Origin of the sequence: Streptomyces sp. NPDC101234, assembly GCF_044767525.1 — a bacterium.
Classification (GTDB): Bacteria; Actinomycetota; Actinomycetes; order Streptomycetales; family Streptomycetaceae; genus Streptomyces; species Streptomyces sasae.
On record NZ_JBIWOA010000020.1, the window covers coordinates 86,827 to 143,491 of the forward strand.

Here is a 56,665-nt window from a genome sequence, read left to right on the forward strand (position 1 = left end):
TCCGGCGCGGCCTCTTCCGCAGCCTCCGCGGCAACGGGGGTGACCACAGCCTCCTCCACGGCCTCGGCCGGGGCACCGACGGGCGCGGAAGCCCGGCGAGTGGCACGGCGACGCGTACGCGGAGCAGGCGCAGCCTCCTCGACGGTCTCGGCGACCTCGGCAGCCTCCGGCGCGGCCTCTTCCGCAGCCTCCGCGGCAACGGGGGTGACCACAGCCTCCTCCACGGCCTCGGCCGGGGCACCGACGGGCGCGGAAGCCCGACGGGTGGCACGGCGACGCGTACGCGGAGCGGGCGCAGCCTCCTCGGCAGACTCGGCGGCAACCGTGGCCTCGGCCGGCTCGGTGGCTGCGGCAGCGACGGCGGGCTCAGCCGTCTCCACGGCCCCGGCGGGCGCGGAGGCCCGGCGGGTGGCGCGACGACGCGTACGCGGAGCGGGTGCGGTCTCTTCGACAGCCTCGACGGTCTCGACCGTCTCGGCTGCTGCCGTTACCGGCTCTGCGGTCTCGGCGGCCGGTATGGCCGGCGCGGTGCTCTCGGCCACGGCCTCGGTGGGCGGTCCCGCGGGGCGGGACGCGGCACGGCGACGCCTGCGCGGCGGCAGGGTGTCGCTGGGGGTGTTCAGTTCGGAGCCCTCGGTGGGCTCGGTCGGTTCGAGCATGCGGGCGTTTCTCCCGTCAGGCTCCCGGGCGCCGCGCCTGGTCCGGCGTCGATCGGTCGAGCGATCGCCGGTGACGTCCGCGGCTCGCGCGGTGCGCGGTGCCGCCGTGTGGGGCGCGGGCGCCGCACAGGAGCTTTCTGTGTCCTGTCTCGCCGGTTCCGTACGCCTTGTCGCGGACGGCCTGGCGAAAGTCTTCTGGTCGGTGCGCTGCCCGACCCAGGTGGCTCCCGAGTACGAGGGCGGCGCTTCGACGTCCGTCCTTCGCGGTACCTTCCTTACGCCGACGCCGTCGCGGCGGCAGCGGGTTCGGCCTTGGAAAGGGCCTGAGCTGCCTCGCGGTCGGGCGCGAGCGGGTCGGTCACCGTGCCGGTCTCTTCATCGAACAGCCCCTGCGCCAGCCTGGTCACCGCTGCGGGGACCGGCGGCGCCAGGTCGGCCACGGCGCGGAGACCGGACAGGACGTCGTCGGGTCGTACGGCAGGCGTCACGTGCCGAACAACCAGCCGCAGTATCGCACAGGGCTGGTCGGTCGGCCTATCAGCCGTTTCACTCTGTGTTTCAAGTTGCACGACCGCGGGGCGGGCGTCGAAGGTGCGGACGCCGTTCTTGGTGGTGCGCCGGACCTCGACGGACTCGGCGGTGTTGAACGCGGCGACGGCCTGTTCGGCCTCCGCAGGGTCCACGCCGGGCAGCCACAGCTCCCACACGGAGGCGGTGAGCCGGTCGGCCAGTCCGGACGTGCGTGCCTCGACCGCGTCGACGATGTCGAGCCCGGTGGGCAGGGACTCGTCGAGGAGTGCGCGCAGCCGCTCCGGGTCGCGGTGTGCGGCGAGCGCGATCTCCAGGTACTCGGCCTCGCTGCCCGTGCCGGTGGGTGCGGCATTGGCGTACGACACCTTCGGGTGCGGTGTGAACCCCGCCGAGTAGGCCATGGGCACCTCGGCGCGGCGCAGCGCACGCTCGAAGGCGCGCTGGAAGTCACGGTGGCTGGTGAACCGGAGGCGGCCGCGCTTGGTGTAGCGCAGTCGGATGCGCTGCACCGCGGGTGCGGGCGGCGGGCCTTCGGGCTGTCGCTTGCCCAGTGTCGTCAGTCCTTCGTGGTTCTCGTGCGAGGGCCGTACCGCTGTCGGCCGTACGGCTGTGTACTGCTATCCATCAAGAGTACGTGTGCCGCGGCCCCTGGGTTCCCGGCGGTCCACGGGCGCGGGCCGGCTCGGCTCGCCGAAGAGGGCGCGGCGCAGGTCGGCGCGGGCCTGGCGTACGGCGCGGCCGATCGCGCGTGCGGCCTCGGCCGCCGGGCGCAGTACGAGGTCGCGCACGACGTGTCCGACCGGGGTGAGGACGGTCCGGTACACCCAGCGCGCGGGCTCCCGGAAGATCCACCGGAAGAGGGTCCCGAGAACCCGTCCGGCGGCCCGTACGACGTACCCGGCGGCCCGCCAGGCGTGGCCGAGGGCCTCCCCGATCTCCTTGAGGACGATGCCGAGAACGCGACCGGCCGGGGCGAGGATCCAGCGCCACAGGGCGAGGGCGGGCAGGACGAGGAGTACGCGCGCGGTCCAGTACAGGGCGGCGCCGAGCATGTCGAGCGCCCGAGCAACGCCCTTCGCGAGGGGGGTGAGGAGCCATACGAGCGCATGGCCGATCGGAGTGAGCACGCGCGTGTACAGCCACCCGAGAGCGTGGCCTGTCGAGATGAGCACGCGCGTGCAGAGCCACGCGAGGGCGTGGCCGATCGGGGTGAGCACGCGCGCGTAGAGCCACGCGAGGGCGTGACCGAGGGGGGTGAGCAGGTGGCGGTACAGCCAGATCAGGGGGACCACGAGGAGCAGGTACAGGATCCGGCCGATCGCGCGTACCACCGGGGCGAGGACGTATCGCCCCAGAAACCGCGCGACGGCGGCGAGCACGTCCCAGAGCACGCGTACCGGCAGCACCACCAGGAACACGAAGACGCGCACGGGGATTCTGATCGCCACGACGAGGCACCCTTCGGGGTGCTGTGTCTGCGGCTGCCGCTGTGGCTGCTGTGGCTGTTTCTGCATGTCCATGGCCGAATAGACGCTATCGCGGGCCGCGCGGATGCGAACCGCCCCCCTTGATCACCGAATGGCAGCGACACGGTAACGGTTGACCCGCACACGCCAATATGAATGGAACCGGCCATGTCGGCTTGATTTGCTGGGGGCCGAATCAAGCCTTGATCCCCGGGGGGACGAGTAATGAACTGGTACGTGGATGTACTGAAGAAGTACGCGGTGTTCAGCGGCCGCGCGCGTCGGCAGGAATTTTGGATGTTCTACCTGTTCAACCTGATCGCCGTCATTGTGCTGGCGCTCGTCGGACGGGCCATCGGATTCCCCGCCCTCAGCGCGGTCTACATCCTCGCGGTACTGCTGCCCTACCTCGGTGTCACGGTCCGCCGGCTGCACGACACCGGCCGCTCCGGCTGGGCGATCCTGGTCGGCATCATCCCGCTGGTCGGCTGGATCTTCTTGCTCGTCTGGCTTGCCTCCGACGGCAAGCCGGAGGAGAACCAGTACGGCGTCAACCCGAAGTACGCGGCCGCCGTCTGATCCCGCATCACCCCGAAGGCCCGCCGGATGCGTCCGGCGGGCCTTCGGTCTGTTTCCCGTTTCCCGTTTCCTGTTTCCGCCTATGCGGCGGAGGACGAGCCCCTGTTGCGTTCGGCCTGGAGGTGCAGGACCAGGAAGAGGACGCGGAGTACGTCGTCGGGAAGGGCCGTCCAGCCTTCGGGGAGGACGACACGGCGGGGGCGGCCGCCCAGGAGGCCGTACGAGACCCCGATCGGGCCGATCGCACTCACCCGGCCGCTGAGCCTGGGGTGTTCCACGGGGTAGGGCCCGATGCGGCGTGGAATCCCGGCCCAGGCGGTGCAGTCGACGTCCCAGGTACCGAACGTTCTCGGGACACTGCCCAGGCGGCCATAGGTGATCTCGGTGTCGCCGATCCACCGCAGCCGGCTCCCGAGCAGGTCGTACTCCAGCGAAAGCGATCCGAGCGCCCGGGGCCTGCCGCCCCAGCCGCCGTAGGTGAGCTGGACGTCCCCGATGGAGCGGAGCCGGCCGCCCAGCAGGTCGTAGCCCAGTTCCAGTTCCAGTCCCATGTCCGCCGACTCCCCCGCCGCTCGCACGCCTTCGGTCTCCCCGATTGTGCGGCCGGTCCGGCCCGCCTTCCATGGCGGTCGTGTCACGGTTTCCCTGCCGCCGGGAAGATCCGGTCCAGGTGGTGCTCCAGAACGGCGACGGCGGATTCCGGGCTGCGCTGGCCGGCGAGGACGCTGCTGCCGAGGCCCGCGGACATGGCGAGGAGGCCGACCGCCTCCAGCTCCGGGTCGACGCCGGGGTGGGTGAGGCCCGACTCCCGGGCCTGCCGGAGGAGTCCGGCCAGCGTGCGTTCGGCGGCGTCGGGATCCTTGAGGAAGGGCTGGGCGGCCAGGGCCGGGTCGGTCACGGCCAGCAATGCGTACGAGGTGTACAGCAGGTGGAAGGTGCGGCTCTCCGCGTCGGTCGGCAGCGCCGCCAGGAGCAGGGCCTCGACCAGCGCGCGCGGCGGCGGGGCCGCCCCGGCGTCCCGGACCAGGGTGGCGACCCGCTCCCCGAACCGCTCGGTCAGCCGCTGCAGCCCGTACAGCAGCAGCTTCTCCTTGGTCTCGAAGTAGTACTGCACCAGTCGCAGCGACACCCCGGCCTCCGCGGCCACGTCCCGCATCCCGACGGCGTGCAGCCCGCGCCGCTCCGCGACCCGGACGAGCGCCTCGCCGATCTCCGCACGCCGCTCCGCGTGGTCCACACGCTTGGGCATCGGCCGTTCCTTTCGTCCGCGTTCCGCTCCAGGCGAACTTGATGATACGGCCGTACCCGATACGGCTGTACCACCATCATGGTACGGTCGTATCACGAAAAGCCGAAGCCCGATCCCCGGAGGTGGCCGTGACCCAGACCGCTGTCCGCACCCAGCCAGACGTCGGCCGTTATGTGAGCGACGCCCTGCGCGACCGCTACTTCGAGGCCTGTGACGCGCTGTACGCGATGGGCGCGCCCGCGACAGGCGAGACCGATGTGGAGACCTCCTTCGGCATCACGCACGTCTACCGCTACGACCCGGTGGACCCGGCCGCCGCCGCCCGCATCCCCGTGGTCCTCGTCCATGGCTCGGGCTCCTGCTCGGCCATGTGGTATCCGAACACCCGCGGCCTCGCCGACGAGCGCCCCGTCTACGCGATCGACACCCTGGGCGACCCCGGCCGCAGCATCCAGCACACCTCGATCCACCAGCCCGAACGGGCCGCGCAGTGGCTCGACGAGACCCTCGCCGGCCTCGGCCTCGACCGGGTGCACCTGGTGGGTTCCTCCTACGGTGGCTGGCTCGTGCTCAACGCGGCACACCGCAGGCCCGAGCGGCTGGCCTCGGTCACCCTGCTCGACCCGGGCGGTCTGGAGAAGGTCGGGCTGCGGTTCTACACCTGGATCTGGGTCAGCCTGTTCGCGACGTTCGCGCCCAAGGCGCTGCGGCCACGCCTCGCGGCCTGGCTGGAGCAGCCGGTGCTCGTCGTACCGGAGCTGCGCAGGATGATCCACCTGGCCGTGCGCTCGTACCGCATCCGCCGGCCGGCCCCGCTCCCCCTGTCCGAGGCCGAGCTGTCCACCGTCCGCACCCCGCTCTACCTGGTCCTCGGCAAGCGCGGCCTGCTCCTGCACCCGCGGCGCCAGGTCGAGCGTGTGCCCCGGCTGATACCGGGCGCGCGGGCCGAGATCGTCGCCGCCAGCGGGCACACCCCGCAGATCGATCACCCGAACGAGGTCAACCGCCGCATGCTCGCCTTCATGGACTCGGTCGGCTGACAGGCCTCACTTCCTGTGGCCGGGGGCGGGAGCGGGAGCGGCAGCCAAGCGGTCCTCCGGGAGGCGTGCCGCGCCCGGGGACGGGCACGGGCGTTCCTTGGCGTCCCGCGCTCGTCCCCGGGCGTCCCGCGCTCGCCACGGGCGTCCCGCCCGTCCCGCTCGTCCTCACCCGCGCCGGGTGAAGCGGCCCGGTGCGGACCGGGCGCAGCGTGGGCATGGCCGGAATCCGGCCTCGGCAGTCGCGTCGAAGGGGCGGCCATGAGCTCGCAGATCTACCTGGCATACGACTACCCGCTGCTCAGCGCGTTCTGGACCATCCTCTGGATCGGCCTGTGGTTCCTCTGGTTCTTCCTGTTGTTCAGGGTCGTCTTCGACATCTTCCGGGACGAGAACCTGAGCGGCTGGGGCAAGGCCGGCTGGACCCTCTTCGTCCTCGTGGTGCCCTTCCTGGGCGTCCTGGTCTATCTGATCGCCCGGGGCAAGGACATGGCCCGGCGTGAAGTGGCGCAGGCGCAGGCACGGCGCCGGGAACTGGACGCCTATGTCCGCGAGACCGCGGCCGGCGACCGGCCCGGCAAGGCCGACGAACTCGCCAGGCTCGCCGCGCTGCGTGCGCACGGCGACATCACGGAGGAGGAGTTCACCCGCGCGAAGCAACTGGTCCTGAGCGGCGACCGTGGCGGCTCCTGACCGTCTCACGGTCGTCTCGTGGGCGCGCCTCGCCCTGCTCGCCCTGCTCGGCAGCGTGCTGGTCCTGCTGGTCAGCGCCGGGCTGAGAAGCCTGCTGTGGATGCTGGTCGCCATGGCGGGAGTGGCCGTGGCGGCCGTCGGCACATGGTGGGCGCTCGCGCACTCCGGATGGCTGCGGGTCACCGGGGCCCTGCTGGCACCGGCGGCACTCGTCGCGGTCCTGGCGTTGTTCGCCACGCACGGCGTGCTGGCACCCGCTCTGCTGTCCCTGGCCCTGTGGCTGCTGGCGCTGGCGGCCGCGCGGATCTCGACGACCCCTGCCCGGCGCTCCGGTCGGGGCAACGAGCCCGTTCCGGTGCCTGCGGCGCAACGGCCCTGGGCGGTGATGAACCCGCGCTCCGGCGGCGGCAAGGTGGAGCGCTTCCGGCTGGCCGAGAGGGCGCGGGCGGCCGGCGTTCGAGTCGTCGTGCTGGATCCGGACCACCACCAGGACGTGGCGGAGCTGGCCCGGCGTGCGCTCGCGGACGGGGCCGACCTGCTCGCGGTGGCCGGCGGGGACGGTACCCAGGCGCTGGTCGCAGAGGTCGCGGCCGGGCACGACGTGCCGTTCGTGGTGATCCCGGCGGGGACCCGCAACCACTTCGCGCTGGACCTGGGGCTCGACCGCGACGACCCGGCCGCCGGGCTGGAGGCGTTCACCGACGCCGTCGAGTTCCGTGTCGACCTGGGGTTCGCGGCGGGCCGGGTGTTCGTCAACAACGCGTCGTTCGGGACGTACGCGGCCGTGGTCGGCGATCCCGCCTACCGGGACGCGAAACTGCGCACCACCCTGCAGGCGCTGCCCGGCCTGCTCACCGGTCCGAACGCACCCCGGCTGCGGATGCGCGCCGGTCGCCGGCACGCCGAGGGCCTCCAGGCGGTACTCGTCAGCAACAACCCCTACCGGGCCGTGATCGACCCGGCCGCTCCCGGACTGCGGGAGAGCCTGGACTCCGGGCGGCTCGGAGTGCTGGGCCTGCGCGTCGAGAACTCGGCGCAGGCGGCTCTGGCGCTGACCGGTGACCGGAGATCCACGGCAGTGACCCGGCTGACGGCCCGCGAGGTCGTGGTCGACGCGGACCCTGGAGCCGACGCCGACCCGCCGGCCGACCTGAGCACCGGCACCGGCACCGGCACCGGCACCGGCACCGGCACCGGCACCGAGACAGGTTCGGGCGGGGGCAAGGACATCGCGGCCGTGCCGACCGTCTCGACCGTCCCGGCCGGCATCGACGGCGAGTCCGTCCTGCTGCCCGCGCCGGTGGTCTGCCGGGTGGTCCCCGGCGCGCTACGGGTCCGTGTCCCCCGGCACCGGCCGGGCACCCCGCCGAACCGGCCCCGGGCCGACTGGCGGAGGGTGACCCGTCTGGCGCTGACGCCCCTGTGGCGGCGCACCGGGCGGACACCGGCCGACCGCTGAGGGCCGCGCCGCGGACGGCGGCGCCCGGCCCTTCGACGCCCTCACGACTCGGCGGTCGCGTCAAGGCAAGGTGCGGGCCGGCTGCTGTCCGGGTGCGGGGCCTGACCCGACCTGACCCGGCCTGACCCGGCCTGACCCGGCCTGACCCGGCCTGACCCGGCCTGACCCGGCCTGACCCGGCCGTCCGGCGTGCGCCGGTCCGGCCGCGGAACGCGGTGAGGTGGGTACGACGACACGGCGCGGACTCCGGGAACGGATGGGCGAGCCGCCGCCTCAGCGCTGCGAGGTGACCGCTCGTCATGGGCCGCCGTCCCGCCGCCCTGAGGGCCGCCCCAGGCGTGTCACGTCCGTGCGACAGGCCTGCCGTTCCAGCGGGCGAGGAACTTGCCGAGCTCCCACAGCGCCAGCAGCGCGAGTGCCGGGAGGAGCGTCCAGGCGAACTGGGCCAGGTTCAGTTCGGTCGTCCCGAGCAGCCGGCGGAAGGCATCCATCTGGGTGACCAGGACCGCGAGGACGAACTCGATCAGCATGGCCCGGTTCATCTGCTTGCTGTCGAAGCTGGCGGTGGTGAGGACGGTGTCCCGTTCGCTGCGGCACTCCAGGGCGGCCACGATCAGGCAGAGCGCGAACGACGTGAACGCCATCGACTGGCCGATCGCGACACTGCCGTAGCGGGAGGTGCCGAGTTCGATCAGGCAGAGCAGGCCGATGGTGATCACCAGGCCGGACAGTCCGACGGTGAGCATCACGCCCCGGGTGAGCACATGCGCGCCGCGCGGTCGCGGCCGGCGGGCCATCAGGCCGGGGCTCTGCCGGTCGAAGCCGAGGGCAAAGCCGAACGCCGCGTTGACGAAGAAGTGGATCCACAGCACCTGCGCCGGGGTGAACGGCTCTCCGGCGGCGATGTCGAACAGGGTCGCGCCGAGGAACGTCAGCACGAACACCACGAGCAGGACGAGCACGAACCGGATGTACTTGGTGAGGTTGTCGTAGATCTTGCGGCCCTGCTCGACGGCGAAGACGATCGTGGCGAAGTTGTCGTCGGCGAGCACCATACGGCCGGCGTTCTTGGCGACCTCGGTGCCGGAGCCCATGGCGATACCGACGTCGGCCGCCTTGATGGCGGGGGCGTCGTTGACGCCGTCGCCGGTCATGGCCACCACACGGCCCTTCTTCTTCAGGGTCTCGGCGAGCAGCACCTTGTGCTCGGGCGCGACCCGGCCGACGACACCGATGCCGTCGATCCTGGCCAGCCGTTCGCTCTCCGGGAGGGCGGCGAAGTCCGCGCCGAGCATGGCCTCGCCCTCGATGCCGAGCTGCCGGGCGATGGCGGCGCCGGTGACGACGTCGTCGCCGGTGACCATGCGGACCCTGATGTGCGCGGCCTGCGCGTCGGCGACGGCGGCCTTCGACTCGGCGCGGGGCGGGTCGACCATCCCGACCAGGCTGGTCATCTGCAGGTCGGTGACGTAGCCGAGCAGGTCGCCGTCCGGGTCGAAGCCGGCCGGGTCGAGGTCGCGGCGGGCGGCGGCCATCACCCTGAGGCCCTCGCCGCCCATCCGCTCGACGTGCTCCTGCGCCCGCTGCCGTAGAGCGTCGTCCCAGGGGACGGACTCGCCCTGCCGCAGTGCGGTGGCGGCGCGGGCCATCATGGCGGGCGCCGCACCCTTCACAAAGCAGCGCACGACCGGGCGGCCGTCGGCGTCGGTGGCCCGGTTGAAGGTGGCCATCAGCTTGTAGGACGGGTCGAAGGGCAGTACGGCCAGCCGGGGCAGCCGTTCCCGGGTGGTGTCGACGTCCAGGCCGGCCTTGTGGCCGAGGACCAGCAGGGCGCCCTCCGTGGGGTCACCGACGACCTTGCCGTCCACCAGCCGGGCGTCGTTGGCGACCAGGTAGGGCAGGATCGCGTCCGTCATGTCGGGGGCGCTGCCGACGGGATGCCGGATCCTGCCCTCCAGGCTGTAGCCGGTACCGGAGACGGTGTAGCGGTCACCGGGGTCGATGACCTCGACCGCGGTCATCTGGTTCATGGTGAGCGTGCCGGTCTTGTCGGAGTTGATCGCCGAGGTGAACCCCAGCGCCTCCACCGACGGCAGGTCCTTCACGATCGCCCGGCGCCGGGACAGGTCGACGGCGCCGATGGACAGGATCGTCTGGGACACGGTCGGCAGGGCCTCCGGGATGGCGGCGATCGCCAGCGAGACGGCGCTGACGAACAGCGCGTCCCACGCCGTACCGCGGCTGCGGCCGAGCACGAACATCAGGATCATCGTCACCCCGGCCGTCGCCGTGATCCACAGGGTGAGCCGGTCCATCTCCCGGGTCAGCGGCGAGGCCTCCCGCGGGGTGCTCGACAACATGCCCGAGATACGGCCGAGTTCGGTGTCCGCACCGGTGGCCGTGACGACGACGGTGCCGCTGCCGTGGGTGACGGGGGTGTTCATGAACGCCATGTTGTGGCGTTCGCCGGGCGGCAGGCCGGCGTCGGTGAGGGGGCCCGACTCCTTCGCCGCCGGCACGCTCTCGCCGGTCAGCGCCGACTCGTCTATCTGCAGGGCGTTCGCCAGGACGATACGGCCGTCCGCCGGCACCTCGTCGCCCGCCGCGAGCAGCACCACGTCGCCCGGGACGACCTGCTCGGCCGGGATCTGCGACTCCGTCCCGTCCCTGCGCACCCGGGCGGTCGCCTTCATCATCGACTTCAGCGCGTTCATGGCGCTGTCCGCCTTGCCCTCCTGGCGCATCCCGGCGACCGCGTTGACCACGGTCAGGACGAGCAGCAGGACCCCGGTGCTCCACTCCTTGATGACGAGCGAGACGACGGCGGCGCCCACCAGGACCAGCTGCATGTAGCTGCGGTACTGGGCGAGGTAGCGGCGCCAGCCGGGCAGCGGCTTCTCCTCGGGCAGCGCGTTCGGGCCGTGCGTACGCAGCAGTTCCGCGGCGCGTGCGGTGGACAGTCCGGCGGCCGGGTCCACCTCGAACGCCGCGGCCACCTCCTCCGGCGGCCGCGTGTACCACGTCCGGCCGTCGGCCGCCCGGTCCCGATCCCGGTCCCGGTCCCGGTCCTGCGAGGCGTCTGTCTGCGCGGTCATGAAGGTGCCTCCGATCCCGGCCCCCGCCCCTCACACCCCCTCGGTCAGCTGTGCTTGCGGTGCTTCTTCTGCCGTTTCCCCTGCCGCTCCTTCGCCCCTGGTGGGGCCGCCGCCCGTCCGGCCTCGGCCGCGTAGGGGTCCGGAGCCGCCCCTTCGGGGGCCTCCGCCTCCAACTCCCGCCTGACCTCGGCCAGCTCGCTGCGGGTCGCGTCGCTGACCTGCGGATACCGGGGGTCGATATCGATGAGGGTGTGCGCCAGCACGGCGGCCGCGCACACCCGCGCGAACCACTTGTGGTCGGCGGGGATGACGTACCAGGGCGCCCATTCCGTACTGGTGGCGGAGAGCATCTGCGAGAACGCCCGCTGGTAGTCGTCCCAGTAGGCCCGTTCACGCACGTCGGCCGACGAGAACTTCCAGTTCCGCTCCGGGACGTCGATGCGCTTGAGGAAACGGATGCGCTGTTCTTCCTTCGACAGGTTCAGAAACAGTTTTACGATCCTGAAGCCGTTGTCGCTCAGATAGTGCTCCCAGTCGTTGATCTCCCGGTAGCGCCGCTCCCACACGTCCGGGCCGCGTGCCGAGTCGGGCAGTTTCTGGCGGCGCAGGTTCTCCGGATGGACCCGGACCACGAGCACTTCCTCGTAGTGGGAGCGGTTGAAGATGCCGATCTCTCCACGCCGGGGCAGCTCGCGGGTGTAGCGCCACAGGTAGTCGTGGTCGAGTTCCTCGCTGGAGGGCACCTTGAAGCCGGAGACGCGCACACCCTGCGGATTCACGCCGCTCATGACATGGCGGATGGTGCCGTCCTTGCCGCCGGCGTCCAGGGCCTGCAGGCACAGCAGCACCCCGTAGGTGTCCTGAGCGGCCAGCCGCCGCTGGTAGTCGGCGAGGAGTTCGATGCCGTTGCGGAGCAGTTCGACGCCTTCCTTCTTCTTGCTGATGCCGGCCTTGTAACCGGGGTCGAAGTCCTTGGCCAGCCGGACCTTGCTCCCGGGCTCGACCCGCAGAGGCCCGATGAACTCCGCTATGCGCTCGGCTCTCTCGTCGCCCATCGCCCGCTCGCCCTTCCGCTCGCCCTTCCGTTCACCCGTCCATCGGCCCGCACCCACCGCACCACCACGCCATCGCGCCACCACGCCAGCACGCCACCGCTCCGGAGGCCGACAGTCTCTCTCCGGCAGCATCCGGCCGGGCGGCGAAGCGTGCCTCACCCTTGCCGGGTGGTTCCGGCGCCCAGGGGACGGCCGCCTCGTGCGTCCCGGTACGGCCCGGGACCGGACGGAAGGGGACTCATAGGTGAACTCCCGCGGGATCTCCGGCCGTGAGCTGAGCCGGGCGGGACGGGCCGGCCGCTCCGGCCACCGGCGGCGACATATCGCTCAGGGGCCGTCTGCCGGGCGGCCCGCGTCCGTCGCCCGGCGGGCCGACGCCGCCGCCCGGTCGGCACGGGCCGGCAGCCGGGCCCTGCTGTGGGGCCACCACAGCAGGTCGCCGAGGAAGAGCGCGACCACCAGCCATGAGGCGACGGTCTCGCCGATGGAGCCGATGGAGCCGGTCAGGGTGTCATGGACGGCGAGAGCGGCCGCGAAGACGGTGACGGAGACGACGACCCAGCGGCGCTGCCGGTCCTCTTCGGCGGCCCGGTGCGGAGCGCCGGCGTACTCGACGACCGCGGGCACCAGCCGGGGATCGGCTACGGTCCCGCCACCGCGGGCGGCATGTACGACAGCCGCGCGGTCGGCGCCCTTCATGTCCCTGGCCGCGGGCCGGAGCCGGTCCATCCGGCGGGCCACCCGGATCCCGTAGTACACGCCCAGCACCACGAAGACCACCACGGCGCCCGCCCACGCCGCCGACTCCACGAGAACGAAGGCCCCGAAGAGGACACCGGCGCCGAGGCCCGCACCGGCGGCCCGGCCCACCGGCCCCCAGCGCCACAGCCGGCCCGGAACGAGGACCATCCGACCACGGTGGCCATCGCCCGCCCCGGAATCAACCACCGAACCGGCACGTCACCCCCGGCACCCGCACACGGCGCACCACCCACTACAGCGTCGTACGCCCTCGTACGCCCCCGTACGCCCCCGGGCTCCCCCGCTCCCCCGCGCTCACCTGTGCCCCAGGTACTCCCCGGTGTCAGGCGGAGGCGTCGCCGCCGCCACGCCGCGGCAGCACACCGGCCGCGACGAGCGAGTCGTATATCCGCTGCTGTTCCTCGTCGAGCCCGGAGTAGAGCATGTCGTACGCCTCCTCCTCGCCCCGCACCATCTCGACGGGGTCCCAGTCGGCACCGAGCGCCTCCATGACATGGGCACGGCGGGTCATTTCGTGCCCGGTGAGATCGACGACGAAGTCGGCCGGCTCGGCGGGAAGGGCGGCATCAGAAGTGGACATATGACCGAATTTAGGCATGTGCCGCGGCCACGACAAGGGTCCGTGGGGCACATCACAGCAGGTCACCGACGCGCACGGCCGGCCGGAGCCGAGCACGCCGGATCATGCACGGCAACTGACGGGCGCGCGCGTGGCGTTGCCCCGGCGCCGGTCCCGAACCGACCGCGTGTCCTGCGCAGTTGACGCTCGGGGTGCGGCTCGGCACGGTCGAGCGGATAATCGAAGCAGACACGGTTTTCGCCTCCTCAGTCATGCCTCCGACCTGGCGGTACGGCACAGACGGCGGAACCGCTCGCCACACGGCTCGGCCTGCATGTCTGACGGCGCTTCGCCCGCGCGCAGGAGCCGCCCCCGGTGATCAACGCCTGTGACGCGCCGCCGCCGTGACGGCGCGGGGCCGGTCGAACGGGCCCGGTTGTTCCGGAACGCGAAGAAACCACCCGCGCGAAGAACAACCCACGCGAAGAACAACCCACGTAAGAACACCGGACGAGCAGGGCTGTTTTCCGGCACCGCTCCTCTTGCACCGCTCCTCTTGCACTCGAGGTAATTCCCATGACCAGGACCTGCCGCCCCAACTGCATCGTTCCACCGCACCTTCTCGAAAAGCTCCTGCGAAGTGACGACGCCGAAGTGCACAAGGCCGCCCTGGCCACCTTGCTGACCACCGCTTCCTTGCGCGGCGAGCGAACGATCCGGGCGTCCTTCGCCGGTATCGCCACCCCCGGCAATGGCCGGCGGACCGTCTTCGACTGCCAGAACGGCAGGCTGCTGCCCCTCGCCACGCTGATCCGGACGGAGGACGGAGCGCCGTCCACGGACGATTCCGTCAACCGGGCGTTCGACGGGCTGGGTACGACGCGCGATTTCTACCGCGATGTGTTCAACCGCAGTTCGATCGACGACCAGGGAATGCGACTGGACGGGTACGTGCATTTCAGCACGCATTACAACAACGCGTTCTGGGACGGGCAGCAGATGGTGTTCGGTGACGGGGACGGAAGGATCTTCACCGACTTCACCGGATCTCTCACCGTCATCGCCCACGAGTTGACGCACGGAGTCACCGAGAACACCGCGGCCCTCGCGTACCACAACCAGTCCGGGGCGCTGAACGAGTCGGTGTCCGATGTCTTCGGGTCTCTGGTCAAGCAGTGGTCGCTGAAGCAGTCGGCCGACGAGGCGGACTGGATGATCGGGTCCGAGGTCTTCACACCGGGCATCGAAGGCGACGCCCTGCGCTCGATGCGGGACCCGGGCCACGCGTACGACAACGCCCTGCTCGGCAAGGATCCCCAGCCCGACCACATGAGCAAGTACGTCAACCTGCCCGACACCGAGAACGGCGACTTCGGCGGGGTGCACATCAACTCCGGTATTCCGAACAAGGCGTTCTACCTGGTGGCGACCGGCATCGGCGGATTCGCGTTCGAGGCCGCCGGACTCATCTGGTACGAGTCGCTGAAGGCGTCCAGCCCGGACACCCAGTTCCAGGACTTCGCGGACACCACCTACCAGAAGGCCGGGGAACTGTACGGGGCGGGCAGCGCCGAACAGTTGGCCGTGCTGACGGCCTGGCAGGACGTGGGCATCCAGATCAGCGGGGTCCCGACCGCGGTCGCCCGGGCCCGCAGCCTCGGGGGCACCCGCGACGGCGTGGCCGGCCGGGAGGACGGCCTGGCGGCCCTGAGCAGGCAGATCGGCGCCCTGGCCGCCCAGGTGACGGGCCTGTCCAACGAGGTGAACGCGCTGAAGGCGAGCAGGTGACCGACCGCCGGCGGGTGACGCGGACGGTCCGACGACGATGAAGGTGACCCTGGCGACGCACGGCGGGCAGGCGGCGGGAATCAACCTCCGCCTCCCGCCCAGGGTGCTGGACACCGACGCCCTGCCCGAGGACGCCGCGGCGGAGTTCAGCCGCCTGGTGACGGCGGTCCTCCCGGAAGCCGGGAGGGAACGGCCGCCGGACCGGGCCCCGGACGCCATGAGCTACACGATCACGGTGGAGGACGGCGGCCGTACGACCGTACTCACAAGGTCGGACACCGACATGTCCCCGGCCTTCGCGGCCCTCCTCGGCCGGCTGGAGCACCACTTCGCGCAGCGCGACGAACGCATGTGAACCCGCCCGCGCACGGCGTCAACACCGTCGTTTTCCCGGCAACACCGTCGTCTTTGCAGGAAGTTCGGACCTCGGATTTCGCGCCTCGGCGGAATACGCCTTCGGTCCGGGGCTGTTGAACGCGCCGACACGATCGATGTGCGTGGCCTGGCGAGGAGGCGCGGTGAGCACGCGATGAGGGCGGTGCGGTTCCACGAGTACGGCGGGATCGACGTACTGCGGGTGGAGGAGGTGGCGCGGCCGGTGCCCGGCCCCGGGCAGCTGCTGGTCGAGGTGCGTGCCGCCGGTGTGCAGCCCGGCGAGGTGATGATCCGTGAGGGCGCGCGGCACGGCCGCTGGCCGGCGACGTTCCCCTCCGGGCAGGGCAGTGACGTGGCCGGTGTCGTGGCGGAGACGGGCCCCGAGGTGCGTGGCTTCGCGGTGGGCGACGAGGTCCTGGGCTTCACCCACGACAGGGCGAGCCATGCGGAGTTCGTCGTGGTCGACGACGTGAACGTGGTCACCCGTCCCCAGGGGCTGTCCTGGGACGTTGCCGGGTCGTTGTACGTGGCCGGTACGACCGCCTACGCCTGCGTGTTCGCGGTGGATCCCGGCCCGGCCGACACGGTCGTGGTGTCCGGTGCGGCGGGCGGCGTCGGCTCGCTCGCCGTGCAGCTCGCGCGGCGGCGCGGCGCCACGGTGATCGGGCTGGCGAGCGAGCGGAACCATGCCTGGCTGAAGGACCGCGGTGTTCTCCCGGTCGAGTACGGGCAGGGCGCGGCCGAGCGGATCCGGCAGGCCGCCGGCGGGAGCGTGGACGCGTTCGTCGACACGTTCGGCGACGGCTATGTGGAGCTGGCGGTGGAGTTGGGCGTACGGCCCGAGCGGATCAACACGATCCGCGACTGGCAGGCCGCGGCGAAGGTCGGCGCGCGGACGTACGGAGAGGGCTCGGCGGCGTGCGCGGTCGTCGTCGGTGAACTGGCCCGGCTCGCCGCGCGTGGCGAGCTGGAGGTGCCGATCGCCCGCACCTACCCGCTGGAGCGGGTACGGGACGCGTTCCGGGAACTGGAACGCGGGCACACCCACGGCAAGATCGTGCTCCGCCCGTAGCCGGTGAGCCGTTGCTCGTAGACTCCTGGCGTGGCATTCATGAGCACCCCGCACTGCTGCTTCCTGTGACCGGAGGCCGTTGAGGGCGAGGCCGGCCGGCGTCGCCCTCCTCGGTGTGCCCGCCGCGTGAACCGTCTTTCCGGCACCGCCCCTTCCCTCCTGAAGCAGTGGCCCACCGGACGCGCCCGCGGGCACGGCCCCGTCCGTTCACCTCTGCCAGGAGTGCCAAGTGCCCGCATTGCTTCCCCCTGCCCTCGAACTCTCCCTCGACCTGCTGCGCTGCCCGGCGTGCCGCACGCGCCGCCTGCACCCGGACCGCGGCTCACTGCGCTGCTCGGCAGGGCACGCCTTCGACATCGGCCGACAGGGCTACGTCGGCCTCCTGACGGGCGCCCGCGCCACCAGCGGCGACGACGCGGCCATGGTCCGGGCGAGGGAGCGGTTCCTGGCCGGCGGCGGGTATCTGCCCATCCGGCAGGCCGTGGCCCGGCTGGCGGCCGACGCCGTGTCCGGGCACGGGCACGGGCACGGGACGGTCGTGGACTCCGGGTGCGGCACGGGCCACTACCTCGCCGGGGTGCTCGACCGGTTGCCCGCCGCCCGGGGACTGGGGCTGGACAGTTCGGTGCGCGCGCTGCGCTCGGCGGCCCGAGCCCATCCGCGCGCCGCCGCGGCGGCCTGGGACGTCTTCCGTCCCTTCCCGCTGGCCGACGCGGTCGCCGACGTCGTGCTGGACGTGTTCGCCCCGCGCAACCCCGCCGAGTTCCGCCGGGTGCTCCGCCCGGACGGCCGGCTGATCGTGGTACGTCCGACCGGACGGCACCTGGCCGAACTGGGCGGCCGCGTGCCGGGGATGGTCACGGTCGACCCGGCCAAGGAACGGCGCCTCCACCGGGCGCTGCACCCGTTCTTCGAGGCCGCCGCCACCGGGCAGGTGGAGTACCGCACGTTCCTGACCGGGCCGGAGGCCCTGAACCTGCTGCGGATGACACCGAGTGCGCGCCACCTGAGCCCCGCAGCACCGGACGGAGACGGTGTCCTGCCCGGCCGGGTCACCGTCTCCGTGCTGGTCACCGCATACCGGCCTCGATGACCACGAGCGGCGCGTGCGCCCGTTCGCGGAGCGCCTTCGCAGGTGTCCCGGAGCGCGGCGCCGCCGCCGTCCGCCGGTCCGTCACGCCCGCTGTTAGCCCACCTGGACGGGTGTAACTGTGCCGGTCAGCGGTCCGGGCGGTCTCGCATGCTTGCATCCTGCAAGGAGGCCCATGGCATGACTGACGAGAGACAGCAGGACACCCGCTCCCGACTCACCGCGTCCCGGCGTCATGTGCGGGCGGCGGTCGCCCCTGCGGCCATAGCCGGCCGGCCCGGTGGCATGAAGCGATTCATGTCCTTCGTCCGGCACGGGGACCACGGCACGCTCCTGACGGGTGACGCCGTGGTCGCCGCCCGCAAGCACCGGCTCGGCGGCACAGGAGCCGCCCTCGACGGCGACCTGGTCGTGGTCGCCAACGAGGTCCGCCCCGTCCTCGTGGCCCTGCGCCGCGGTGGGGCCGAACTCGTCGAAGCACACCACCACGACCTCTCCGACGAACCACACCTGTTCTTCGTCCACTACCGGGCTGTCGGCGATCCCGTCAGACCCACCGAGGCCGCTCGCCGGGCCGTGGACGTCACCAACGTCGTACCCATGCCTGGAGGAGCCGGCTGATGGCCGCCGACAACGAGACAATCACCTGCCCGTTCGACTTCAGCGAAGCACTCGACTTCGACCCCTCGCTCGCCGACCTGATGGAGCGCCGTTCCCCCGCGCGCATCCGGCTCCCGTACGGCGATGCGGATGCCTGGCTGGTCACCGGCTTCGACGCCGTGAAGCAGGTGACCACCGACGCCCGGTTCAGCAGGGCGGGCATCATCGGTCACGACTACCCCCGGATGACGCCGGAGCCCATCGTCTCGCCGGAATCGATCAACGTGATGGACCCGCCGCACAGCAGCCGCGTCCGCCACCTGGCCTCACAGGCCTTCACCCAGCAGCAGGTCGACGGCATGCGGGACCGGATCAGCTGGCTCGCGGACCGTCTGCTGGACAACATGGAGAAGGAGGGTGGGCCGGTGGACCTGGTCCAGCACCTCTCCGACCCGCTCCCTCAGCACACCGTCCTGGATCTCCTCGGTGTCGAGCCGGAGGAATGGCCGAAGCTCCAGGAGTACGTGCACCGGCTGCTGGTCGTCGGCGCGGGCAGCAAGGAGGCCGCGGCGGCCGCCAAGGCCGATCTGACGGCGTACTTCGGCGAACTCGTCAAACAGCGCCGGGACTCACCCGGCTCGGACCTCATCAGTGCGATGGCCGCGGCACGGGAGGGCGAGGAACAGCTCGACGACAGGGAGCTGGCGGTCATGGCGCTGACGCTGGCGCTCAGCGGCCAGGACACGGCGACCTGCCAGATCAGCGACATCGTGTACCTGCTCCTGACCCGTCCCGAGCTGATGCGGCAGGTCACGCGGCGGCCCGAGACCCTGACCGACGTCGTGCACGAACTGCTCCGCTGCATCCCCTTCCGCAAGGGGGTCGGCATCCCGCGCGTGGCTCTCGAGGACGTGGAACTGGACGGTGCGCGGATCAAGGCGGGCGACTTCGTGCACGTGTCGTACCTGACGGCCAACCGTGACCCGGAACGCTATCCGGACCCGCACGTCATCGACGTGGACCGCCCCAGCGCTCCGCACATGACCTTCGGCTGGGGCGGACACCGGTGCATCGCGATGCCGTTGGCCATGGCGGAGCTCGAAGTGGCCATCGGCCGTCTTGTGGAGAGGTTCCCGGGCCTGCGGCTCGCGGTGCCACCGGAGGAGCTGCGGTGGGACACGGAGACCATCAGGCGTTTTCCGCTGGAGCTGCCGGTGACCTGGTAGGAGGGCGTCCGTCGCGCCGGGCCGGACGGTGTCGTACACCGTCCGGCCCGGACGCCGTCCGCCGCATCCGCCCGGCTGCGGTCCCCCCGCGGGCACGGCCCGAACCGTGGCCGCTCAGGTCTGTCGCCGGGAGAGCGACAGCCGGCGTCGCTCTCGGTCGACGTCCGTGACGACGACCGTCAGCCGATCGCCGACCTGTACGAGGTCCTCCGGCGCCGCCACGGGCACCGAGCTCAGCTCGGACAGCCGGACCAGGCCCGCGATCCCGTCGGCGACCTCCACGAAGACACCGAACGGGACCAGTTTCGTCACCCGTCCGCTCAGCCTCTGTCCCACCGCGATGCCTTCGACGAACACCAGGAAGGGGTCCGGGTCCATCGCCCGCAGGGACAGCCGGGCCTCCCCGTTCCATGTGTCGAACTGCAGGAACTCGCACGACACCCGCTGCCCGATCGCCACGACATCGGATGCCGCGTCGATATGACGCCAGGACAGCTCGGGAATCGTGATGAAGCCGACGCCGGGATACACCGGATGCTCCGGGCCCTCGTCCAACGCCACGAAGACACCGAACCGCTCGATCGCCGCCACCGTGCCGTCCAGGACCTCACCATGACGAAGCCCCTTGAGGAACGCCCAGAGTTCCGGGTTCTCAGTCGCCGCCATCGACAGCCACACCCGGCCCGCGTCCAGATCCACAGCGGTCGCCTCACCGCTGACCCGCTGCCCGACCACAGCAACGTCGGCGAGACGCCGACTCCAGGAACCGTCCAACGGCCCCACCCTGCCCAGCGGCTGGGCCATGAAGCCGTCCAGGACCACCGATATCTCAGAGCCGGAAATCGCAGCGATCGTCCCGTGACAGACGTCACCGACCTGAATCGTCGCCAGGAACCTCCGGACGGCCTGTCCGGCCGACGCATCCCCCATACCGCGAAGGCTCTCATGCAGAGATCGTCAGGCCCACCCCTCCCCGGGCTGAATCGGCCTGCTGCCGACTTGCGGGAAGCGCGGCGGCCGGCCGCTTCCAGTTCGCCGTCCGTCGACGGCTGCGCAGGCGCCCGTCTCGGCCTCGCCCGCTTCCTACCGATCGGGTTCAGCCGGCCGGGCGTCGTCCCATGCCGGATCCACCGTTCGACTCAGGTAATCGCGCATCTCGCCACGCCGGTACCGTCGTCGCTCAACCTGCCCGACGGGACGGGAACTGCCGAACGGCACGTTGTTCAGCCGGTCAGGTCGTTCACCAGGGCGCGGATGCGGTGTTCGATGTCGTCCCGGATGGGGCGGACGGCGTCGACGCCCTGGCCGGCCGGATCGTCGAGTTGCCAGTCGAGGTACCGCTTGCCCGGGAAGACGGGACAGGTGTCTCCGCATCCCATCGTGATGACGACGTCGGACGCCTGCACGGCTTCCGCCGTGAGGATCTTCGGGGTCTCGGCGGAGATGTCGATGCCGACTTCGTCCATCGCTGCCACCACGGCCGGATTGACCGTGTCGGCGGGGGCGGAGCCGGCCGAGCGGACCTCCACCTTCTCCCCGGCGAGGTGGGTGAGGAAGGCGGCGGCCATCTGGGAGCGTCCGGCGTTGTGGACACAGACGAACAGCACGGAGGGGCGCGGAGTGGAGTCGCTCATGACGGAGGTTCCTTGGACGGGGTTCAGCGGGCAGGGGAGACAGCGAGTTCGGTGTCGCCTTGCGGCGTGACGGCATCGGTTTCGGCGGGAGCGGCGGGTCCGAAGACCAACTCCACCAGGCCCAGGCCGGCAGCGGCGCCCACCAGTTGTGCCGCGATGAACGGCGTAACGGAGGCCGGGGCGATCCCGGCGAAGGTGTCGGTGAACGTCCGGCCGATGGTCACCGCCGGGTTCGCGAACGAGGTGGAAGAGGTGAACCAGTAGGCGGCCCCGACGAAGGACGCCACAGCCCCCGGAGCCAATCGCCCGCGACCCGTCCGGTTCAGACCGAAGACCAGCAGAACCAGCCCCGCCGTCGCCACTACTTCCCCCAGCCACAGGTGTCCTGCGAAGCGGTCATGCGTGGACCACTGCACCAGGGGTTCGGCGAACATGGCGTCGGCCAGGACCGCACCGGCGACGGCTCCCGTGATCTGCGCCGTCACGTATGCGGTCACGTCCCGCAGACTCAGCCCGCTGCCGCTCCTCCGGTCGGCGAACCAGGCCGCGAGGGTGACAGCCGGGTTGAAGTGCGCACCTGAGACGGGCCCGAGGAGCGCGATCAACACGCCCAGGCCGAAGACCGTGGAAATCGAGTTGGCGAGCAGTTGGACACCCACGTCATGTGAGAGTTCCGTGGCCTGGATCCCGGAGCCGACGACCACGGCCACCAAGGCAGCGGTGCCCACCGCTTCGGCAGCGATGCGACGGCCGAGGGACGCCTTCACACGGATGCCTTTGCCGCCCGCGGCACGGCCAGGAAGCCCGCCAAGCGGTCGAGGGCCGTCGGCAGGATCCAGTAGTAGACCCAGGTACCGCGTCGCTCACAGTCGATGAGCCCCGCCTGCCGGAGCAGCTTCAGATGGTGCGAGATCGTGGGCTGCGACAGCTCGAAGGCAGGGGTCAGCTCACAGACACAGACTTCTCCGCCCTCCCGCGAAGCGATCATCGACATCAGCCGCAGACGCACCGGGTCGCCCAGGGCTTTGAAGATCTTCGCCAGATCGGCCGCCTGCGCTTCGTCCAGGGGTGCCGTGGCCAGCCCCTCGCAGCAGGCGTCATCGCCGTCCTGGCCGAGGATCTTCAGCTCTTGATTCGACATGCCTCTATGTTGACGTCCTTCGATCCAAGGCGCAAGGTTGCATCAATGAACGTCAATACAAGCCGTTCCGGGGCACCGCCATGCCCCGTCACCCAGGAGTGAGTCATGCCCGAGCAGTCCACAGACCTGCGTGAGACCGTCCGCCGGCGTTACGCGGCAGCGGCCGTCAAGGTCGCCGAAGGCAGCACCGCCTGTTGCGGGCCGGAGCCCGTCGAGATCGACGAGAACTTCGGCTCCGCCCTCTACGCGGCCGACGAGCGCGACACACTCCCCGCCGAAGCCCTGGCCGCCTCACTCGGCTGCGGCAACCCCACCGCCGTGGCCGAGCTGCGCGAAGGGGACCGTGTCCTCGATCTCGGTTCGGGAGGCGGCATCGACGTCCTGCTCTCGGCCCGACGCGTCGGGCGGACGGGCAAGGCCTACGGACTCGACATGACCGAGGAAATGCTCTCCCTGGCTCTGGCCAACGCCGCGAAGGCGGGCGCCACGAACGTCGAGTTCCTCAAGGGCACCATCGAGGCCATCCCCCTGCCCGCGAACACCATCGACGTCGTGATCTCCAACTGCGTGATCAACCTGTCCACGGACAAGGCGGCGGTGTTCACGGAGACGTTCCGCGTGCTGAAGCCCGGCGGCCGTCTCGGCGTGTCCGACGTCGTCGCAGACGACTCCCTGACACCCGAGCAGCGAGCCGAGCGCGGCGACCACGTCGGCTGCATCGCCGGCGCCCTTTCCTTCGGTGAGTACCGCGAAGGCCTCACAGCGGCAGGCTTCACCGACGTCGAGATCACCCCGACCCACGGCGTGGCCGACGGCATGCACTCGGCGATCGTGCGCGCCACCAAGCCCACCGCAGCGGCCACGGCCGAAGCGGCCGAGCCCGCGGACGCCTGCTGCGGTGTGAACGCCTGCTGCACCCCGGCCGAGACCTCGGCCGACCCGGCCGTCACGGTCACAGACGCCAAGGCCGCATCAGGCTGTGGTTGCCGGAGCTGAGGCACCACCAGGAGACCCCAGCAAGCCGTCACCCGCCCTCATGGTGCCGGGGTGATGCCGCAAATGGCTGTTGCCGCGGCCATGCGGCGTACCGCTTCGGTGAGCAGTTCGGGTGAGGTGGCCAGGTTCAGGCGAGCGTGTCCCGCACCGCCGGTCCCGAACGAGGGACCTGAATTGAGTGCCACCTTGCCGTGTTCGAGGAAGACGCCCGCGGGGTCGTCGCCCAGGCCCAGGTCCCGGCAATCCAGCCAGGCGAGGTAGGTGCCCTCGCCGAACCGGTAACGGACGCCGGGCAGATGCTCGGCGAGGAGATCGGCGAGATGCCGGCGGTTGGCGTCGAGGCCGCCCAACAGGGCGTCGAGCCAGGGGACACCGTCGCGCAGGGCCGCGGTGTGGGCGATGACGCCAAGGTGGCTGGGGCCTTCCCGCACCCAGGCCGGGATCCGGGCGAGATCGCCGGCCGCGGCAGGACCGGCGAGGGCGACAGCGGCCTTCAGACCGGCCAGGTTCCAGGCCTTGGACGCCGACATCAGCGCCATGCCGTCCTCGGCGCCCTGGACACTCAGATAGGGCACGAACACGGCCCCGGACAGCACGAGAGGGGCATGGATCTCGTCGGAGACGACGCGCACGCCCTGCCGCGCCGCCAGAGCGGCAACGGTGGCCAGCTCGTCGGCGGTGTGCACGGTCCCCGTGGGATTGTGCGGGCTGCACAGCAGGTACACCGGCCGCGATCCGTGCCGAGCGGCCCGCTCGAACGCCGCTTCCAGGACGGCGAAGTCGATGCGCCGGCCATCGCCCAGCGGGGCTTCCACGATGCGGCGGCCCGTGTGCTCCACGAAGTGGTAGAAGGGCGCATACACAGGGGAGTTGATCACCACGGCGTCGGCCGGGGAGGAAATCACGTCCAGGATCTCGACGATGCCGCGCATCACGTCCGGCACCATCGCCGTGCGCTCCACGCTGACGCCGTCCCAGTCCCACCGCTTCCGCGCGAACTCGGCCAGGGCCTCGGCGTAGGCCGTGCCGGCCGGGTACCCGGTGTCGCCGCGGCCGACCGCGTCCGTGATGGCCCGGGCCACCGGGTCCGCCAGCGGTACATCCATCTCGGCCACGAACAGCGGCAGCACGTCGCGGGGGTAGACGTGCCATTTCTCGCTCGTACGCAGCCGCAGCCGGTCGAGGGAGAGCTGACGCAGAGGGTCGACTTTACCGGATATGCCACTTTTGATGCTATTCGTGCCGCTCATGTGGCCATAGTAGGCGCGATACGGCGCAAGGTGTTTGCCTTCTGTCGGTGTATCGCCGCATCGATGCGAGAATTCGACGCATGGACGCTATCGACCGCGAAATTCTTGCGCGGCTGCAGGAGGACGGCAGACAGACGATCACCGAGCTGGCCGAACGAGTACGGGTCAGCGTGTCCCGGTGCCAGCGGCGCCTGCGTGAACTCGAACGCACCGGCGTGATCAGCGGCTACCACGCCGCACTCAATGGCGCCGCCGTCGGTCTGGGCTTCGAGGTCCTGGTCTTCGTCCATCTGCGCCACGGCGACCGCGAACAGCTCGCGGCCTTCGACCAAGGGCTTGCAGCCATCCCCGAAGTGATCCAGGCGGAACGGCTGTTCGGCACTCCCGACTACCTGCTGCGCGTGGTGACCGCCGACCTGGAGGCCTACCAGCAACTCTTCGAGGAGAAGCTGGCCACACTGCCCAACGTCAACCAGCTCTCCTCGACGATCGTCATGAAGCGCGTCATCGCCGGCCGCCCCATGCCCGTCTAACGGCCCCTCGTTCCTCGAACTCCTCCCTGGCAGGGAAAGGGCCAAGAGCCGAGGCTTCTCCAAGAGGCGGCAATGCCGTCCGGGAGGAGGCCGACGGCGCCGACGGACGAGAACGCGACGCACGCGGCGCAGCCAGAGCGACAGGCGCCACCGGAGCGCCCGTCGCCACCAGCGCCCCGGTCACCTCAGTGCGTGTGACCGCTGGAAGCCGGTGTCGGGCTTGCGTTCTTGACCGGCGAGGAAGAGCCGATGAGGTGACGTCCTCGCATGTCGTCACACGTTCTTGAGGGGTGCTGCGGATGCCGACCGTGCCACCGGTGGTAGCGGAACGTGCGTCGGGGGCGTCTGGAACGCCTGGATCACCAGTGCGGCGAAGCGACGTGAAGCCGCGACCCGGGTGGTCGTCGAGGTGGTGTGGATGCCTCTGTTGGCCATGAGCATGAGGATCAGGTCGTCCAGCACGAAGTCGGGGCGCAGCCGGCCGGTGCTCTGAGCACGACGGGCGAGTTCGGCGATCGAGTTCAGCGTGTGCTCGCGGTCCGCAGCGAAGTCCACCGCGTCGGGGAAGGTCACCATGAAGACGTCCGTGAAGCCCCGGTTGTGGGCATGCAGCTCGCAGGTTCTCTCGATCACAAGGCAGAAGCCGCGCCACGGATCCGGATCGGCGAGCCCCTCGTCGACGATGGCGTGACAGGCGCGCATCTGCTCCATGAACGCTTCGGTGACCAGCATCTGCTTGGTCGGAAACCGGCGGTACAGCGTGGCGGGGCCCACTTCGGCGCGCCGGGCGATCGCGCGCATCGTCACGTTCAGCCCCTCTGCGGCGAACAGCGTGCGGGCCGCATCGAGGATGCGTTCACGGTTGCCCTGGGCGTCCGAGCGCAAGGTCTGAGGCAAACGGTCGGTCACCGCTCTCACTTTAGCGAAACGGACGCAGGCGTCCGTTAGCGTCCGGGATCGGCGGGCGGCTCCGTCCCCACCGGCCCCAGAAGCAGGAGACGGCCTTGAAAGCAGTCACGATCAAGACGTTCGGAAGCGCCGAAGGTCTGGCGGTCATCGACCTTCCGGCCCCGGTCCCCACACGTGGGCATGTGCTGATCAACACCGAGGCGATCGGCGTCGGCGGTGTCGACACCCTGGTCCGAAGCGGTGCCTTGGCCGCCTATGGCTTCAAGGAAGGCCACGTCCCCGGCAGCGAAGTGACGGGCACTGTGACAGCGGTCGGTGACGAGGTCGACACGTCATGGATCGGTCGGCGCGTGTGGGCGTTCACCGGCGTCGGCGGCGGTTACACGGAACAGGCAGTCGCCCCGGTCGAGGAGATCCTCCCCCTCCCGGCGGAGTTGTCCGCCGCCGACGCGGTGACGCTCGGGAGTTCCGGAGTGGTTGCCTACTTCGCTCTCTCCCATGCCCACTTCGGCCCTGGCGAGTCGGTGCTGGTACGCGGCGCGGCCGGCAGCATCGGGATCATGGCGGTCCAGCTCGCGGCCGGTGCCGGCGCCGGTGCGGTGGCTGTCACGACATCGTCGGCCGAGCGCGGCGAACGCCTGCGCAAGCTCGGCGCAACACATGTTCTGGACCGTTCCGGCGCAGGGGACGAGGACGCTCCCGCCGGCTACGACGTCATCATCGACATCGTCGCGGGTACGGACATGCCCTCGTTCTTCGAGAAGCTCAACCCGAACGGCCGCATGGTGGCCGTCGGCATGGTCGGCGGACCGCCGCCGGCCGACTTCGGCATGAGCATGATGGCGGCGTTCCGGAAGTCCATGTCGTTCGCGACGTTCAGCGCCGACACCGTGAGCGCACCCGATCGGCGTGCCGTTCGAACCGAACAGTTCGCTGCGGCGGGTCGCGGCGAACTCCGCACGGTGGTGCACGAGTTGTTGCCGTTGGAACAGGCCGTGTCGGCGCACCGCAAGATGGATGCGGGCGAGGTGTTCGGCAGGATCGTGCTCATCCCGTAGCCGGTGGGCCCTGCGGGCGTTCCCGCAGAGCCCGACCGCACTACTTGTTGACCACGGTCAGAGGCAGCAGCTTCTTGCCGGTCGGACCGATCTGGATGTGGGTGTCCATCTGCGGGCGGCCAGCCACATACAACCACCGCGACAAGACACCGCGCCGATCGATGCCCTGCGGCCCGAAGCCGCCCGCCCAGCCCGTTCCACGACCTGATGTCGCGTCAGGCTGCGGGCAATGTCGGCTTCATTGGGTCGAACCGAGCACTTCGTCGGCGCTGCGTGGCTCCGTGCGCGGCTGCTGGTTGAGCTTGTGGCGTTCTATGGAGGAGTGCCGGTAGACCTCCTTGCGAGCCCGCATGATGTTGCCCAGGGGAGCGTGCTCTGCGGTGACCCGCCAGGGTGTGAAGGACAGCGCGTCCATCTTCGCGAGGTTCTCCGGGCCGGAGATGTCCTGCTGGGGCAGCCGCAGTTTGGCCACGGTGACGGATGGCGAGAGTTGTTCGGGCCATTCCACGGTGGTGTCCTCCACCGGCATGCGGGCCAGGTCGGTGCAGAGCTGGACCTGGATGTCGAAGGCGTAGGGCCGCTCCTGCAGTTCGGCTTGCAGGGCCGGCCGGAAGACCTCCTGCGCGGAGGTGGGGTCGATGGTGCGTCGGACCACTGCGGCGGCGAAGGCCGGGTCGGGTGTGATGCGTACCTTGGCGATGTAGTCCCCGTGCCGGACCGCGCCCATCGTCCAGTAACTGGACAGCAGCACGTTCGTCGGAGCGGTCTTCGACAGGCGCAGGAGAGCCAGGAATTCGTCCCACGCCCAGTTGTCCTGGTCCAGGGTTCCCTTTCCGGTCACGAATTCGGTGAAGAATCGATGTGCGCCGGGCCGGCCCTGAGCGAAGTACGCCGGCGCGTTCAGGAACAAGTCCTGGATGAACAGGTAGTGCTCGATCGTGTTGCAGAAGAAGATCGGTCCATTGATGTTCGCGTAGTCAAACGTGCCTGTGTCCGGCTCGTCCTCCAGCAGGGTCGGGCCGGGGATGTCGAACATCTTCAGCGCCAGTCCGATGGCGGCGCCCAGTCGCGCGTCGGCGCCGGCGTGCGGTGAGCCGTTGGAGAAGCGGATGAGGGCGTCGTGGGTTCCCGGAGTCGCGTAGATGCCCTGGGCGTACTCGGGGGGAAGCCCGGCCAGGATCTCCACTTCTCCCCGGACCAGCCCGTAGCCCTTGGCATGGGCGTCGCGGAGGGCCTGTCCGGTGCCACCGGCGCTGACCGACTCGGCGATGTAGCTCTCGGTCTTCTCGATCACCGTTTTCAGGTGCTGGTCGAAGTTCGGGTCATCGTCTTCGACGTCCGGCGTGTAGGGGACGAACTGTGCTGCCATGACTTCGGCCTCTCCTCGAAGATCGTGGCCGGGTCTCAGGAGGCAGGAACCGTCCTCAGCCCTCCAACTCGGCGAGCCAGTGCAGGGCACGCAGACCCGGCACGAAGCAGTACTCGCCGCCGCGGGTGACCACGAAGCTGGGCAGGTCCTGCAGACGGCGCCGGACCGGCTTCTCCGGGATGGTGACGGTGCCGGTTCCGCCGTGATGCCCGGCCACCGGGTCTTTTTCGCCGGGGTAGCCGATGAAGTTGCCGTCGTTGACCCACTCGGCCTTGATGAACTCGAACTGTCGTTCCAGATGGGCTCCGATGAATGCTCCGATCAGGCCGCGGTCGGCGCCGTCGTCCTCCAGCACGCCCTCGGGCAACGGCGGTCCGTAGGTGGTTCCGCGGCGGATGAGGCGGTGCATCCGTGCGTCGCCGATGATGGTGGAGTCGCGAGGGTTGGTGCGCCGGATGTGGGCACCGGCGGGGCACCGGTACCCTCGGTCGTCGTTCTGCCGGTACAGGAAGTTGTTGACGCGGTGCGGGTCGGCCGCAAGCTCCGGGTCGTCGTGCTCCGGTGACAGCGTCAAGGGTGCCCCGCTGGGCCATCGCCCGACCATCTTCGCTGCCAAGCGGGCCTCCTCCTCGGCGCTGGAGGTGTTCGCGCGCAGGTACCGGCGCCAGGCGGCCACGTTGGTGTGGATCTTGCGGACGGCCACGTAGGTCCCGTTGCGGCCCAGGACGTCGGGGACGGGCATGGGCGGCAGGTTCCCGGTTTCGTCGGGGTAGCCGAGGATGAACTCGCCGGCCTTGATGGGCACTTCCTGCGGGTTGGAGCCGGGCAGTCCGACGCCCTCGATGTTCGGATGGCTGATGCCGTCACGGAAACCGAAGGTGGTGCGCCCGGTCGGGAGCTGGCGCACGTCCTGCTGCCAGACCACCTGGACACCGGGTGTGTCCTCGTAGACGGCGCGGGCCCGCTCCAGCTCCTGGCCGAGCTGCCCCGTGTCCGAGGAGAGGGCACTCAGCGCGATGTGGACATCCCCGGTTCCGAACGGTGCCTCCCAGTGGTCCGGTGCGCTCTCGTCGACGTCGCCGATCAGCTCCGCCCGGGCGGCCATGCCCTCACGAAACGCGCGCGGAAAGCTGTCCAGCGACTCCTGCGGCACCCCGAGGGCCCTCAGTCCCTGGTAGGTGAACGCCACCGCGACCCAGGTGTCCTGGTTCCGGTCGGCACCGGGCAGGCCGCCGGAGGTCAGCGGGAGCAGCCGCCGCAACAGAGCACGGCCGGCGTGGCGGTCGTCGACGCGCAGGAAGATGTACTTTCCCGCGTAGGGCACGGGGCGCGGTCGCAGGGCTCCGCTCTGGATGTCGTCGATCTCCACGCTCACGTCGGCCGGGGTGCCGCTGTCCGGGGTGTTCATGATCGCTTGTGCCTCCACATCGGTCTCTGCCCGGGCAGCCCTGCAGCGACTGGTGCGCGCTTGTCGGCGCAGTCCGCCGAATCCGGGTCGGCTCTGCGAGTCGGGTGGGTCCGGGGCCTAGGCCGAGGCTTCCGCCAGCAGCTTCTGGAAGGCGGGCGTTGCCACCAATTCCGCGTTGGCCGGGTTCTCCAGCGCCGTTCGGAACTCGGGGGTGTCCAGCACCTCCTGGAACGCGTCGTCCACGCGCTGGTCCTTGTAGATCTGCTGAACGGTCAATTGGGGGTAGGCGCTGACGAAGACCCCGGCGGGCTCCTGGTGGGCGAGGAACCAGTCCTTGACCCCAGGATCTTTGATGCCGGGGAACCCTTCACTGTGTGAGAAGACCTTGTCGAAGCGTTCTCCGACCACGGTCTTGGCGAAGTCGTCGATGTAGGTGTCCCAGGAGCCGTCGAAGACGCTGGCGAACATGAACCTGGTGTCGTTGTCGAAAATGACATGCCGTGCGTCATGCAGCGTGCCGATCTGACGCAGCGCCGCATGGACGTTCTCGTCATTCGCCGCGTCGCCGAGCCAGGTGAGATCCCTGCGCAATGCATCGGCCTCGCCTGGCTTGATCTTGGTGAAAACGGTGAACTCGTTAGAGACCCCGTCCGTCCTGCCCGGGTGCTCAGGGTGAGCCGGCTGGTTTGCACCTGTCGCAGTCATCGCGAAGCTCTCCTGCCGCGGATCGGTGCGAGGGTCGCCAAGCGTCCCAGCACGAGGCACCATCGCCCTCACACGTCAATCCTTGCTGCCGGTGCACTGTCCCGCATCTCGGCCCCTGGGCATTGTGATCACAGGCGGACACCATGGTCGCTTACGCTCCGTGCAGCGCGGGCGCGGCCATGCCATGCCGGGGCTTCGCGTCCCGAGCGGCTCCCGAGGACAGATATGGCGAGGCGCAGGACGATGGACCTGGGAGACGCCGTATACGTCGCTGTCCCCCTTCTCGGGAAGCTTCTCTGGAAGCCGCCTCCGCAAAGCCGTGCAGACAGCGGCGCAGCCGGTCACGGAGCAATCGTTGCGGCGCCCAGACGGTCGTGGCTCTCCCTTCCGCCGAACCCTGCTCAACTGGATCGCCACCCTGACCCCCGTACGGAGGCAGCCATGGGCAAAGTCCTCGGTGACGTGCTGGGTTTCGCGGCTGCCGTCGCGGTCAGCCCGCTCCCGATCATCGCCATCATCCTGATACTCGCCACGCCCCAGGGACGTCTCAACGGGATCCTTTTCACCGTCGGCTGGATCCTGGGACTCTCGGCCCTGGGCGCGATCATGCTGGGGATCGCTTCCCCCACGGGTGCCTCAGCCCACCATCAGCCGACCACCTGGGTAGGAGCCCTGAAACTTGCTCTGGGCCTGTTCCTGCTCGTCTTCGGCGCCCGGCAATGGCACCGGCGCCCGAGGGATCCCTCGCAAGCCCAGCTGCCGAAGTGGATGGGTGCGATCGACCGCCTCGCGCCGGTCAAGATCTTCGCACTCGGGCTGGCCCTGGCCGCGCTCAACGCCAAGAACGCCCCGCTGACCATCGCAGCGGGCGCCTCTATCGGCTCAGCCGGACTACCGGTCGGGCAGCAGATCGCATCGCTCGCCATCTTTGTTGTGATCGCTACCCTCGGCCTGCTGGCCCCGCTGGCGGTCTTCCTCCTCGGGGGAGAGCGAGCCAGGACCACACTGGGCAACTGGAAAGACTGGGCAGCTCAGCACAACGTCGCCGTAATGGCCGTCCTGTTCTTCGTTCTCGGTTTGAAGCTGTTCGGAGACGGCATCTCCATCCTCGCCTCTTGACGAACCTGAGGCGCTACGTAGTCACGCGCAAGCCTCGGAAGCTCTCAGATCCACTCCACCTCGGAGACGATGTTCGAAGCGCTTCCAGGGCCTGGCAACGGCGTCGGAGAGGACGCCGGAGGCACCGCCGGACGAGGACGCGGAGCACCGGCCACAGCCAGTGCAGCCGCCACCTCGTCGTCACTCACTCCCGCCAGCGCCTCCATCACCCGATCGAGCGTCTCGCTCACGTCAGTGAGTGTGTCCGCTGGTCGGAGCGTCCTTCTTGACCGTCAGAGGCAGCAACTTCTTGCCGGTCGGGCCGATTTGTATGGCCGTATCCATCTGCGGGCACACCCCGCAGTCGAAGCAGGGGGTCCAGCGGCAGTCCTCGACCTCTGTCTCGTCGAGGGCGTCCTGCCAGTCCTCCCAGAGCCAGTCCTTGTCGAGGCCCGAGTCGAGGTGGTCCCAGGGGAGGACCTCCTCGTAGGTGCGCTCGCGGGTGGTGTACCAGTCGACGTCCACGCCGGTGGAGGCGAGGGCCTTGTCGGCGCAGGCCATCCAGCGGTCGTAGGAGAAGTGCTCGCGCCAGCCGTCGAAGCGGCCGCCGTCCTCGTAGACGGCGCGGATGACGGCGCCGATGCGGCGGTCGCCCCTCGACAGCAGGCCTTCCACGATGCCGGGCTTGCCGTCGTGGTAGCGGAAGCCGATCGAGCGGCCGTACTTCTTGTCGCCGCGGATCTTGTCCCGGAGCTTTTCGAGGCGGGCGTCCGTCTCCTCCGCGGAGAGCTGCGGGGCCCACTGGAAGGGGGTGTGGGGCTTGGGGACGAAGCCGCCGATCGACACCGTGCAGCGGATGTCGTTGGAGCGGGAGACCTCGCGGCCCTTGGCGATCACCTTCGTCGCCATGTCGGCGATCTGGAGGACGTCGTCGTCGGTCTCGGTGGGCAGGCCGCACATGAAGTACAGCTTCACCTGGCGCCAGCCGTTGCCGTAGGCCGTCGAGACCGTACGGATGAGGTCGTCCTCGGAGACCATCTTGTTGATGACCTTGCGGATGCGTTCCGAGCCGCCTTCGGGGGCGAAGGTCAGGCCGGAGCGGCGGCCGTTGCGCGTCAGTTCGTTCGCCAGGTCGATGTTGAAGGCGTCGACGCGGGTGGAGGGCAGGGACAGGCCGATCTTGTCCTCGGTGTAGCGGTCGGCCAGGCCCTTGGCGATGTCGCCGATCTCCGAGTGGTCGGCGGAGGACAGGGAGAGCAGGCCGACCTCCTCGAAGCCCGTCGCCTTGAGGCCCTTGTCGACCATCTCGCCGATGCCGGTGATGGAGCGCTCGCGGACCGGGCGGGTGATCATGCCGGCCTGGCAGAAGCGGCAGCCGCGCGTGCAGCCGCGGAAGATCTCGACGGACATGCGCTCGTGGACCGTCTCGGCGAGCGGGACCAGCGGCTGCTTGGGGTAGGGCCACTCGTCGAGGTCCATGACCGTGTGCTTGGAGACGCGCCAGGGGACGCCCGACTTGTTGGGGACCACGCGGGCGATACGGCCGTCGGGGAGGTACTCGACGTCGTAGAACGCCGGGATGTAGACGGAGCCGGTCTTCGCCAGGCGGAAGAGGACCTCCTCGCGGCCGCCGGGGCGGCCCTCCGCCTTCCACTCACGGATGATCTTCGTCATGTCGAGGACGGCCTGTTCGCCGTCGCCGATGATCGCCGCGTCGATGAAGTCCGCGATCGGCTCGGGGTTGAAGGCCGCGTGGCCGCCCGCGAGGACGATCGGGTCGTCGAGGGTGCGGTCCTTGGACTCCAGGGGGATGCCCGCCAGGTCCAGCGCCGTGAGCATGTTCGTGTAGCCGAGCTCCGTGGAGAACGACAGGCCGAACACGTCGAAGGCCTTCACCGGGCGGTGGCTGTCCACCGTGAACTGCGGGACCCGGTGCTCGCGCATCAGCGCCTCCAGGTCCGGCCACACGCTGTACGTGCGCTCGGCGAGGACGCCCTCCTGCTCGTTGAGGACCTCGTAGAGGATCATGACGCCCTGGTTGGGCAGACCGACCTCGTACGCGTCCGGGTACATGAGCGCCCAGCGGACGTCGCTGGTCTCCCACGGCTTGACCGTGGAGTTGAGCTCTCCGCCGACGTACTGGATCGGCTTCTGCACGTGCGGGAGCAGTGCTTCGAGCTGCGGGAACACAGACTCGGCGACCTGAGCTGCGGCTTCGGCAGGCATCTCGCGGACCGGACCTTCGTGAGCTGACAGGGGGGACCATCTAGCCTAACCCGGTCGGCGGCCTCCCCCGTACGCTCCGATCAGAGGGGTGCCCCGGTCCTGACCGCCTGCCACTGCTCCGGCAGTCCGGCCTCGGCCGCCGCCGCCCGCTGCTCCTCGCGGCCGTAGAGCAGCCCGTAGGTGAAGGCGCTCTCGCCCGCCGCGTGTGCCACCGCGGACAGCTCGCGCAGGGTTTCGCGGGCCATCACGCTGTCCTGGTGCTCGCCGAGCAGGGTCTGGAGGGACTTCATGGACTTGAGCAGGGTCTTGGCAGGCTTGCCGAGAGCCGGCTGGGCGGCCTCGGCCGCGTAGCGGGTGCGCTTGGCCTTCTTGCGGGCCTCGTGCAAGCCGAGGTCGCGGTCGTGGCCGGGGGGCTGTGCCATGCCCGTCTCGATCAGGTCGGCGACCTTCGCGAAGTCCCTGTGCACGGCTTTGGCGAGCACCTTCTCCGGGTCGCCGGCCGCCGCCTTCAGCAGGGGCGGGTCGGCGACGAAGGCGTCGAGCGTGTCCAGGAGGGCGATGTAGCGCTCGGAGTCCAGGACGCCCAGCAGCCGGCCCCGGGAGCCGCGCTCGCCCTCATCGGCCCAGCTCCGCATGCGGTCGTGGACGGGGCCGGTGACAAGGGTGTCGGGCAGGTCGGCGAGGGCCGCGAGCAGGCGTTCGGCGAGGACTTCCTGGTCGCGGCCCACGCCCAGCTCGCCGGCCAGCCATTTCAGCTCGTCGGCGATCGGGTCGGTGACCGTCCGGTCGAGGACCTTGCCGAAGGTGCGGAACGTGCTGCGCAGTCGGCGGGTGGCGACGCGCATGTCGTGCACGCCCTCTTCGGTGTCCAGGCGTACGGCCGGGTCGAGCTCGACGATCGCGTCCCGCTGGGCACGGGCGTAGGCCATGACGTGGTCGCCGGCCGTGACCGGTCTGCCGGCTGTCCCCGCCGGTTCGCCGGCTGTCATCGCCGGTTCGCCAGCCGTGATCGCCGGTCTGCCGGCCGTCCCCGCTCTGCCCGCGGCCTTCTTCTTCGGTCGTGGCTTGCCGCCCTTGGTCTCGGACAGGGCCCGGGCCAGCTTGGACGCGGACTTCGAGGGGCGTACGCCCGCCTTGCCCAACCGTTTCTCCACCTTGTCGAGGAAGGCCGGGTCACCGCCCTCGGCCAGTTCCACCTCGATCTCGGTCCACTGTGCCGTGCCCGTGCCGCCGAAGAGCCGCTCGGCGCGGACGCGGTCCACGCTCAGCTCGGCGAGCAGTTTCCCGTCGGCGTCGACGAGGTGCTGGATCTCGCGGGTGGTGCGCAGCCGTATCACCGGGATCAGCCGGCCCTCGCGGACCCTGGAGCGGGCCAGGGCGGCCAGTTCGTCGGGGAGCGTGTCGGAGAGTGGGGCGTGGATCTCGTCGCGGATGCCCGGGGCCACCGGGAGTTTGAGGTGCCAGCCCGCGTCGCTGCCGCCGGTGCGGTGGCGCAGGGTGACTCTTGCCGAGGCCAGGCGCAGGTCGGAGGTGTCGTGGTAGGTCGCGTCGAGTTCGGCGGTGCCCTTGTCCAGGACGTTCGCCACCCCGGCGACGCCGGTCAGGTCGGGCAGCCCACTGTCATCGGATTCGTACTTGCGCTCGATTTCACGCTTCGCATCCGCCATGAACCGAATCTAGTAGTCCGGGCGCCCCAAGGACAGCGGCCGAAGCGGGTAAATCGGAGGAAGAATGAAAATGAGGACGAGGTGAACACACCGGAAACGGCGCGTTCGCCTCGTCCTCGCTCTCGTTCTCGCCCTCGCCCTCGTCGCTGTCCGCCGCGCGGCTACGCCGACATCGGGCGCTGCACCCTGATCGACTGCAGCAGCCCCACGGCGACCCACACCGCGAACATCGACGAGCCGCCGTACGAGACGAAGGGCAGAGGCAGGCCGGTGACCGGCATGATGCCGAGGGTCATGCCGATGTTCTCGAACGCCTGGAAGGCGAACCACGCCACGATGCCGGCCGCGACGATCGTGCCGTACAGCTCGGTCGTCTCGCGGGCGATACGGCAGGCGCGCCACAGGACGACGCCGAGCAGCAGGATGATCAGGCCCGCGCCGACGAAGCCCAGCTCCTCCCCCGCGACCGTGAAGACGAAGTCGGTCTGCTGCTCGGGGACGAACTGGCCGGTGGTCTGCGAGCCGTGGAACAGGCCCGCGCCGGTCAGGCCGCCGGAGCCGATGGCGATCCGGGCCTGGTTGGTGTTGTAGCCGACGCCGGCCGGGTCGAGGCTGGGGTTGGCGAAGGCGGCGAAGCGGTTGATCTGGTACTGGTCCAGGATGTGCAGCTGCCAGATGGCGACACAGCCGAGCACACCGGCGGTGAGCAGGCCGAAGATCCAGCGGTTGGAGGCGCCGGAGGCGAGCAGCACGCCGAGGATGATGGTCACCAGGACCAGGACCGTGCCGAGGTCGGGCATGAGCAGCACGACCAGGATCGGGACCGCGGCCAGGCCCAGGGACTGCAGGACGGTGCGATGGTCCGGGTACGGCTTGTCACCGGCGTCCACCCGGGCCGCCAGTATCATCGCCATCCCCAGGATGATCGTGATCTTCACGAACTCGGCGGGCTGCAGCGAGAAGCCGCCGCCGAAGACGATCCAGTTGCGGCTGCCGTTGATGGTGGCGCCCAGCGGGGTGAGCACCGCGAGGATGCCGAGCACGGAGAGGCCGTAGAGGATCGGCACCGCGTTGCGCAGCTGGCGGTGGCCGACCCAGACCGTGCCGATCATCAGGGCGAGCCCGATGCCGGTGTTCATCAGATGCCGGATCAGGAAGTAGTACTGGTCGCCCTGGTTGATCTCGGTGCGGTTGCGGGTCGCCGAGTAGACGAGGAGCGAGCCGAGCAGGGACAGTGCGAGGGCGGCCAGCATCATCGGCCAGTCCAGGCGGCGGGTCAGCGAGTCGCGGGCGAAGACCCGGGTCCAGCCGGCGCGTGCCGGGCCGTAGCCGGAGACGGAGAAGCTGTTGACGCCGGTCATGTGAGCATCCTCCGGCTTCCCCGCTTGCGCGGCCGCCTGCGGGTGGTGCGGTTGCCCGTCGACGGTGAGGCCGTGGTGGCGGCCGGGGTCTGCCCGTTGTCGGTGCTCTTCTTGTCCTGCTGGGAGGCCTGGAAGTCCTTCGCCGGGTCCTTGGAGACCTTCGGGGAGGCGATGGTGCCGTCCGTGCGGACCTTCGGCAGGCCCTTCTGCGGGGTGTAGAGCAGCGCCTTCGACTTGTCGACGGAACCGTCGGCCTGGACGCCGTAGAGCGCGCTGTAGATGTTGCGGACCGCCTCACCGGAGGCACCGGAACCGGTACCGGCCTGGGCGATGGTCATGATGACCGTGTAGTCCTTGGTGTAGGTGGCGAGCCAGGACGTGGTCTGCTTGCCGTAGACCTCGGCGGTACCGGTCTTGCCGTGCAGGGCGATCTTGTCCTGCGGCCAGCCGCCGAACTTCCAGGCGGCCGTACCGCGGGTGATGACGCCCGCGAAGGCCTCGTCCATGCCCTTGATGGTGGCCTGGCTGACGGGCAGCTTGCGGAGCGCCTTGGGCTTGATCTCCTGGACGGTCTTGCCGTCGGCGCTGATGACCGCCTTGCCGATGGTCGGCTGGTACTCGGTGCCGCCGTTGGCCACGGCGCCGTAGATCATCGCCTCCTGTATCGGCGTGACGAGGGTGTCGCCCTGGCCGATGGAGTAGTTGATCTCGTCGCCCTCGCGCATCTTGTTGCCTTCGAGGCAGTTCTCGTACTCGATCTTCTCGACGTAGGTGCCGTCCTTCTTCCCGGACTTGCACCAGGCGTCCTTGTTGGCCTTCCAGTAGTCGAGCTTCCACTGGCGGTCGGGGACGCGGCCGGTGACCTCGTTGGGCAGGTCGATGCCGGTCTCCTTGCCGAGGCCGAACTGGTGGGCGGTCTTGAAGAACCAGTCCTTGGGCTGGCCCTTCTTGGGGTTGATACCGCCGTCCTTCTTCCACTGGCTGTCGGCGAGGCCGTAGAAGACGGTGTCGCAGGAGACCTCCAGCGCGCGGCCGAGGGAGATCGGGCCGAAGTTCTCGCCCTCGAAGTTCTTGAAGACCTGGCCGCCGACCGAGTAGGAGCTGGTGCAGGGGTAGCCGCCGTCCCAGGCGTAGCCGGCCTGGACCGCGGCGGCCGTGGAGACCACCTTGAACGTCGAACCGGGGGCCGCCTGACCCTGTATGGCCCTGTTGAGCAGCGGGTAGTCGGAGTTCTTGCCGGTGAGGGCCTTGTAGTCCTTGGCGGAGATGCCGCCGACCCAGACGTTCGGGTCGTAGTTCGGCGCGGAGGCCATGGCGACGATCCGGCCGGTCTTGGCCTCCATCACGACGACGGCGCCGGAGTCGGCCTTGTAGTTCTCCTGGGTGATCTTGTCGTACTGCTGGCGGGCGACCTTCATCGCGTTCTCCAGCTCGTACTCGGCGACGCGCTGGACGCGGGAGTCGATGCTGGTGACGAGGTTCGAACCGGGCTCGGCGGCGTCGGACTTGGCCTTTCCGATGACGCGGCCGAGGTTGTCGACCTCGTAGCGGGTGACGCCGGCCTTGCCGCGCAGCTCCTTGTCGTACTCGCGCTCCAGGCCGGAGCGGCCGACCATGTCGGAGCGCAGGTAGGGCGAGTTGGTGTCCTTGGCCTGCTCGATCTCGCCGTCGGTGACCGGCGAGAGGTAGCCGAGGACCTGCGCGGTGTTGGACTTGCCGGGGGCCGGGTAGCGGCGCACGGCCTCGGGCTCGGCGGTGATGCCGGGGAAGTCCTCGGAGCGCTCGCGGATCTGCAGGGCCTGCTTGGCGGTGGCCTTGTCGGTGATCGGGATCGGCTGGTACGGCGAGCCGTTCCAGCAGGGCTGCGGGGTCTTGGCGTCGCAGAGGCGGACCTTCTGCATGACGTCCTCGGGCTTCATCCCGAGGACGCCGGCGAGCTTGGTCAGGACCGCCTTGCCGTCGTCCTTCTGCTTGAGCAGGTCGGTGCGGGAGGCGGAGACGACGAGCCGGGTCTCGTTGTCCGCGATCGGGACTCCGCGGGCGTCCAGTATCGAGCCGCGCACGGCGGGTTCGACGACCTGCTGGACGTGGTTGCCGGAGGCTTCCTTCTGGTACTCGGCGCCCTCGCGGATCTGCAGGTACCACAGCCGGCCGCCGAGGGTGCCGAGCAGGGAGAGGACCAGGATCTGGATGACGACGAGACGGATCTGGACGCGTGGGGTCCGACCGGTCTCGGGAATGTTGGTCACTGGGCTGCCTCCCCCTTTCCCTGCACAAATGCGCGTGCGCGTACGAATGATGAACGATCTACCTGTGAGGCCGCGTTCCGCCCCGGTGTCCCCGTTCGGGTGAACTCCGCCGCGTTCACAGGCGCTTGACCCCCTTGATGCGGCCGACGCGGACGTTGCGGGTGCGGGCCCTGGCCTTCAGGCCGCCGAGGCCGCCGCGCTGGCCGCCGATGCGCATTCCGGTGCCGGAGGAGATCCAGCCCGAGGAGATGTCACCCGCCTTGGTGCCGGAGTTGGCCTCGGTCAGCGGGTCGTTGTCGGCGCGGCGGGCCAGGGCGATGATGCCGGGGACCACGAACGGGGCGAGCAGCAGGTCGTACAGGGCGGCCGTGATCAGCAGGCTCGTCATGCCGACGTGCCGGGCGGCGGTGTCGCCGACGAGGGCGCCGACGCCCGCGTAGAGCAGGGTGGAGCCGATGGCGGCGGCGACCACGACGATCATCGGGCCGGTCGCGGACTTGAGGCGGCCGTTCTCCGGCTTGATGAGCCCGGCGAAGTAGCCGACGACGCACAGCACCAGGGCGTAGCGGCCGGCCGCGTGGTCGGCGGGCGGGGCGAGGTCGGCGAGCAGTCCGGCGCCGAAGCCGACGAGGGCGCCGCCCACATGGCCGTAGACCATGGCGAGGCCGAGGACGGTGAGCAGCAGCAGGTCGGGGACGGCGCCCGGGAGGTGGAGGCGGGCGAGGACGCTCACCTGGATCACCAGGGCGACGACGACCAGGGCGGAGGAGAGCAGGATCCGGTTGACACGCATGGGGGATTCAGCTCCTACCGCTGCGGGCTGCTGGTGTCGGACGCGCCGGCGCTGGCGCCGGCGTCCGCGGACGGGGTGACCGTGACGGTCACCGTGGGGATCGGGGTGGGTTTCGGCTTGGCCGGGAGCACCTCGTCGCGCGGGTCCTTCTTCGGTGCCTCGATGACCACGCCGACGATGTCGAGCTTGGTGAAGGACACGAACGGCGTGACGTACAGGGTGCGGGTGAGGCCGCCGTTGGAGGGGTCGATGCCGGTGACCGTGCCGACCGGGACGCCGGGCACGAAGGGCCGGTCGCCCTGGGAGCCGAAGGTGACGAGCCGGTCGCCCTTCTTCACCTCGGCCTGGCCGTTGAGGAGTTCGACGCGCAGCGGGCGGTCGCCCTGCCCGGAGGCGAAGCCGAGTTCGTCGCTGCCCTCCATGCGGGTGCCGACGGTGAAGTCGGGGTCGTTGGCGAGCAGCACGGTGGAGGCGTCGGGGCCGACGGTGGTGACGCGGCCGACGAGGCCGTTGCCGTTCAGGACGGTCATGTCGCGCTTGATGCCGTCGTTGGCGCCGACGTCGATGGTGACGGTCCAGGAGAAGCCCTGGGCCGCTCCTATCCCGATGACCTGGGCGCCCTTGATGCCGTACTGGCCCTCGGCGGCGATGTTCAGCATCTTGTCGAGCTGCGCAAGGCGGCTGCGGTTGCGGTCGCTGCTGCCGAGCTTCGCCTTCAGCGCCGCGTTCTGGGTCTCCAGCCGGGCCAGCCGGTCGTGTCGTGCGCCGGAGTCGCGGACGGCGGAGACGGCGTTGCCGACCGGGTCCACCACCGTCGACATGCCGTTCTCGATCGGGCCGAAGACCGCTGCCGCGGCCTGCCGGGCGCCGTCGACCGGGGAGTTCCTGCCACCTCGGATGTCCACCGTGATCAGCGCGAACGCGATGGCGATCAGCAGCACCAGGAGCAGCCGGCTCTCTTTCGTGTCCCTCACGTGCGGCGGCCGTGCCTTCCTCAAATAGGAACCTGCGGGGCTTGGTTGCGGAAGCTTGTGAAGCATGTGGGGGGTTGCGGAGGCTTGTGGGGTGGAGCTCGCCTTGGGCGAGTTTATGCCTCCATATCAACGATCCGCCGCACGAGAGGGGATGATCTCGTACGGCGGAATCGAAGAGTTACGTCATCTGCGCGGCTGGGCGTCCAGGACCTGCTGGAGCGCCTCGAACTCCTCGACGCACTTGCCGGAGCCGAGCGCCACGCTGTCCAGCGGGTCCTCGGCGATGTGGATGGGCATGCCGGTCTCCCGGCGCAGCCGCTCGTCCAGACCGCGCAGCAGTGCTCCGCCGCCGGTCAGAACGATTCCCCTGTCCATGATGTCGCCGGACAGCTCCGGCGGGCACTTGTCGAGGGTGGTCTTCACGGCGTCGACGATCGCGTTGACGGGTTCCTCGATCGCCTTGCGGACCTCGGCGGCCGAGATGACGACGGTCTTCGGCAGGCCGGAGACCAGGTCCCGGCCGCGGATCTCGGTGTGCTGGTCGTCGTCGAGGTCGTACGCCGAACCGATCGTGATCTTGATCTGTTCGGCGGTCCGCTCACCGAGGAGGAGGCTGTACTCCTTCTTGATGTGCTGGATGATCGCGTTGTCGAGCTCGTCGCCCGCGACCCGGATGGACTGGGCGGTGACGATGCCGCCGAGCGAGATGACCGCGACCTCGGTGGTGCCGCCGCCGATGTCCACCACCATGTTGCCGGTGGCCTCGTGGACCGGCAGGCCGGAGCCGATGGCGGCGGCCATGGGCTCCTCGATGATGTGCACCTGACGGGCACCGGCCTGCGACGACGCCTCGATGACGGCGCGGCGCTCGACGCCGGTGATGCCGGAGGGCACGCAGACGACCACACGCGGGCGGGCGAGATAGCGCCGCTTGTGGATCTTCAGGATGAAGTAACGGAGCATCCGCTCGGTGATCTCGAAGTCGGCGATCACGCCGTCCTTCAACGGGCGGACGGCGACGATGTTGCCGGGCGTGCGCCCGATCATCTTCTTCGCCTCCGCGCCGACCGCGAGAATTCCACCGGTGTTCGTGTTGATCGCGACGACGGACGGCTCGTTGAGTACGATCCCGCGACCCCTGACGTACACCAGCGTGTTGGCGGTCCCGAGGTCGACAGCCATGTCACGGCCGATGAACGACATTGAGTTCCCCATCAGGATTCGTCTGGCCTTCCCGGGAGCTTTTGAGGGCATTTCAGGTCGGCGAAGTGGGTGCTGTGACGTGAAGGCTTACATCGTAGACGCGCCTGCACGAACACTGCGCGAGGGTCTTCGCCATTGTCAGCACGTACGGAGCCGCCCCGCTTCTGGAGACGGTCCGACGGGGCCACTCGTTCCCCCGATCGGCACGCATATGCCGAGGGACGGCCGAAATCGTTCGGCCGTCCCAGGGTGCGCAGATCAACGGGCTGACGCCTCGTCAAAAACTTCCACGAAAACTCCGTACGGGGGCGCGTTCGCCCCCGGCGGGGTTATGCGCGGCCCGGGAAGAAGATCTTGACCTCGCGCTCGGCGGACTCCTCGGAGTCGGACGCGTGGATCAGGTTCTCGCGGACGATCACGCCGAAGTCGCCGCGGATGGAGCCGGGCGCGGCGGCGATCGGGTCGGTCGGGCCGGCGAGCGCGCGGACGCCCTCGATGACCCGCTCGCCCTCGACGATCAGGGCGACGACCGGGCCGGAGGCCATGAACTCGACCAGCGGCTCGTAGAACGGCTTGCCGACGTGCTCGCCGTAGTGCTGCTCCAGCGTCGCCCGCTCCAGGGTGCGCAGTTCCAGCGCGGTGATCTGCCAGCCGGCCTTGCGCTCGATACGGCTGATGATCTCGCCGGTCAGGCCACGACGGACGGCGTCGGGCTTGAGCAGGACGAGGGTGCGCTGGCTCACTAGGGGGCTCCTTCGCGGTACTGGCAGGTGCGGTGAGGAGAGGCTACAGGGCGTGTCCGGGCGCCCGTCACGCAGCGTCAGCCCCCGGGGCCCCGGACTGTGCCGCCTGCGCCGCGAAGCGGGCCTTGGCCTCGTCGATCTTCCGGCCGTAGTGCACCGAGGCCCACCACAGGCCCGCGAAGATCGCGCCCATGAAGTACATGGTCGGGACGTAGATCCCGGAGGCGATCAGCGCGATCTGCAGGGCCCAGCCGAGGGCGGTGCCGCCCGGCCGGGTGATGACCCCGCACAGGGCCACGCACAGGAACATCGCGATGCCGCTGACCAGCCAGACCGTCGAGGCGGCCAGGCCGGGGTCCTTCATGGCGACCAGTGCGGCGAAGCCGATGACGAAGAACTCGCCGATCAGGGTGGAGGAGCAGAGCGTCCGCATGGTCAGCGCCTCCCCAGGAGCAGCCGGGCCTCGCCCACGGTGATGACGGAGCCGGTGACCAGCACCCCGCCGCCGGCGAACTCGCCCTCCTCCTCGGCCAGCGTGATCGCGGCCTCCAGGGCGTCGGGCAGCCGCGGTTCGACCTGGACGCGGTCGTCGCCGAACACCTGGACGGCGATCGCGGCCAGCTCGTCCGCGTCCATGGCGCGGTGGCTGGAGTTCTGGGTGACGACGACCTCGGCGAAGATCGGCTCGAAGGCCTCCAGGAGCCCTCGTACGTTTTTGTCGGCGCTGGCCCCGACCACGCCGATCAGCCGGCTGAAGTCGAAGGCCTCGCCGACCGCCTCGGCGGTGGCGCGGGCGCCGGCCGGGTTGTGGGCGGCGTCGAGGACGACGGTCGGGGAGCGTCGTACGACTTCGAGGCGGCCCGGCGAGGAGACGGCCGCGAAGGCCTTGCGGACCGTGTCGATGTCGAGGGGCTCGGGGCGCTGGGAGCCGACGCCGAAGAACGCCTCGACGGCGGCGAGCGCGACGGCCGCGTTGTGCGCCTGGTAGGGGCCGTGCAGGGGGAGGTAGACCTGCTCGTACTCGCCGCCCAGGCCGCGCAGGGTGAGCAACTGGCCGCCGACGGCGACCTGGCGGGCGACGACGCCGAACTCCAGGCCCTCGCGGGCCACGGTCGCGTCGACCTCCACGGCCTTCTTCAGCAGCACCTGGGCCGCGTCCACCGGCTGCTGGGCCAGGATGACGGTCGCGTCCTGCTTGATGATCCCGGCCTTCTCGGCGGCGATCGCCGCGGTGGTCTCGCCGAGCCGGTCGGTGTGGTCGAGGTCGATGGGGGTGACCACGGCGACATCACCGTCGATGACGTTGGTGGCGTCCCAGGAGCCGCCCATGCCGACCTCGACGACCGCGACGTCCACGGGGGCGTCCGCGAAGGCCGCGTACGCCATCGCGGTGAGCACCTCGAAGAAGGAGAGCCGGTACTCCTGCTGGGAGTCGATCATCGCGACGTACGGCTTGATGTCCTGGTACGTCTCGATGAACCGCTCGGCGGAGACGGGGGCGCCGTCGAGGCTGATGCGCTCGGTGACCGACTGCACATGGGGGCTGGTGTAGCGGCCGGTGCGCAGGTCGAAGGCGCCGAGCAGGGACTCGATCATGCGGGCGGTGGAGGTCTTGCCGTTGGTGCCCGTGATGTGGATCGAGGGGTACGACCGCTGCGGCTCGCCGAGGACGTCCATGAGGGCGGCGATCCTGGTGACCGAGGGCTCCAGCTTGGTCTCGCCCCAGCGGGTGGCGAGCTCCGCCTCGACCTCGCGCAGGGTCTTGTCGACCTCGGGGTCCTCGGGGCGGGCGGGCACGTCGCCCTGGGGCGGGCCGCCCTGGGTGCGCAGGGTCCGGCTGCCGGCCTCGATCAGCGCGAGATCGGGGTCGCGGTCCGTCTCGGCCTCGATGATCTCGTCGAAGTCGTCGAAGCTCTCATTGGGGTCGCGCGGGGGCAGATCACTCACGGGACCAGTCTAGGAGCCTCCCGGGGGCCCGGACGCGTCGGCCGTCGGCAGCGCCTGTTCGCACCAGATCGTCTTGCCGGCGGAGGTCTGCCGGGTGCCCCACCGCTGGGTGAGCTGGGCCACCAGCAGCAGGCCCCGGCCGCCCTCGTCGAAGACACGGGCCCGCCGCAGGTGGGGGGCGGTGCTGCTGCCGTCGGAGACCTCGCAGATCAGCATGGCGGTGTCGCGGATGAGCCGCAGCCGGATCGGGGCGGCGCCGTAGCGGATGGCGTTGGTGACGAGTTCGCTGACCACCAGTTCGGTGGTGAACGACAGCTCGTCCAGCCGCCAGGCGTCGAGCTGGCCGGTGGCCAGGGTCCGGGCCCGGGCGACGTGCTCGGGGTCCGCGGGGACCTCCCAGGTGGCCACCCGGTCGGCGGGCAGGGCGTGGGTCCGGGCGAGCAGCAGGGTGACGTCGTCGGCGGGTTCGCCGGTGCGCAGCGTGGCCACCACCCGGTCGCAGACCGCCTCCAGCGACGCCCCCGGCGTCGCCAGCGCGCAGCGCAGCCGCTCCAGGCCCTGGTTCATGTCGAGGCTGCGGGAGTGCACCAGGCCGTTGCTGAACAGCGCGAGGGTGGTGCCCTGGGCGAGGTCCAGTTCGGTCGTCTCGAACGGCAGCCCGCCGAGCCCGAGCGGGGGTCCGGCCTGGCCGGGGGCCGGCTCCACCGCGCCCTCGGGAGTGATGACGAAGGGCAGCGGATGGCCCGCGCTGGCGAGGGCGCAGCGCCGGGAGACCGGGTCGTAGACGGCGTACAGACAGGTCGAACCCACCTCGCCGGTCGGCTCCGCGCCGCCGTCGTCGAGGTGGATGACCAGGTCGTCGAGGTGGGTGAGGAGTTCGTCGGGCGGCAGGTCGACGTCCGCGAGGGTGCGGACCGCCGTGCGCAGCCGGCCCATGGTGGCGGAGGCGTGGATGCCGTGGCCGACGACGTCGCCGACGACCAGGGCGACCCGGGTGCCCGACAGGGGGATCACGTCGAGCCAGTCACCGCCGACCCCGGCGCTGGTGCCGGTCGGGAGGTAGCGGTAGGCGAAGTCGACGGTGGGCCGCTCGGGCAGGCCGTGCGGCAGCAGGCTGCGCTGGAGTGCCAGTGCGGTCTCGCGCTCCCGGGTGTAGCGGCGGGCGTTGTCGATGGCGTGTGCGGACTTCGCGGCCAGTTCCTCGGCGTCGGACAGGTCGTCCTCCTCGAACGGCGGGGAGTCCCGGGTCCGCCAGAAGGCGATCACTCCCATGAGGACGCCCTGTGCCGACAGCGGCGCGGTGATCAGCGAGGCCATGCCGTACGCGAGCAGCCGCTCCGTGAGCGGGCGGTCGAGAGCCCATCCCTCGGGGGCGGCGCGCAGGTCGGCCAGGAGGGCCGCGCGGGTGCCGTTCCCGGCCGGTGCGGGCGGTGCGGGCGGTGCGGGCGGTGCGACGAGCGCGCCGACGGGGGCCAGCGGGGACTCGTCCCGGACGCCTCCCCGGGCGACGCGGCGCAGGACGGCGCCGTCGGCGGCCACCAGTTCGCCTCCCGTGAGGACGGCCGCCTGGAGGTCGACGGTGACATGGTCGGCGAAGCGGGGGACGGTCACCCGCACCAGTTCGTCGGCGGTGCGGCGCACGTCGAGGGTGGTGCCCACGGCCGTACCGGCGTCGTAGAGCAGTCTGAGCCGCCGGTGGCTCTTCTCCAGGGAGCCGGCCATGGTGTTGAACGCCGTCTCCAGCTGCCCGATCTCCCGCCGGCCGGAGAGCGGCACCCGTGCGCTCAGGTCCCCGGCGGCCAGCCGGGTCGCGAAGCCGGCCATCCGGCGCACCGGCCAGACGACCACCCGGGTCACATAGGCGCCGTAGCCGACGATCAGGAGGACCGCCCCGCCCACGCCGACGGAGGCCGCGACCGTCAGCATGTGCATCCGGCCCTCCAGGGCGTGCTCGCGTCTGCCGATGGCGGCACGCTCGGCGGCGACGTAGCGGGCGAACTGGTCCCGGAGCATGTCGACGCGTCGCTCGCCCTGCAGGGTCCGCGCCACGCCGCTGGCCGCCGGAGCACCGCTGCGGGCCGCATGGACGAGCGGGACCGAGTAGTCGTCGATGAAGGTCTGCCCGCCCTGCCGGATCTGCTGGGCGAGCTGCCGCTGGGCAGGGGACGTGCTGACGTCCACCAGGCGCTGCGCCTGGGCGGGGAACGCGGCCCGTGCGGCCTGCCACGAGGCGAGGAACTGGCCCTGCCGGGTGAAGAGGTAGGTCTCCTGCCCGCCCTCCACGTCGAGGACGGTCTTCTCGACCACTCCGGCCTGGTCCAGGGCCGGTCGGCCGCTCCGGGCCGTCAGCAGGGAGCTGTGCGCGTCCCGGATCGCCCACACCAGCATCAGGAAGACGAGGCCGATGAGCACGGCGAGCAGGGCGCCCGCGACAGCCGTCAGGGGAGCCAGTCCTCCTTGCGGAGACGGTTTCGCTCGGCCCCTGCGCAGCATGCGGGCGTTCCCTCCGCCACAAAGCACCAAAACGGAACATCAAGGGCATGTTCCTACTTTTGGATTGTAGGGCGGTGGCGGGTCCTCGCTTGGCGACCCGGGGGAAACGCGAAGGCGTCCGGCGGCCCTGTGGAACGGGCCGCCGGACGCCTTCGGGGACGCTCGGGGCTGTTACGCCTGCGGGAGGCGGTCCAGCTGGGTCTGGATACGCGCGATGTCCTCGTCCGCCTTGGCCAGACGGCCGCGGATCTTGTCCACCACGTTGTCCGGGGCCTTCGCCAGGAACGCCTCGTTGCCCAGCTTGGCCGTCGCCTGGGCCTTCTCCTTCTCGGCCGCCGCCAGGTCCTTGGCGAGGCGCTTGCGCTCGGCGGCGATGTCGATCGTGCCGGAGAGGTCGAGGGCGACCGTGGCACCGGCGATCGGGAGAGTGGCCGTCGCCGCGAAGGCGTCGCCCTCCGGCTGGAGGCGCAGCAGCTGCCGGATGGCGGCCTCGTGCGGGGCGAGGGCCGTGCCGTCCAGGGTGAGGCGGGCCGGGACCCGCTGGCCGTCCTGCAGGCCCTGCTCGGCGCGGAAGCGGCGGACCTCGGTGATGACGGACTGGAGGGCCTCGATCTCCTTCTCCGCCGCCTCGTCACGGAAGCCGCTGTCGGCCGGCCAGTCGGCGATGACGACCGACTCGCCGCCGGTCAGCGTCGTCCACAGGGTGTCCGTGACGAACGGGATCACCGGGTGGAGGAGCTTCAGGGTGACGTCCAGGACCTCGCCGAGGACGCGTTGGGAGACCTCGGCGCCCCGGCCGCCCGCCTGGAAGGTGGACTTGGACAGCTCGACGTACCAGTCGAAGACCTCGTCCCACGCGTAGTGGAAGAGCGAGTCGGAGAGCTTCGCGAACTGGAAGTCGTCGTAGAACGCGTCGACTTCGGCGACCGTCTTGTTGAGACGGGAGAGGATCCAGCGGTCCGTCGCCGACATCTCCGACGGGTCCGGGAGCGGGCCGTCGAGCGTCGCGCCGTTCATCAGCGCGAAGCGGGTGGCGTTCCAGACCTTGTTGGCGAAGTTGCGGGACGCCTGGACCCAGTCCTCGCCGATCGGCACGTCGGTGCCGGGGTTGGCGCCGCGGGCCAGGGTGAAGCGGACGGCGTCGGAGCCGTACTTGTCCATCCAGTCCAGCGGGTCGACGACGTTGCCGAAGGACTTCGACATCTTCTTGCCGCGCTCGTCGCGGACCAGGCCGGTCAGCGCGATGGTCTTGAAGGGGACCTCGCCGTCCATGGCGTAGAGGCCGAACATCATCATCCGGGCGACCCAGAAGAAGATGATGTCGTGGCCGGTGAGCAGGACGTCGGTCGGGTAGAACTTCCGCAGGTCCGCGGTCTGTTCGGGCCAGCCGAGGGTGGAGAACGGCCACAGGCCGGAGGAGAACCAGGTGTCCAGGACGTCGGTGTCCTGCTTCCAGCCCTCCGCCTCGGTGCCGGGCGGCTGCTCGTCGGGGCCGACGCAGACGACCTGGCCCTCGGGGCCGTACCAGACCGGGATGCGGTGACCCCACCACAGCTGGCGCGAGATGCACCAGTCGTGCATGTTGTCGACCCAGTCGAAGTACCGCTTCGACATGTCCTCGGGGTGGATCTTGACGCGGCCGTCACGGACCGCGTCACCGGCGGCCTTGGCGAGCGGGCCGACCTTGACCCACCACTGCATGGACAGGCGCGGCTCGATGGTGGTCTTGCAGCGCGAGCAGTGGCCGACGCTGTGGACGTAGGGCCGCTTCTCGGCGACGATCCGGCCCTGCGAGCGCAGCGCCGCGACGATCGCGGAGCGCGCCTCGAAGCGGTCCAGGCCCTCGAAGGGGCCGTGGACGGTGATGACCGCCCGCTCGTCCATCACGGTGATGGACTCCAGGCCGTGGCGCTGGCCGATCGCGAAGTCGTTCGGGTCGTGGGCCGGGGTGACCTTCACGGCGCCCGTGCCGAACTCCGGGTCGACGTGCGTGTCCGCGACGACGGGGATGGTGCGGTCGGTCAGCGGGAGCTTGATGCGCCTGCCGACCAGGTGCTTGTAGCGCTCGTCGTCGGGGTGGACGGCGACGGCCGTGTCACCGAGCATCGTCTCGGCACGCGTGGTGGCGACGACCAGCGTCTCGTCACCCTCTCCGTACTTGATGGAGACCAGCTCGCCGTCGTCCTCCTGGTACTCCACCTCGATGTCCGAGATGGCCGTCAGACAGCGGGGGCACCAGTTGATGATGCGCTCGGCGCGGTAGATCAGCTCGTCGTCGTAGAGCTTCTTGAAGATGGTCTGGACGGCCTTGGACAGGCCCTCGTCCATGGTGAAGCGCTCGCGGTCCCAGTCGACGCCGTCACCGAGGCGGCGCATCTGGCCGAGGATCTTGCCGCCGTACTCTTCCTTCCACTGCCAGACCCGCTCGACGAACTCCTCGCGGCCGAGGTCCTGGCGGGACTTGCCCTCCTCGGCGAGCTGCTGCTCGACCTTGTTCTGGGTGGCGATACCGGCGTGGTCCATGCCGGGCAGCCACAGCGACTCGAAGCCCTGCATGCGCTTGCGGCGCGTGAGGGCGTCCATGAGCGTGTGCTGGAAGGCGTGGCCCAGGTGCAGGGAGCCGGTGACGTTCGGCGGGGGGATGACGATGGTGTACGCGGGCTTGTCGCTCTTGGCGTCGGCCGCGAAGTAACCGCGCTCTACCCAGCGCTCGTACAGCGTCCCCTCTACGTCGGCCGGCGCGTACTGGGTCGGCAGTTCGGTGCTGGGCGCTGTGGGCTGCTGCTGAGCATTCTCGGTCACGGGGTCAGTTTAGGGGGAAGCAATCCCCACCTCTAAACCGAATCCTGACCGCCAACCGGCCAAAGCGACACAGCTACAGATGCCAACGCTAACCACATGACATGCGAACAAAAGTTTGATTACATTTGCCATGCTCACATCACGACATAGGAGGCACCATGAAGCGGTATCTGGCAGCAACAGCTGGGGTCATGGCCACTGCCTGCCTCGTGCTCACCACCGTCAGCGCCCAACCCGCTGCGGCCGCGTGGCGGGGGTGCACGGCCCTCTGGAGCGACGGCTTCGAGGCCCCGCATGCCGCCGCGTCGGGGGGAGGCGACCAGTCCTACACAGGCAAGAACTCCCTCGCCGACGTCAGCCTGTACGTCAAGGACCTCAGAGCGGACGGCCATCACGTGGCGGTACGACTCGTCACGCGCAGGTCGGACGGCAGCAACCACTACTGGAGCTGGCACCACCTGTACGCAGGTGAAGGGACGGACCAGACCTGGAACACCACCGCGACTGACTCCGGCGGTATACACACGGTTTGGCGACAGATCGGCATATTCGAGGGGGACTCCCTGCTCAACTCCTGCGTCACCGATGGCGAGAGCAACCCGCAGTGGTAGTCAGCCCATTCCGCCAATGACCAGCGCCTCCCTATGCAGTTCGCCGCAGGAGCCCGCCGAGGGGACTGTCCGGCCGCATCGTTTGCACGTTTGGTAACGATGCGGCCCGGGCGCCGCCCTGTGCAACGTCATCCGGAAGGATGGCCGCCACTGCACAGCCAACGGGAGGAACGGCGGGCATGAGTTACAACCAGCCGGGACCGTACGGAGGACCGCCCCAGCAGCACGGGAGTGCGGTCTCACTAGACAATGCCCTCACCGGTTCGTTCCGCATCGATCCACCAAAGGGGAGGGGGCGCTCAGCGACTATCGCCGGGCGCCCCCTTCAGGTCATACCAGAACCGCCTACGCCGTCTTCTGCTCCCCCGGCCCCCGCCCCCGCGCGTCGCGCGGGATCAGGGTCGGGTTGACGTTGGAGTGGACGACGTCGGCCGTGATGACCACGCGGGCGACGTCCTTGCGGGACGGGACCTCGTACATCACGGACATCAGGACTTCCTCCATGATGGCGCGCAGGCCGCGCGCGCCGGTCTGGCGGAGGATGGCCTGGTCGGCGATGGCCTCCAGGGCCTCGCGCTCGAAGTCCAGCTCCACGCCGTCGAGTTCGAAAAGGCGCTGGTACTGCTTGACGAGCGCGTTGCGCGGCTCGATGAGGATCTGGAGCAGGGCCTCGCGGTCCAGGTTGTGGACCGACGTGATGACGGGGAGACGCCCGATGAACTCGGGGATCATGCCGAACTTGACCAGGTCCTCAGGCATGACGTCCTCGAACTGGTCCTTGGACTGCAGCTCGCGCTTGGAGCGGATCGTCGCGCCGAAGCCGATGCCCTTGGCGCCCGCCCGGGACTCGATGATCTTCTCCAGGCCGGCGAACGCACCGCCCACGATGAACAGGACGTTCGTCGTGTCGATCTGGATGAACTCCTGGTGCGGGTGCTTGCGGCCGCCCTGCGGCGGGACCGAGGCCGTGGTGCCTTCGAGGATCTTCAGCAGGGCCTGCTGGACGCCCTCACCGCTGACGTCTCGCGTGATCGACGGATTTTCACTCTTCCGCGCGACCTTGTCGATCTCGTCGATGTAGATGATCCCGGTCTCGGCCTTCTTGACGTCGTAGTCGGCCGCCTGGATCAGCTTGAGGAGGATGTTCTCCACGTCCTCGCCCACATAGCCCGCCTCCGTCAGCGCGGTCGCGTCGGCGATCGCGAACGGGACGTTCAGCATGCGGGCCAGGGTCTGTGCGAGGAGCGTCTTGCCGGAGCCCGTGGGGCCCAGCAGCAGGATGTTGGACTTCGCCAACTCGATGGCGTCGTCGCGGCCTTGGGCGCCGCCGTTCTCGCCGGCCTGGACGCGCTTGTAGTGGTTGTACACCGCGACCGAGAGGGCCTTCTTGGCGGGCTCCTGGCCCACCACGTAGCCCTCGAGGAACTCGTAGATCTCGCGGGGCTTGGGGAGTTCCTCCCAGCGCACCTCGCTCGTCTCGGCGAGCTCCTCCTCGATGATCTCGTTGCAGAGGTCGATGCACTCGTCGCAGATGTACACACCGGGCCCTGCGATGAGCTTCTTGACCTGCTTCTGGCTCTTGCCGCAGAACGAGCACTTGAGCAGATCGCCGCCGTCACCGATGCGTGCCACGGTGTGCTTCCCCTTCGCCTGGGAGTCGCCTGGACTCTTTCGAATCCAGCGGCTCCTGGTGCTGCCTTATGTCGACGGTACCTTGCCGGGACCCCCGTACGGGCCCCCCTTGGCACGGTTCACTTTGACGTGCACCTTGCCGAGCACGTGGTCAAACCATGCCAAGGGCGGCAGAGAATACATCCTCTGTCAGCGGACGTCCGCGTTGTTCATCTTCCGGGTGGAGATGATCTGGTCCACGATGCCGTACTCCAGCGCTTCCTCGGCCGTGAGGATCTTGTCGCGCTCGATGTCCTCGCGGACCTTCTCCAGCGGCCGGTTGGAGTGCTTGGCCAGCATGTTCTCCAGCTGCTCACGCATCCGCGTGAACTCGTTGGCGATGATCTCCAGGTCGGAGAGCTGGCCGCGGCCGGTGGAACCGGCCGGCTGGTGGATCAGCACACGGGAGTTCGGCAGCGCCATGCGCTTGCCGGGCGTACCGGCGGCCAGCAGGATCGCCGCGGCGGAGGCCGCCTGGCCCATGCAGACCGTCTGGATGTCGGGCTTGACGAACTGCATCGTGTCGTAGATCGCCGTGAGGGCGGTCATGTCGCCGCCCGGGCTGTTGATGTAGATCGAGATGTCCCGGTCGGGGTCCATCGACTCCAGGCACAGCAGCTGCGCCATGACGTCGTTGGCGGAGGCGTCGTCGATCTGGACGCCGAGGAAGATCACGCGCTCCTCGAAGAGCTTCGCGTACGGGTCGTACTCGCGGATGCCCTGGGAGGTGCGCTCCACGAAGCGCGGGATGACATAGCGGGCGTCGGGCCGGGGGCCGTCGTAACGGGCGTCGGCGCCGCCGTGGAAGTTGCTCATGAGGGTGTTCACCGTCCTGGTGGCGTTCGGGGGGCTGGAGTCTCGGCGGAGCGTGGCGTGGCCGCGCTCAGGAGGCGCCGGTGCCGCCGCCTCCCGGAACACCGGAGGCATGCGTGATGATCCCGTCAATCAGACCGTACTCCTTGGCCTCTTCCGGGGTGAACCAGCGGTCGCGGTCGCCGTCGCGGATGATCGTCTCGACGGTCTGGCCGGAGTGCAGGGCGGTCAGCTCGGACATGGTCTTCTTGGTCCGCAGCAGGTACTGGGCCTGGATCTTGATGTCCGAGACCGTACCGCCGAGGCCCGCGGAGCCCTGGTGCATCATGATGTCCGTGTGCGGCAGGGCGAAGCGCTTGCCGGCGGTACCGCCGGTGAGCAGGAACTGGCCCATCGAGGCCGCCATGCCCATGGCGATGGTGACCACGTCGTTCGGGATGAACTGCATGGTGTCGTAGATCGCCATGCCGGCCGTCACCGAGCCGCCGGGGCTGTTGATGTAGAGGAAGATGTCCTTGTTGGGCTCGGCCGCGAGCAGCAGCAGCTGTGCGGTGATCTTGTTCGCGATGTCGTCGTCCACCTGCTGGCCCAGGAAGACGATCCGCTCGCCGAGCAGCCGGTTGTAGACCTGGTCTCCGAGGCCACCACCGATGGAAGGCCCGTCGGCGGCGGAGGGCATCAGATTCGTCACGTATCCACCTGCTCGTCTTTACGACGGCGCCGGGCCGTCTCACGTTTCCGTAGCCGGGGGCTTGGCTGCCCTCGTACTCATGGACCCTAACGCGATGGTCCCTTCGGGGAATCCCGGTAACAGGGCTGTTCGCCGGGGGCGTAGCGGCTGCGGGGGTGGGCCGACCGCTCTTCGCCGTGCGCGTGGAGGTGCGTGGGCGCGTGCGGGTGCGCGGGGGCTTGTCGCGCAGTTGTCCGCGCCCCTGACGGGGCGCTGCTCCTGGCGTGTACGACAAAGGGGCCCCCGGGAACAGTCCCAGGAGCCCCTTGTACGCCGTTACGGGCGCCGGAGGGCTCAGCCCTCGGCCTTCTCCTCGTCGGCGGTGTCCGTGGCCTCGGCGGCGGCCTCGGGGGCCTCCGTCTCGTCCTCGTCCTCGTCGTCCAGGTCGACGATCTCGCCGTTGGTGTCCTTCACCGTGGCGGCCTCGACCACGACGGCCAGGGCCTTGCCGCGGGCGACCTCGCCGACCAGGAGCGGAACCTGGCCGCCCTCGACGACGGCCTGGGCGAACTGGTCGGGGGACATGCCGGAGGAGGCCGCACGCCGCATGAGGTGCTCGGTGAGCTCCTCCTGGTTGACGTTGAGGTTCTCCTTCTTGACCAGCTCGTCCAGGACGAACTGGGTCTTGATGCCCTTGACCGCGGCCTCGCGGGTCTCGGTGTCGAACTCCTCGGCGGTCTTGCCCTGGATCTCCAGGTACTTCTCGAGGTCGAGACCCATCTGGCCGAGCTGGTGGTGCTCCAGGTTGTGCTTGCGGGTGTTGATCTCGTCCTCGAGGAGCTTCTCGGGGACGGGCACCTCGACGAGCTCCAGGAGCTTCTCCAGGACGCGCTCCTGGGCCTGGGTGGCCTGGTCGTACGTCTTCATGTTGGCGAGCCGCTTGCGGCTGTCGGCCCTGAGCTCGTCCAGGGTGTCGAACTCCGAGGCGAGCTGCGCGAACTCGTCGTCCAGCTCGGGCAGTTCGCGGGCGGCGACCTGGGTGACCTTGACGGTGACCTCGGCCTCCTTGCCGGCCGCGGAACCGCCCTTGAGCTCGGAGGCGAAGGTGGCCTCGCCACCGGCCTCCAGGCCCTTCACGGCGTCGTCGATGCCGTCCAGCAGCTCGCCGGAGCCGATGGTGTAGGAGACACCGCTGGCGATGCCGTCCTCCAGCACCTCGCCGTCGACCTTGGCCTCCAGGTCGATGGTGACGACGTCGCCCTCCTCGGCGGCACGCTCGACCGGGGAGGTGGACGCGAAGCGCTCACGGAGCTGCTCCACGGACTTCTCGATGTCCTCGTCGGTCACCTCGACGGCGTCGACCTCGACCTCGATGCCGGTGTAGTCCGGGATCTCGAGGGCGGGGCGGACGTCGACCTCGGCGGTGAAGTTCAGCGTCTCGCCGTCCTTCAGCTCGGTGATGTCGACGTCGGGCTGGCCGAGCGGGCTGAGCTCGGCCTCGTTGACCGCCTCGGTGTAGAACTTCGGGAGCGCGTCGTTGACGGCCTCCTCCAGCACCGCACCGCGACCGAACCGCTGGTCGATGACCCGGGCCGGGATCTTGCCCTTACGGAAGCCCTTCACCGTGACCTGCTGGTTGATCTTCTGGTACGCCGCGTCGAGGCTGTCCTTGAGCTCCTCGAAGGGCACCTCGACAGTGAGCCGAACCCGGGTCGGGTTCAGGGTCTCCACGGCGCTCTTCACGGTTCGGTCTCCTTGTGGCTGACTTCTTGGGTTCTGCCGGTACCCAGAGGGGCCCGGCGGAGTTTCGCCGCCCGGAGGAGTTCGTAGGCCGCCGTCTGGCGGGCCGGGACACACGGGCGCGCAGCTTGCATAGTAACCGCAGCCGCTCAGCGCCCCAAAAGGCGATCAGGGCGGACGCCGTCAGATGGTGGTCGGGGTGGCGGGATTTGAACCCACGGCCTTCCGCTCCCAAAGCGGACGCGCTACCAAGCTGCGCCACACCCCGTTTCGGTGCGACACGTAGGGTACATGCCTGGGCCGTGTGCGTCGTTCGCTTTGTTCACCTGCATACGCATCCCACATACGCGCAGCCCAACGCGTTGGCCTAGGCGGCGGACGACCCGCTACGATGCCTCCTGTGCCGCGGTCGCCGACCTGCGGCGCATGTTGTGCGGGCGTAGCTCAATGGTAGAGCACTAGTCTTCCAAACTAGCTACGCGGGTTCGATTCCCGTCGCCCGCTCTGAACAGTCGAAGGCCCAGGTCAGAGGGTGAATTCACCCCTCGCCTGGGCCTTCGTCGTGCCCTGGCGCCCCTCCGGCGGACGGGGGCGGGCCGGGCGATCAACGGATGCCACAGAGGGCGTAGCGGGAGTCACCCATACGGGTGAAGAGGGTGCCGGGGGTTGCCGACGCCGATCGAGGCGGCAGCAGGAGCGGTGAGGCGCGCCGGCGATCGGGGCGGTCGGGCCGGCCATGCCCATGCCACCGCCGCCCCGCGTTCCGTCGTCCGGCTCCCCCGCGCTCCCCGCGCGGTCAGAAGTTGATCGAGTTGATGGTCTGCGCTATCGAGTCGAGGAACCGCTGGATCGACGGGGCCATCCCGGTCGAGGCGAGGAAGAAGCCGAAGAGGATCGCGACGATCGCGGGGCCGGCCTTGATGTTCCCCCCTCTGATCAGCACTACCAGGATGATCGCCAACAGCAACACCACGGACAGTGAAATGGCCACAACTGATCACACCCTCGGTCGGTTCCGCTCTCCCGGCCCAGGGGTACGACCCCGCACCCCCGCCAGAACCATCGTGCCACCAACCCGGCCGCACTATGCGGCCCGTGACACAACGTCGACAGCGCAGCGCACACCGACCACCGCCCGCACAGTAATTCGAGGGTCCACCCGCCCATAGAACCAAGGCAATCGGCGGCCTTGGTTTCAGTGTCCACACAACATGTGCGCAGCTAATTCGAATTGAAGGCACAGACGCCACAAGGCCAGGCCGCGCGCGGACGTTATGACCCAATTAGTCGGGATGAATAGGGACAT

General features: G+C 69.8%; 50 protein-coding genes, 2 tRNA genes and 1 pseudogene. 16 read left to right on the forward strand and 37 right to left on the reverse strand.

Annotated elements, in window-relative coordinates:
- The 3 genes and pseudogenes from ACIRR9_RS32385 to ACIRR9_RS32395 form a co-directional block, all read right to left on the reverse strand.
- Positions 1-659, reverse strand: a pseudogene (locus ACIRR9_RS32385) (ribonuclease E/G); the annotation flags it as partial.
- 275 nt (positions 660-934) lie between these two features.
- Complete coding sequence (locus ACIRR9_RS32390) at positions 935-1,699, reverse strand: TIGR03936 family radical SAM-associated protein (protein WP_403759098.1); 765 nt, start codon at positions 1,697-1,699, stop codon at positions 935-937.
- A gap of 108 nt (positions 1,700-1,807) precedes the next feature.
- Complete coding sequence (locus tag ACIRR9_RS32395; protein WP_403759101.1) at positions 1,808-2,710, reverse strand: hypothetical protein; 903 nt, start codon at positions 2,708-2,710, stop codon at positions 1,808-1,810.
- Positions 2,711-2,881: 171 nt separating this feature from the next.
- Between ACIRR9_RS32395 and ACIRR9_RS32400 the strand changes: the two genes are divergently transcribed.
- Entirely contained in the window at positions 2,882-3,235 is a 354-nt protein-coding gene (locus tag ACIRR9_RS32400) for a DUF805 domain-containing protein (protein ID WP_403759104.1), read from the forward strand.
- A gap of 80 nt (positions 3,236-3,315) precedes the next feature.
- Here the strand turns inward: ACIRR9_RS32400 and ACIRR9_RS32405 are convergent, their stop codons facing one another.
- Both ACIRR9_RS32405 and ACIRR9_RS32410 read right to left on the reverse strand, forming a co-directional pair.
- Complete coding sequence (locus tag ACIRR9_RS32405) at positions 3,316-3,786, reverse strand: hypothetical protein (RefSeq protein ID WP_123977014.1); 471 nt, start codon at positions 3,784-3,786, stop codon at positions 3,316-3,318.
- Positions 3,787-3,869: 83 nt separating this feature from the next.
- Positions 3,870-4,484, reverse strand: coding sequence for a TetR/AcrR family transcriptional regulator (locus ACIRR9_RS32410; RefSeq protein WP_403759107.1), 615 nt, complete (start codon positions 4,482-4,484; stop codon positions 3,870-3,872).
- A gap of 128 nt (positions 4,485-4,612) precedes the next feature.
- Between ACIRR9_RS32410 and ACIRR9_RS32415 the strand changes: the two genes are divergently transcribed.
- The 3 genes from ACIRR9_RS32415 (at position 4,613) to ACIRR9_RS32425 (ending at position 7,673) form a co-directional block, all read left to right on the forward strand.
- Positions 4,613-5,524 carry an alpha/beta fold hydrolase gene (locus tag ACIRR9_RS32415; RefSeq protein ID WP_403759110.1) on the forward strand — a complete coding sequence of 304 codons (912 nt, stop codon included), beginning with the start codon at positions 4,613-4,615 and terminating at the stop codon, positions 5,522-5,524.
- 258 nt (positions 5,525-5,782) lie between these two features.
- Positions 5,783-6,214, forward strand: a complete 432-nt coding sequence (locus ACIRR9_RS32420; RefSeq protein ID WP_403759113.1) for an SHOCT domain-containing protein — start codon at positions 5,783-5,785, stop codon at positions 6,212-6,214.
- Positions 6,201-7,673, forward strand: coding sequence for a diacylglycerol/lipid kinase family protein (locus tag ACIRR9_RS32425; RefSeq protein ID WP_403759116.1), 1,473 nt, complete (start codon positions 6,201-6,203; stop codon positions 7,671-7,673). Before ACIRR9_RS32420 ends, ACIRR9_RS32425 begins: the two co-directional genes overlap by 14 nt.
- A 341-nt stretch (positions 7,674-8,014) precedes the next feature.
- On the opposite strand, the gene ACIRR9_RS32430 is transcribed toward ACIRR9_RS32425, so the two are convergent.
- The 4 genes from ACIRR9_RS32430 to ACIRR9_RS32445 form a co-directional block, all read right to left on the reverse strand.
- Positions 8,015-10,768, reverse strand: a complete 2,754-nt coding sequence (locus ACIRR9_RS32430; protein ID WP_403759119.1) for a cation-translocating P-type ATPase — start codon at positions 10,766-10,768, stop codon at positions 8,015-8,017.
- A 44-nt stretch (positions 10,769-10,812) separates the two neighbouring features.
- Positions 10,813-11,823: a polyphosphate kinase 2 family protein gene (locus tag ACIRR9_RS32435; protein WP_403759122.1), complete on the reverse strand. Its 1,011-nt coding sequence runs from the start codon at positions 11,821-11,823 to the stop codon at positions 10,813-10,815.
- Positions 11,824-12,150: 327 nt separating this feature from the next.
- The gene (locus ACIRR9_RS32440) at positions 12,151-12,732 is read right to left on the reverse strand and encodes a hypothetical protein (RefSeq protein WP_403759124.1); all 582 of its coding nucleotides are present in this window, start codon (positions 12,730-12,732) and stop codon (positions 12,151-12,153) included.
- 175 nt (positions 12,733-12,907) lie between these two features.
- Positions 12,908-13,165: a DUF6400 family protein gene (locus ACIRR9_RS32445; protein ID WP_316773050.1), complete on the reverse strand. Its 258-nt coding sequence runs from the start codon at positions 13,163-13,165 to the stop codon at positions 12,908-12,910.
- A 555-nt stretch (positions 13,166-13,720) separates the two neighbouring features.
- On the opposite strand from ACIRR9_RS32445, the gene ACIRR9_RS32450 reads away from it, so the two are divergent.
- The 6 genes from ACIRR9_RS32450 to ACIRR9_RS32475 all read left to right on the forward strand — a co-directional run bounded on the left by ACIRR9_RS32450 (position 13,721) and on the right by ACIRR9_RS32475 (position 19,295).
- A complete protein-coding gene (locus tag ACIRR9_RS32450; RefSeq protein ID WP_403759128.1) occupies positions 13,721-14,932 on the forward strand; it encodes a M4 family metallopeptidase in 1,212 nt (403 codons plus the stop codon).
- A 37-nt stretch (positions 14,933-14,969) separates the two neighbouring features.
- Positions 14,970-15,287 (forward strand): protealysin inhibitor emfourin, encoded by a 318-nt coding sequence (locus ACIRR9_RS32455; protein ID WP_403759131.1) that lies wholly within the window; start codon positions 14,970-14,972, stop codon positions 15,285-15,287.
- 174 nt (positions 15,288-15,461) lie between these two features.
- A complete protein-coding gene (locus tag ACIRR9_RS32460) occupies positions 15,462-16,379 on the forward strand; it encodes an NADP-dependent oxidoreductase (RefSeq protein WP_403759134.1) in 918 nt (305 codons plus the stop codon).
- 229 nt (positions 16,380-16,608) lie between these two features.
- Positions 16,609-17,472: a putative RNA methyltransferase gene (locus tag ACIRR9_RS32465; RefSeq protein WP_403759137.1), complete on the forward strand. Its 864-nt coding sequence runs from the start codon at positions 16,609-16,611 to the stop codon at positions 17,470-17,472.
- Between the two features lie 177 nt (positions 17,473-17,649).
- Positions 17,650-18,090 carry a DUF1259 domain-containing protein gene (locus ACIRR9_RS32470; protein WP_403759140.1) on the forward strand — a complete coding sequence of 147 codons (441 nt, stop codon included), beginning with the start codon at positions 17,650-17,652 and terminating at the stop codon, positions 18,088-18,090.
- Positions 18,090-19,295, forward strand: a complete 1,206-nt coding sequence (locus ACIRR9_RS32475) for a cytochrome P450 (RefSeq protein WP_403759143.1) — start codon at positions 18,090-18,092, stop codon at positions 19,293-19,295. Before ACIRR9_RS32470 ends, ACIRR9_RS32475 begins: the two co-directional genes overlap by 1 nt.
- A gap of 114 nt (positions 19,296-19,409) precedes the next feature.
- Here the strand turns inward: ACIRR9_RS32475 and ACIRR9_RS32480 are convergent, their stop codons facing one another.
- From ACIRR9_RS32480 to ACIRR9_RS32495, 4 genes are all read right to left on the reverse strand, one after another.
- The gene (locus tag ACIRR9_RS32480; protein WP_403759146.1) at positions 19,410-20,225 is read right to left on the reverse strand and encodes a S1 RNA-binding domain-containing protein; all 816 of its coding nucleotides are present in this window, start codon (positions 20,223-20,225) and stop codon (positions 19,410-19,412) included.
- A 293-nt stretch (positions 20,226-20,518) separates the two neighbouring features.
- The gene (locus ACIRR9_RS32485; protein ID WP_403759149.1) at positions 20,519-20,929 is read right to left on the reverse strand and encodes an arsenate reductase ArsC; all 411 of its coding nucleotides are present in this window, start codon (positions 20,927-20,929) and stop codon (positions 20,519-20,521) included.
- 23 nt (positions 20,930-20,952) lie between these two features.
- Entirely contained in the window at positions 20,953-21,702 is a 750-nt protein-coding gene (locus ACIRR9_RS32490) for an aquaporin (RefSeq protein ID WP_403759354.1), read from the reverse strand.
- The gene (locus tag ACIRR9_RS32495; RefSeq protein ID WP_403759151.1) at positions 21,693-22,070 is read right to left on the reverse strand and encodes an ArsR/SmtB family transcription factor; all 378 of its coding nucleotides are present in this window, start codon (positions 22,068-22,070) and stop codon (positions 21,693-21,695) included. The genes ACIRR9_RS32490 and ACIRR9_RS32495 overlap by 10 nt, the downstream gene beginning before the upstream one ends.
- Before the next feature lie 105 nt (positions 22,071-22,175).
- On the opposite strand from ACIRR9_RS32495, the gene arsM reads away from it, so the two are divergent.
- Complete coding sequence (gene arsM, locus ACIRR9_RS32500) at positions 22,176-23,066, forward strand: arsenite methyltransferase (RefSeq protein ID WP_403759154.1); 891 nt, start codon at positions 22,176-22,178, stop codon at positions 23,064-23,066.
- A gap of 38 nt (positions 23,067-23,104) precedes the next feature.
- On the opposite strand, the gene ACIRR9_RS32505 is transcribed toward arsM, so the two are convergent.
- Positions 23,105-24,316, reverse strand: a complete 1,212-nt coding sequence (locus ACIRR9_RS32505) for a MalY/PatB family protein (protein ID WP_403759157.1) — start codon at positions 24,314-24,316, stop codon at positions 23,105-23,107.
- Positions 24,317-24,396: 80 nt separating this feature from the next.
- Between ACIRR9_RS32505 and ACIRR9_RS32510 the strand changes: the two genes are divergently transcribed.
- Complete coding sequence (locus tag ACIRR9_RS32510) at positions 24,397-24,849, forward strand: Lrp/AsnC family transcriptional regulator (protein ID WP_403759160.1); 453 nt, start codon at positions 24,397-24,399, stop codon at positions 24,847-24,849.
- A 273-nt stretch (positions 24,850-25,122) separates the two neighbouring features.
- Here ACIRR9_RS32510 and ACIRR9_RS32515 read toward each other — a convergent pair whose 3' ends face one another.
- Entirely contained in the window at positions 25,123-25,758 is a 636-nt protein-coding gene (locus tag ACIRR9_RS32515; protein ID WP_403759357.1) for a TetR/AcrR family transcriptional regulator, read from the reverse strand.
- A 95-nt stretch (positions 25,759-25,853) separates the two neighbouring features.
- Here ACIRR9_RS32515 and ACIRR9_RS32520 point away from each other — a divergent pair, with 95 nt between their 5' ends.
- Positions 25,854-26,816: a zinc-binding dehydrogenase gene (locus ACIRR9_RS32520; RefSeq protein WP_403759163.1), complete on the forward strand. Its 963-nt coding sequence runs from the start codon at positions 25,854-25,856 to the stop codon at positions 26,814-26,816.
- A 238-nt stretch (positions 26,817-27,054) separates the two neighbouring features.
- Here ACIRR9_RS32520 and ACIRR9_RS32525 read toward each other — a convergent pair whose 3' ends face one another.
- From ACIRR9_RS32525 to ACIRR9_RS32535, 3 genes are all read right to left on the reverse strand, one after another.
- Entirely contained in the window at positions 27,055-28,185 is a 1,131-nt protein-coding gene (locus tag ACIRR9_RS32525) for a catalase family protein (protein WP_403759166.1), read from the reverse strand.
- Between the two features lie 55 nt (positions 28,186-28,240).
- Positions 28,241-29,593, reverse strand: a complete 1,353-nt coding sequence (locus ACIRR9_RS32530) for a Dyp-type peroxidase (RefSeq protein ID WP_403759169.1) — start codon at positions 29,591-29,593, stop codon at positions 28,241-28,243.
- Positions 29,594-29,710: 117 nt separating this feature from the next.
- On the reverse strand, positions 29,711-30,361 hold the full coding sequence (locus tag ACIRR9_RS32535; RefSeq protein ID WP_403759360.1) for a hypothetical protein: 651 nt from the start codon (positions 30,359-30,361) through the stop codon (positions 29,711-29,713).
- A 378-nt stretch (positions 30,362-30,739) separates the two neighbouring features.
- Between ACIRR9_RS32535 and ACIRR9_RS32540 the strand changes: the two genes are divergently transcribed.
- The gene (locus ACIRR9_RS32540; RefSeq protein WP_403759172.1) at positions 30,740-31,417 is read left to right on the forward strand and encodes a GAP family protein; all 678 of its coding nucleotides are present in this window, start codon (positions 30,740-30,742) and stop codon (positions 31,415-31,417) included.
- Between the two features lie 44 nt (positions 31,418-31,461).
- Here the strand turns inward: ACIRR9_RS32540 and ACIRR9_RS32545 are convergent, their stop codons facing one another.
- From ACIRR9_RS32545 to ACIRR9_RS32605, 13 genes are all read right to left on the reverse strand, one after another.
- The gene (locus ACIRR9_RS32545) at positions 31,462-31,647 is read right to left on the reverse strand and encodes a hypothetical protein (protein WP_403759175.1); all 186 of its coding nucleotides are present in this window, start codon (positions 31,645-31,647) and stop codon (positions 31,462-31,464) included.
- Position 31,648: 1 nt separating this feature from the next.
- Positions 31,649-33,622, reverse strand: coding sequence for a TIGR03960 family B12-binding radical SAM protein (locus tag ACIRR9_RS32550; RefSeq protein ID WP_403759178.1), 1,974 nt, complete (start codon positions 33,620-33,622; stop codon positions 31,649-31,651).
- An 80-nt stretch (positions 33,623-33,702) separates the two neighbouring features.
- A complete protein-coding gene (locus ACIRR9_RS32555; protein WP_403759181.1) occupies positions 33,703-35,289 on the reverse strand; it encodes a CHAD domain-containing protein in 1,587 nt (528 codons plus the stop codon).
- Positions 35,290-35,450: 161 nt separating this feature from the next.
- A complete protein-coding gene (rodA, locus tag ACIRR9_RS32560) occupies positions 35,451-36,650 on the reverse strand; it encodes a rod shape-determining protein RodA (RefSeq protein ID WP_403759184.1) in 1,200 nt (399 codons plus the stop codon).
- Positions 36,647-38,899, reverse strand: a complete 2,253-nt coding sequence (gene mrdA, locus ACIRR9_RS32565; RefSeq protein WP_403759187.1) for a penicillin-binding protein 2 — start codon at positions 38,897-38,899, stop codon at positions 36,647-36,649. Before mrdA ends, rodA begins: the two co-directional genes overlap by 4 nt.
- A gap of 115 nt (positions 38,900-39,014) precedes the next feature.
- Positions 39,015-39,692: a rod shape-determining protein MreD gene (gene mreD, locus ACIRR9_RS32570; protein WP_403759190.1), complete on the reverse strand. Its 678-nt coding sequence runs from the start codon at positions 39,690-39,692 to the stop codon at positions 39,015-39,017.
- A gap of 14 nt (positions 39,693-39,706) precedes the next feature.
- The gene (mreC, locus tag ACIRR9_RS32575; protein WP_403759192.1) at positions 39,707-40,666 is read right to left on the reverse strand and encodes a rod shape-determining protein MreC; all 960 of its coding nucleotides are present in this window, start codon (positions 40,664-40,666) and stop codon (positions 39,707-39,709) included.
- A gap of 183 nt (positions 40,667-40,849) precedes the next feature.
- Positions 40,850-41,869, reverse strand: a complete 1,020-nt coding sequence (locus ACIRR9_RS32580; protein WP_099928866.1) for a rod shape-determining protein — start codon at positions 41,867-41,869, stop codon at positions 40,850-40,852.
- Between the two features lie 329 nt (positions 41,870-42,198).
- On the reverse strand, positions 42,199-42,612 hold the full coding sequence (gene ndk, locus ACIRR9_RS32585) for a nucleoside-diphosphate kinase (RefSeq protein ID WP_123976989.1): 414 nt from the start codon (positions 42,610-42,612) through the stop codon (positions 42,199-42,201).
- A gap of 67 nt (positions 42,613-42,679) precedes the next feature.
- Positions 42,680-43,045 carry a DUF4233 domain-containing protein gene (locus tag ACIRR9_RS32590; protein WP_403759195.1) on the reverse strand — a complete coding sequence of 122 codons (366 nt, stop codon included), beginning with the start codon at positions 43,043-43,045 and terminating at the stop codon, positions 42,680-42,682.
- A gap of 2 nt (positions 43,046-43,047) precedes the next feature.
- A complete protein-coding gene (locus ACIRR9_RS32595) occupies positions 43,048-44,559 on the reverse strand; it encodes a bifunctional folylpolyglutamate synthase/dihydrofolate synthase (RefSeq protein WP_403759198.1) in 1,512 nt (503 codons plus the stop codon).
- Positions 44,560-44,568: 9 nt separating this feature from the next.
- Positions 44,569-47,052: a SpoIIE family protein phosphatase gene (locus ACIRR9_RS32600; protein ID WP_403759201.1), complete on the reverse strand. Its 2,484-nt coding sequence runs from the start codon at positions 47,050-47,052 to the stop codon at positions 44,569-44,571.
- A 171-nt stretch (positions 47,053-47,223) separates the two neighbouring features.
- Complete coding sequence (locus ACIRR9_RS32605; protein WP_403759204.1) at positions 47,224-49,854, reverse strand: valine--tRNA ligase; 2,631 nt, start codon at positions 49,852-49,854, stop codon at positions 47,224-47,226.
- Positions 49,855-50,012: 158 nt separating this feature from the next.
- Here ACIRR9_RS32605 and ACIRR9_RS32610 point away from each other — a divergent pair, with 158 nt between their 5' ends.
- Positions 50,013-50,465 carry a hypothetical protein gene (locus tag ACIRR9_RS32610; RefSeq protein WP_403759207.1) on the forward strand — a complete coding sequence of 151 codons (453 nt, stop codon included), beginning with the start codon at positions 50,013-50,015 and terminating at the stop codon, positions 50,463-50,465.
- A 345-nt stretch (positions 50,466-50,810) separates the two neighbouring features.
- On the opposite strand, the gene clpX is transcribed toward ACIRR9_RS32610, so the two are convergent.
- The 5 genes from clpX to ACIRR9_RS32635 all read right to left on the reverse strand — a co-directional run bounded on the left by clpX (position 50,811) and on the right by ACIRR9_RS32635 (position 55,627).
- Positions 50,811-52,097, reverse strand: a complete 1,287-nt coding sequence (clpX, locus tag ACIRR9_RS32615) for an ATP-dependent Clp protease ATP-binding subunit ClpX (protein ID WP_403759210.1) — start codon at positions 52,095-52,097, stop codon at positions 50,811-50,813.
- Positions 52,098-52,286: 189 nt separating this feature from the next.
- On the reverse strand, positions 52,287-52,952 hold the full coding sequence (locus ACIRR9_RS32620; protein ID WP_403759213.1) for an ATP-dependent Clp protease proteolytic subunit: 666 nt from the start codon (positions 52,950-52,952) through the stop codon (positions 52,287-52,289).
- Between the two features lie 67 nt (positions 52,953-53,019).
- A complete protein-coding gene (locus ACIRR9_RS32625; protein WP_123982002.1) occupies positions 53,020-53,628 on the reverse strand; it encodes an ATP-dependent Clp protease proteolytic subunit in 609 nt (202 codons plus the stop codon).
- Between the two features lie 345 nt (positions 53,629-53,973).
- Positions 53,974-55,362: a trigger factor gene (gene tig / locus ACIRR9_RS32630; RefSeq protein ID WP_403759216.1), complete on the reverse strand. Its 1,389-nt coding sequence runs from the start codon at positions 55,360-55,362 to the stop codon at positions 53,974-53,976.
- A 188-nt stretch (positions 55,363-55,550) separates the two neighbouring features.
- Positions 55,551-55,627, reverse strand: a tRNA-Pro gene (locus tag ACIRR9_RS32635).
- A gap of 165 nt (positions 55,628-55,792) precedes the next feature.
- Between ACIRR9_RS32635 and ACIRR9_RS32640 the strand changes: the two genes are divergently transcribed.
- Positions 55,793-55,863: transfer RNA gene (locus ACIRR9_RS32640), tRNA-Gly, on the forward strand.
- 292 nt (positions 55,864-56,155) lie between these two features.
- Here the strand turns inward: ACIRR9_RS32640 and ACIRR9_RS32645 are convergent.
- A complete protein-coding gene (locus ACIRR9_RS32645) occupies positions 56,156-56,350 on the reverse strand; it encodes a hypothetical protein (RefSeq protein ID WP_365344739.1) in 195 nt (64 codons plus the stop codon).
- Between the last annotated feature and the right edge of the window lie 315 nt (positions 56,351-56,665).

Excerpts from the sequence above, each read along its gene's own strand:
- ACIRR9_RS32510 (WP_403759160.1), top strand. The coding sequence starts at position 24,397 with ATGGACGCTATCGACCGCGAAATTCTTGCGCGGCTGCAGGAGGACGGC.
- ACIRR9_RS32405 (WP_123977014.1), bottom strand. The coding sequence starts at position 3,786 with ATGGGACTGGAACTGGAACTGGGCTACGACCTGCTGGGCGGCCGGCTC.
- ACIRR9_RS32610 (WP_403759207.1), top strand. The coding sequence starts at position 50,013 with ATGAAGCGGTATCTGGCAGCAACAGCTGGGGTCATGGCCACTGCCTGC.
- ACIRR9_RS32420 (WP_403759113.1), top strand. The coding sequence starts at position 5,783 with ATGAGCTCGCAGATCTACCTGGCATACGACTACCCGCTGCTCAGCGCG.
- ACIRR9_RS32535 (WP_403759360.1), bottom strand. The coding sequence starts at position 30,361 with ATGGTGCCTCGTGCTGGGACGCTTGGCGACCCTCGCACCGATCCGCGG.
- ACIRR9_RS32450 (WP_403759128.1), top strand. The coding sequence starts at position 13,721 with ATGACCAGGACCTGCCGCCCCAACTGCATCGTTCCACCGCACCTTCTC.
- mreD (WP_403759190.1), bottom strand. The coding sequence starts at position 39,692 with ATGCGTGTCAACCGGATCCTGCTCTCCTCCGCCCTGGTCGTCGTCGCC.
- ACIRR9_RS32495 (WP_403759151.1), bottom strand. The coding sequence starts at position 22,070 with ATGTCGAATCAAGAGCTGAAGATCCTCGGCCAGGACGGCGATGACGCC.
- ACIRR9_RS32590 (WP_403759195.1), bottom strand. The coding sequence starts at position 43,045 with ATGCGGACGCTCTGCTCCTCCACCCTGATCGGCGAGTTCTTCGTCATC.
- arsM (WP_403759154.1), top strand. The coding sequence starts at position 22,176 with ATGCCCGAGCAGTCCACAGACCTGCGTGAGACCGTCCGCCGGCGTTAC.
- ACIRR9_RS32395 (WP_403759101.1), bottom strand. The coding sequence starts at position 2,710 with ATGGACATGCAGAAACAGCCACAGCAGCCACAGCGGCAGCCGCAGACA.
- ACIRR9_RS32530 (WP_403759169.1), bottom strand. The coding sequence starts at position 29,593 with ATGAACACCCCGGACAGCGGCACCCCGGCCGACGTGAGCGTGGAGATC.
- ACIRR9_RS32400 (WP_403759104.1), top strand. The coding sequence starts at position 2,882 with ATGAACTGGTACGTGGATGTACTGAAGAAGTACGCGGTGTTCAGCGGC.
- ACIRR9_RS32455 (WP_403759131.1), top strand. The coding sequence starts at position 14,970 with ATGAAGGTGACCCTGGCGACGCACGGCGGGCAGGCGGCGGGAATCAAC.
- ACIRR9_RS32580 (WP_099928866.1), bottom strand. The coding sequence starts at position 41,869 with ATGTCGTTCATCGGCCGTGACATGGCTGTCGACCTCGGGACCGCCAAC.
- ACIRR9_RS32525 (WP_403759166.1), bottom strand. The coding sequence starts at position 28,185 with ATGGCAGCACAGTTCGTCCCCTACACGCCGGACGTCGAAGACGATGAC.
- rodA (WP_403759184.1), bottom strand. The coding sequence starts at position 36,650 with ATGACCGGCGTCAACAGCTTCTCCGTCTCCGGCTACGGCCCGGCACGC.
- ACIRR9_RS32505 (WP_403759157.1), bottom strand. The coding sequence starts at position 24,316 with ATGAGCGGCACGAATAGCATCAAAAGTGGCATATCCGGTAAAGTCGAC.
- ACIRR9_RS32540 (WP_403759172.1), top strand. The coding sequence starts at position 30,740 with ATGGGCAAAGTCCTCGGTGACGTGCTGGGTTTCGCGGCTGCCGTCGCG.
- ACIRR9_RS32600 (WP_403759201.1), bottom strand. The coding sequence starts at position 47,052 with ATGCTGCGCAGGGGCCGAGCGAAACCGTCTCCGCAAGGAGGACTGGCT.
- ACIRR9_RS32445 (WP_316773050.1), bottom strand. The coding sequence starts at position 13,165 with ATGTCCACTTCTGATGCCGCCCTTCCCGCCGAGCCGGCCGACTTCGTC.
- ACIRR9_RS32485 (WP_403759149.1), bottom strand. The coding sequence starts at position 20,929 with ATGAGCGACTCCACTCCGCGCCCCTCCGTGCTGTTCGTCTGTGTCCAC.
- ACIRR9_RS32460 (WP_403759134.1), top strand. The coding sequence starts at position 15,462 with ATGAGGGCGGTGCGGTTCCACGAGTACGGCGGGATCGACGTACTGCGG.
- ACIRR9_RS32440 (WP_403759124.1), bottom strand. The coding sequence starts at position 12,732 with ATGGTCCTCGTTCCGGGCCGGCTGTGGCGCTGGGGGCCGGTGGGCCGG.
- ACIRR9_RS32475 (WP_403759143.1), top strand. The coding sequence starts at position 18,090 with ATGGCCGCCGACAACGAGACAATCACCTGCCCGTTCGACTTCAGCGAA.
- ACIRR9_RS32625 (WP_123982002.1), bottom strand. The coding sequence starts at position 53,628 with ATGCCCTCCGCCGCCGACGGGCCTTCCATCGGTGGTGGCCTCGGAGAC.
- ACIRR9_RS32470 (WP_403759140.1), top strand. The coding sequence starts at position 17,650 with ATGACTGACGAGAGACAGCAGGACACCCGCTCCCGACTCACCGCGTCC.
- ACIRR9_RS32550 (WP_403759178.1), bottom strand. The coding sequence starts at position 33,622 with ATGCCTGCCGAAGCCGCAGCTCAGGTCGCCGAGTCTGTGTTCCCGCAG.
- ACIRR9_RS32620 (WP_403759213.1), bottom strand. The coding sequence starts at position 52,952 with ATGAGCAACTTCCACGGCGGCGCCGACGCCCGTTACGACGGCCCCCGG.
- ACIRR9_RS32555 (WP_403759181.1), bottom strand. The coding sequence starts at position 35,289 with ATGGCGGATGCGAAGCGTGAAATCGAGCGCAAGTACGAATCCGATGAC.
- ACIRR9_RS32480 (WP_403759146.1), bottom strand. The coding sequence starts at position 20,225 with ATGGGGGATGCGTCGGCCGGACAGGCCGTCCGGAGGTTCCTGGCGACG.
- ACIRR9_RS32430 (WP_403759119.1), bottom strand. The coding sequence starts at position 10,768 with ATGACCGCGCAGACAGACGCCTCGCAGGACCGGGACCGGGACCGGGAT.
- ACIRR9_RS32435 (WP_403759122.1), bottom strand. The coding sequence starts at position 11,823 with ATGGGCGACGAGAGAGCCGAGCGCATAGCGGAGTTCATCGGGCCTCTG.
- ACIRR9_RS32410 (WP_403759107.1), bottom strand. The coding sequence starts at position 4,484 with ATGCCCAAGCGTGTGGACCACGCGGAGCGGCGTGCGGAGATCGGCGAG.